This window comes from Kitasatospora sp. NPDC096077, from assembly GCF_040303245.1.
Lineage (GTDB): Bacteria > Actinomycetota > Actinomycetes > Streptomycetales > Streptomycetaceae > Kitasatospora.
Genome location: NZ_JBEOSV010000022.1, coordinates 1 through 55982, shown reverse-complemented (window position 1 = coordinate 55982; position 55982 = coordinate 1). Strand labels below are relative to the sequence as shown.

Sequence of the window (55982 nt, the reverse complement as noted above, 5' to 3'; positions counted from 1 at the left end):
GGGGTGCGCAGTTCACCGTCCGGGCCGTGCTCCACGTGGTCCTCCCGCGGGCGTTCGTGGCTGGGGGTGACGTCCGCCCGGAGGTCGGCGGCCAGGTCACCGGCCCCGCCGGCGAGCCGTTCGGCGGCGAGGCCCGCCGACGGACCGGCCTGGCCCGCCGGATCGGTCGGACCGATCGGGTCCATCGGATCGGCCGGCGGGTCGTACGGGCGCGGCATCGCCAGCCTGGGCACCACCACGGCACCGGGCAGTCCGGGGATCGAGGCGCCGACCGGCAGTCCGCCGTTGTCCGGGACGGCCGGGCCACCCGCACCGTCCCGTCGCTCGATCAGCTCGCCGCCGACGATCCCGCCGTGCACCGCACCAGCCGCTCCAGCCGCACCGGCCGCACCGGCCGCAGGGCCCGTCGGGTCAGCGGCACCGCCCGCAGCAGGATCCCCGGCAGCACCGGGCGCGGCGGGCGCACTCCCGAGCAGTCCGCTGAGCACCCCCGCGAGCGCCCCCGACAGCTCCCCGTCGGCCGCGCCGAGGTCCCCGAAGTCGCCGTCCGCGGACCGTTGTTCGGGCACCGGGGTCCGGGTGACGCGCGCGCCGGACGGCAGCCCGGGCACCGTGGCCGGCCGCTCCGCCTGCTCCAGCAGCGTCGCGGGCACCAGCACCACGGCCCGGGTGCCGCCGTACGGTGAGGGACGCAGGGTGACCTGGATGTCGTGCCGGGCGGCCAGCCGCGCGACGACGAACAGGCCGAGCCGCAGGTCGTCGCCGAGCGCGGAGACGTCCAGCTCGGGCGGGTTGGCCAGGTACTCGTTGAGCCGCTCGTACTCCTCCTCGGTCATGCCGAGGCCGCGGTCCTCCACCTCGACCGCCAGGCCCTTGGGGACCTCCTGCGCGGAGACCTGCACCTGGGTGTACGGCGGGGAGAAGGTGGTGCCGTTCTCGATCAGCTCGGCGACCAGGTGGATCACGTCGGCGACGGCCTGTCCGCTGAGCGAGGTGCGCGGCACGCCCTGGACGACGACCCGGGCGTAGTTCTCGGTCTCGGAGACGGCGCTGCGCAGCACGTTGACCATCGGTACCGCGTTGCGCCAGCGCCGGGCGGGCAGCGCACCGCCGAGGATGACCAGGTTCTCGGCGTTGCGCCGCATCCGGGTGGCCAGGTGGTCGACCGCGAACAGCTCGCGCAGCAGCTCGGGTTCCTCGTGCTCGCGCTCCAGCGCGTCGAGCATGCTGATCTGCCGGTGGATCAGGATCTGGGTGCGGCGGGCGATGTTGAGGAAGACCTTCTTCGTCCCCTCGCGGCCCTGGGCCTGGTGGACGATGGCGGCGACGGCGGCCTGGCGGACGGCGGCCAGGCCGTCGGAGGTCTGCTGGACCTCGTCGCCGACCCGCCGGGACGGCGCCCAGGTGGGTGGGGCGGGCACCGGTTCACCGGTTCGCAGGCGTCCGACGACCTCGGGGATCTCCTGCTGGGCGAGTGCGAGGGTGTCGGTGCGCAGTTCGGCCAGCCGGGCGGAGAGGGACCGGGCGGCCCGGATGCCGCGGACCAGGCTGACCAGCAGCACCAGGGCGACGACGGCGGTTCCGGCCAGCAGCGCGGTGCGGTCGGCGGTGCCGCGCAGCAGGTAGGCGGCGTATCCCCAGGCGGCGGCGAGGCCCACACAGGGGACCAGTACGAGGGCGAGGAGCGAGCTGCGGAGGGAGCCGGACCGGCCGGCGCGGTGCCCCGTGCGGGGGGCCGATATGCCTGGCATCTGATTCCTTGTTGCAGGGCCGAGTTGCAGGCCGGGTCTCGGGGCCGGACGGCGGGTTCGACCCGAGCGGCCCGGTCGGGCTTCAGGGCGCCGAGGCCGGGGTCGCCGGACGGGGTGACGTGGTGTCACCGTCCGGGCGGGGTGCAGTGCGGCCGCCGACGGCAGGAAACCTATCAGTCCCAGGTGCCCTCGTCGCAACATCAACTGACGATATGTGAACGGTTGCTGGCGGGGCCGACCGGTTCCGGTCGAAGTGTTCGCCGACGGAATGCCGCAGCTCAGTGCGGTCGCCGTGCGGGCGGAGCGGCTCCCCGGGAGACCGGGCGGGTCTCCCGAAGAGCCGTCAGGAACAGGTCAAGCGGTGGCTGTGCCGAAGGTTCGCCACCGTCCTGAACAGCGACCATTCCCGGCGCAGCCCGCCCCGACGGGCCCGCCCCGGATCAGCCCGCCGCGGCGAGCGGCACCACCCGGCCGCCGGCCCGGATGGCCCGGCCCCGCCGCCCGATCTGCTCCTGCATCGACGGCGCCTCGTCCTCCAGCTGGTTGAGCTCGGTCCACGCCCAGCTCGTCAGGTCGGACAGCTCGGCCGACCACTGCTTGCCGTACGTGCCCGCCGCCACCTGCCCGAGCCGCAGCTTCTGCACGTCCGAGGTGCCGGCCGGGGCGAAGATGTGGGTGGCGTCCCGCAGGTAGCGGAAGACCTGGTGCTCCTCCTGGGTGCCGCGCGCGGCGAAGATCTCCATCGCCTGGCGCGCCGAGTCCATCGCGTACTCGGTGTTGATGAGCTTGGCGTTCATCAGCTCGGCGTCGCAGGTCCTGCCGTGGTCCAGCAGGTGGGAGGCGTGGTACGCGGTCAACTTGGCCGTCATCAGCCGGGACTGCATCTCGCCGAGCTTCAGCGCGATGCTGTTGAGCTGGTTGATCGGCTGGCCGTAGAGCACCCGTTCCTCGGCGTAGCGCACGGTGTCCTCCACCACGGCGGTGTGGATCCCGAGCGCCACCGCGCCCAGGTTCAGCCGGCCGTACAGGGTGGAGGAGGAGTAGGCGACGTCGAGGCCCTGCCCCTCCTCGGCGAGCCGGTTGCCGGCGGGGATGCGGCAGTTCTCGAAGACGAGCTCGCCGAAGCTGAAGCCGTGCAGGCCGCCCTGGGTGCCGGCGGTGCCGGTGCGGAAGCCGGGCCGGTCGCTCTCGACCAGGAAAGCGGAGAGCCCCCTGCTGCCGGTGCCGGTGCGGAACACCACGCCGTGGACGTCGCCGATGTGCGAGTTGCCGACGAACACCTTGCGGCCGTTGAGCACGTACTCGTTGCCCTCGCGGCGGGCGGTGCCGGCCATGCCGAGCACATGGCCGCCGGACTCCGGCTCGGTGACCGCGATCGTCGGCAGGGCCTCGCCGGACGCGAACTTGGGCAGCCACTTGCGCCGTTGGACGTCCGAACCGAAGTGGATGACCTTGGCGACGCCGAGCTGCGAGGCCTGGGCCACGGCGCCCATCGCGCCGCTGACCCGGGCCAGTTCCTCCACGATGATGGTCTTGGCGAGGTGTCCCAGGCCCAGGCCGCCGAACTCGCGCGGGATCGTGACGCCGATCCAGCCGCGGCGGGCGATCTCCCGCGAGAGTCCGAACTCGATCTCCCGGTCGGCCTCCATCCGGGCCACCTGAGGACGTACCTCCTTCTCCGCGAACGCACGGACCTCCGCCCGGAGGCTCTCGTGCCGCTCGTCGGTGAAGTAGTCCATCGCCATGTCTGGTCCTCTCGTTCCGGTGGGCGTCGTGCCTCCGTTCGCGCCGTAGATGCCGCTCCGGCCGCTCCCCCAGGGAGCTCGGGTGGGGGTGTGGAGGGGTGGCGGTGCCGATCGCTTCGAGAGCCATCGGTGCATGCGGACATGAGGACCGGTTCTCCCATGGGGCACAGGAACTACCGTCCGTGTCTTCGGCAGGGCTCATTGTCATATGTGCGCACGGGGTGCACAGCTAGTGGATCTTGGATTGGCGGGATTCGGCCCGTTCGCCCAGTGGCGCACTGGTGACGGGTTTTGCCACCGCGCCGGGTGGGGAGTGTGCTTCCCCCGCTCTGTCGACCTGTAGTGGGTCGCTCACATGCTGCTTTGACTGTTCATCAGCAAGGAGGGCGGCCCAGTCCCGGTTCCACCGTGGTTCTCGATTGTCTGATTACATGTGCGCCATGACTGATGTGATGAGCACTCAAGGCCAGTTCCCGGGTCCTGCCGGGGAATCCGAGCGGACCCGCAGGCTGCGCGGCCTGGGTCTCAACGAAGCCACCGCGGACGAGGCCTTCGACCGCTTCGCTCACCTGGCAGCCAGTATCACGCGGGCTCCCATCGCGATGGTCAACTTCATCAACGACGAGCGCCAGATGTTCCGGGGGCTCTACATTCCGCCAAACTCGTCCGATCTCGCCACCGACGACGGCGCCTCCTGGGCCGACCGCGGCATCGCCTTCGACCTCCCCACCCGGGAGATGCCGCTCAGCCACGGTTTCTGCCCGCACGTGGTCGCCCAGCGTTCACCCCTCGCCCTGGACGACATCCTCGCCTACCCCCGGTTCGCCGGTAACCCGGTCGTGGACGAACTCGGCGTCCGGGCCTACCTCGGCGCCCCGCTCGTCGACGACACCAACACCGTCATCGGCACCGTCTGCGTCCTCGACCGGGAACCCCGGCAGTGGGGGCGCGAGCGACTGCGCGACATCCAGCACCTCGCCGAGGCGCTGCTCTCCGAGATCCGGCTGCGCGACAACCTGCTCGCCCAGCAGCAGGAGATGTTCGCGGCCTTCGACGGCTCCCCGTTCCCCATCCTGCTCACCGACTGCCCCGGCCAGGAGATCCGTTACGCCAACGCCCAGCACGCCGAGACCTTCGGCGTCCCGGTGGCGTACGGCGCGATCGGCGCGGCCTACCCCCAGCTCGGCGCGGCCGGCCTCCAGCAGGCCGTCACGGAGGCGTACCACACCGGTCGCGCCACCGTCCTCAACAACGCCCGGATCCAGTCCGGCGGTCCCGACGCACAGCGCGCCCAGGTCTTCAGCTTCACCTGCACCCCGCTGCGGGGTGCCCGCACCGGTCAGGTCAACGGCGTCCTCACCGTCGGCATGGACGTCACCGCCCAGACCCGCACCGAGGAGGAACTCGGCACCCTGGCCGCGCTGCTGGTCGACCGGCTCCAGCAGAGCGCCGCCACCCCCGGGGCCGGCCGGCCGGGCATCGCCGGCGGGGCCGGACCCGTCCTGCCGAACTGAGCGGCCGACCGCCGCTCGTGCGCGGCAGCACGGCCCGCGGGCACACCCGCCCGCAGCAGCACCCGTACCGCCCACCACCGTGGCGGGGCGCCTCTCACCCCCGAGGAGAGGCTCCCCGCCACGCTGTCGTTCCGGGGGCGAGCGGGTGAACCGCCCGCGGCCCGCTGCCCGGCCGGGCCCGCCGACGGGCCACCGGTGGTAGGCATGGGCCGCATGGACTGGATGGACTGGTTCGCCGCCCCCGACTACTGGTTGAGCCGACTGCTCGTCCAGCGCCTGCTCGCCGGCCTCTACCTGATCGGATTCCTGAACGCCGCCGCGCAGTTCCGCGCGCTCATCGGCACCGACGGCATGCTGCCGGTGCCGCACTTCACCGCCCGCGTCCCGTTCCGCCGGGCACCGGGGCTCTTCCACCTCCACTACAGCGACCGCTTCTTCGCCGCCGTCGCCTGGAGCGGCGCCGCGCTGGCCGCCGCCGTCGCGGCCGGACTCGGCGACGCCGTCCCGCTCTGGGCGTCGATCCTGCTGTGGGCGGTGCTCTGGGGCCTCTACCTCTCCATCGTCAACGTCGGGCAGACCTGGTACTCCTTCGGGTGGGAGTCGCTGCTGCTCGAAGCCGGTTCGCTCGCCGCGTTCCTCGGCAACGCCGACACCGCGCCGCCCACCCCCGTCCTCTGGCTGATCCGCTGGCTGGTCTTCCGGGTCGAATTCGGCGCCGGACTGATCAAACTGCGCGGCGACAGCTGCTGGCGCGATCTGACCTGCCTGCGCTACCACCACGAGACCCAGCCCATGCCCGGACCGCTCAGCTGGTTCTTCCACCACCTGCCCGACCCGCTGCACCGGGTCGAGGTCGCGGCCAACCACGTCGTCCAACTCCTCGTCCCGATCGGCCTGTTGCTCCCGCAGCCGATCGCGAGCTACGCGGCCTGCGCGGTGGTCGCCACCCAGCTGTGGCTGATCGCCTCCGGCAACTTCGCCTGGCTCAACTGGCTGACCGTCGTCCTCGCCCTCGCCGCCGTCGAACCGGCCCGCCTCGGCCTGCCCGGCCACGCCCGCGGCCACCCCGACGCCCCCGTCTGGTACCAGGCGGTGGTCGCCGCCGTGACCGCCGCCGTCCTGGTGCTCAGCTACTGGCCGGTGCGCAACCTGCTCTCCCCGGGCCAGGTGATGAACCGCTCCTTCAACCGGCTCCACCTCGTCAACACCTACGGTGCCTTCGGCAGCGTCAACCGCCTCCGCCAGGAGGTCGTGGTCGAGGGCACCGACGAGGCCGTCCTCACCCCGCACACCGTCTGGCGCGAGTACGGGTTCAAGGGCAAGCCCGGCGACGTGCGCCGCCTCCCGCGCCAGTACGCCCCCTACCACCTGCGGCTGGACTGGCTGATGTGGTTCGCCGGCATCTCGCCCGGCTACGCCCGCCCGTGGTTCCTGCCGTTCGTCGCCCGCCTGCTGAGCGGCGACCGGGCGACCCTGCGGCTGCTGCGCCACAACCCCTTCCCCGACGCCCCACCGACCCACGTCCGGGCGACCCTCTACCTCTACCGGTTCACCGGATGGCGCGAACTGCGGGAAACCGGCGCGTGGTGGCACCGCACGGCGCTCCACGAGTACCTCGCGCCGGTCGACCTGCCCGCCCTCGGCCGGGCCGGCCACCGCCCGCCGCCAGGCCGCCGCGCCACCACCGGGCCCGTTATCGGCGGGCGGGGCCCCGCCCGGGGCACCCGCACCGTGCCGCTGGACGGGCTGCGCCGACCGCGCCCGCCCCGGACGGAGCACCCCGGCCACCCGTCCGGACCAGCGCAGGGACACCCGGGTGGCCCTCCCGAGTAGCGGCCAGGCGGGCGTCATGGCACACGACACCGGCCCGTCCGGCGGTGGGTGCGTGCAAGGCTCGAACGGGCACCCGTATTCTGGGCCTCCACAACCGGCGGCCCGACCGTGCGCCCCCCGGTCCCGCCCCAGGGGCCCCGCGCACCCGGTCCGCCGCCCCCTCGCCGTCAGCCCCGCCGTCGTCGCCCAGAACCGGACCTCACATGACAGTGCTTCACTCGCGCAACGCCGACGCAGCCGACTCGGCGGACGTCGCCGACGCCGCAGACGTCAAGGACCCCCAGGACGCCGCTGCGGAGCCCGACCTCCGCGAAGACCTCGGCCGTTACGCCGAACTCGGGGCCTTCACGCTCAGCGCCGACACCCACGCCTGGTACGCCGCCGTCGACACCGTGGCCACCCCCGAGGACGCCCGCGCCGCCTCCACCGCGCTCGCCGAACTGCGCGGCCGCGACCTCCAGCAGACCTGGGAGGCCGTCACCGCGCTGGCCGCCGAGGTCAAGCTCGACGAGCCCGACACCGTCGCCAAGACCGCGCTGCTGGTCGAGATGCTCCAGCGGGTGCGCCGCACCGCCGCCACCCTGAGCACCGCCGCGTACGACGCCGACCTGAGCGCCCTCGCCGCCGCCACCGCCGACAGCACCTGGCGCCGCGAGAACGGCGTCAAGCTCTCCTGGCTGCGCGGCCGCTCGCTGCGCAAGCAGGCCACCGCCCTCGCCCACGACCGCAAGGTCCGCCGCGAGGACCTGCACGAGGCGCTCACCTCCGCCGAGATCGAGCGCCGCGCCTGGGCCGCCCTCGCCCCCGCGGGCACCCTCCCGAGCGTGCCCGCCGACGGCGCCCTGGTCGACCGCACCGCCCAGGCCTTCGAGCCGATCAACACCGGCATGCGCGACCTCGCCCGGATGCTGCCCGACCACGACCTGGACGGGCTGCCCTTCGCGGAACTGGTCGACCTGGTCGAGCGGCTCGCCGCCGACGAGGGCACCCTCTACCGCCTCCCCACCATCCGAGGCCTGCGCGCCACCCTGGAGGAGGCCGGCCTCGCCGACCTGCTCGCCGAACTCACCGCGGCCAAGGCCGACCGCCGCGCCGCCGAGGCCGCGTACGCGGCGCGCCAGGCGCTCGCAGGCGGGCAGCGGGACGGGCTGGCGGACTCGGCGGCGGCGGAGGCGGTCTCCGAGGAGACGGTCACCGAGGAGCCCGAGCTCGCCGCCGAGGTCGACACCGCGGTCGAGGCCGCAGCCGAGGTCGAGACGTCCGGCAGCGACGCCGAGGCCGAGGCCGCCGCGCGGCAGGCCCTGGCGGGCGGGCAGCGGGACGGGCTGGCGGAGGAGACGCCGGCTGCGGTCACGGAGGCCGTCGAGGCCGAGGCTGAGGTCAAGGCCGAGGTTGACGCCGAGGTCGAGGTTGCAACTGGGGCCGAGTCGGCCGCGGTTGAGGAGGTGACGGAGGAGGCCCCGGTCGCCGTGGTCTCGCTCCCGGCACCTTCCCCGGCCGCTGACGACCTGGTGGCCGCTGCGACCGCCGCCCTGGCCGAGGCCGCGACTGCGGACGAGGTGACGGAGCAGGCGGACGCGACCGACGAGGAGACGGCTGAGGCCGAGGAGCCCGCCGTCGAGGCCGAGGCCGCTGTCGTCGAGGTCGCGGAGCCGGTTACCGGGACGGACACCGTCGAGGAGCCCGAGGCCGTCGTCGAGGCTCCCGCCGTTGAGGTCGAGGCGCCGGTCGTCGAGGAGACCCCGGCGGTAGTGGTCGAGGAACCCGCCGCTGAGGTCGAGGCCCTTGCGGTTGAGGCCGAGGCTGACGCGCCGGTCGTCGAGGCCGAGGAGTCGGTGGCCGAGGCGGAGACCGTCGAAGAGACCCCGGCAGTCGTGGTCGACGAGCCCGAGGCCGTTGTCGAAGCCCCCACCGCTGAGGTCGAGGCGGTTGTGGAGGCCCCGGTCGTCGAGGCCGAGGAGCCCGAGGCTGAGACTCCGGCCGCTGAGGCTGAGGTCATCGAGGCGGAGGTCATCGAGGCGGAGGTCATCGAGGCGGAGGCCGCCGAGGAGACCCCGGCCGAGGAGCCCGCCGTCGAGCCGGAAGCCGTCGAGGAGGCCCCCGCCGCCGAGGTGGAGGTCGAGGCCGCCGCCGAGCCGCAGCCGGAGGCCGCCCCCGTCGCCGACGAGCCCGCCGACGAGTCCGCCGACCGTCCCGCGAAGCCGGACTTCACCCCCGGCCGCCCCGTGACCGCCTACTCGGCCGACGAACTGCTCGCCGTCGTCCGCTGGATCGACGGCGACGGCACCGGGCGGACCGACGAGGAACTGCTCCGCGCGGCCATGAAGGAGTTGGGCTTCGCCCGGCTCGGCCCCCGGATCAAGGAGGCGCTGGGCGCCGCCGTCGCCGCCGCGCGCGGCTGACGTCCGGGCGGGTCGCCGCCGGAAACCTTCAGGGCCCGGGACGCACGAGCGTCCCGGGCCCTGCGCCGTACCGACGTCCGGCCGCGGCTGGACCACCGCGAGGAAGGGGAGGCGTCAGCCGGCCGCGTTCCACGGCTGGCCGGCCATCAGCGCCTTCACGTTGGCGACGTACTTCGGGTTCGGGATGTCCAGGCTGCCGACGATCTGGCCGGAGGTGGGGTCGGTGACCGTGGTGTAGTGCACGTTGCCCGCGCCCGCGTTGTAGGCCGAGATGACCAGGTCGAGCAGCGGCGTCTTGCCGGTGGCCGGGTCGGGGGAGAGGTCGTACTTGCCGTCGAAGGAGGAGTCGCCGTAGTAGGCGACCAGCCAGTCGAGCAGCTGGGTGCCGAGCTGGACGTTCCCGGTGAGCGTCTTGGGGTCGGAGTTGGTGCCGTACTTGCCGTTCATCCAGCTGACGGTGTTGGTCATGATCTGCATGGTGCCGATGCCGCCGTCGCAGGCGAGGATGCCGGACTGCCAGCCGCTCTCCTGCCAGGCGATCGCCTTCACCAGGTTGACCGGCAGCGGCGGGAGCTTGTCGGTGCCGCCGGAGCTCAGGGTGAGCACCCGGGACTGGCCGGCCGCCGCCGTGAGTGCCGCGCCGACCGCCGTCTTGGGCTCGTCCGGCTGGGGCTTGCTGGGCTGGCAGCCGCTCTGCAGCGGGGGCACGTGCGGGACCGGCGGGGCGGGCGGCGCGGGGAGGGCGACGGCGCCGGGCTTGGCGGTCGGGACGGGCGCGGGTATCGCGGGCTTCTCGACCGGCGGCTGGGTGGCGGGGGCGCCGGCCGCGTTGCCGCCGCTCTTGGCGTTGCCGGCCTGGGCGGTGGGCGAGGCCTTCGCGGACTTGCTCGCGCTCGCGCTCGCGCTCGGGCTGTGCGAGGCGCTGGGGCTCGCGGACGCCGAGCCGGTCGGCGTCGGGGTGGTGCCGGCGGACGGGCTGGCGCTCGCCGGGTCGCTCGGTGTGGCGGTGGCCGCAGTGAGCGTGGTGCTGGACGCCGCGTTCGGGTGCTTGTCGGCGCTCTCGGTGCCGCAGCCCGCCAGGACGGCGGTCGACACGGCGACGGCGGACACCAGGGCGGCGGTCCGCCGGGTGGTGCTCGAACTCATCTACGGTCCCCCCACTTGTCACCGGTGATCCCGGTGAGTGGCGGTCATCCTATGGTGTGCTCTCGCGGCCCCGGACGAACGGGTGGTCGATCGCCAGCCGGAGGACTGCCGGGGCGGTCGTGAGCGAGGGCCCGTACCAGGTCAGGTGCCGTCCGCTGACCAGCGCGGCCGGGATGCCCGGGAACGCCTCCGGGCCGTCCTCGGCGGTGAAGCGGTACGGCTCGTCGGGCAGCACCACCAAGTCCGGCTGCTCCGCCAGCAGTTCGGGCAGCGGTACGGCCGGGTAGCGGTCGGGGTGCCGGGCGTGCACGAGCCGCAGGCCGAGGCGGTGCAGCAGGTCCCCGGCGAAGGTGTCCCGGCCGAGCACCATCCACGGGCGGCGCCAGATCGGCACGATCACCCGGGGGCCGTCCGCCGGTTCGTCCGCCGGTTCGTTCGTCGGCCCTTCGATCGTTCCGTCCGTCGGCCCGTGCCCAGGCCCCGGCGGGAGGTCGCGCCAGGCCGCCTCCGCCTCGTCCAGCCAGGCCGGGCGCGGCAGTTGGCAGGCGACGGTGAGCAGCCGGTGCAGGGAGCGGAGGCCGTCGTCCAGGGTGCGGATGTCGGTGACCCAGACCGGCACCCCCGCGGCGCGCAGGGAGTCCAGGTCGGGGCGGCGGTTCTCCTCGTCGTTGGCGATCACGAGATCGGGGCCGAGCGCGAGGATGCCCGGCAGGTCCGGATTCTTGGTGCCGCCGATCCGGGTGACGGCCAGGTCGGCGGGGTGGCTGCACCAGTCGGTGGCGCCGACCAGCAGGCCGGGCGCGGTGACGGCGACGGCCTCGGTCAGCGAGGGCACCAACGAGACCACCCGGCGCGGTGGGTGGGGGCCGAGCGGGACGGGCAGGCCGAGGTCGTCCCGCGGGTCGGTGCCGTCCTGCTGGTCTACCTCGTCGTGCGATCGGGCGTGGTCGTGCGATCGGGCCTCGGCGTGCGCTCGGGCGGCGTCGCGCGGATCGGTCGGGGCAGCCATCCGGCCACCCTATGCGCGGCGCCCGTCGCACCGGAGCGGGACGGCCCGCAAGTCGCGGGAACCCGTCGCCGCCTCCGTCCGACTACCTGGTCCGGGTCCGCAGCGCGGGCCGCACAGCACCACCACCGACCAGGAGAGTCCCCATGCGCCCTCGCGTCGTCTGCGGTATCGCGGCCGCCGTCGCTCTGTTCGCCACCGCCTGCGGAAGCAGCGGAAACACCGCCGGCAGTGGCGGCGGTGCCGGGAACAGCGCCGCCGTCACCGCCCAGGCCGCTCCGGCCGGGAGCTTCCCCGTCACGGTCGCCGACTGCGCGGGCAAGGACACGACCATCGGCAAGGCCCCGACGAAGATCGTCACCAGCAACGCGGCGAGCCTGGAGATGCTGCTCCGGCTCGGCGCGGGCGACCGGGTGATCGGCACCGGGTTCCCGCCCGGCAAGGGCACCCTGCCGGCGGACCTGGCCGAACAGGGCGCCAAGGTCCCGGTGCTCGGTGACAAGAGCATCCCCAAGGAGAAGCTGCTCGGCTCCGGCGCCGACCTGTACGTCGACACCTTCGGCGCGATGCCGATGATGGGCGGGGCCGCCGGCCCGACCCCGGAGGAGTTCGCGGCGGCCGGCATCCAGCACGTCTACCTGCTGTCCACCGCCTGCGCCGGTACCCCGAAGGCCGCCAAGGCGCCGCGCACCGACCTCGCCGGGGTGGAGGACGACATCCGCCGCCTCGGTGCCGTCACCGGCACCGCCGCCCGCGCGGAGGAACTCGTCAGCGGGATGGAGAAGCAGGTCGGCGAGGTCCGTACCGCGCTCGCCGGTGTCCCGGCGGACAAGCGGCCGGGCTACTTCGTCTTCGACTTCGACGCCGGGACCAAGCAGCCGGTCGCGGTCTGCGGCCGGCAGGTGGCCAACGCGGTGATCACCCTGGCCGGTGCCCGCAACGTGTTCGCCGACTGCGACGCCGACTTCAAGCCCGGCTCCTGGGAGGACGTGGTCGCCAAGAACCCGGACTGGATCCAGCTGGCGGTGCGCAACCGGGGCAGCGAGGAGGCCACCCGCAAGGCCTTCGACGACGCCGAGGCGTTCCTGCGGAGCTTCCCGGCGACCCAGGGCCTGAAGGCCGTCCAGGAGGGGCACTTCGTGCGGCTCGGCTCCGAGGTGACCACCATCGCGGGCGTGCGCAACGCCGACGCCGTCCGGCAGATCGCCGCCACCGTTCACCCCGACCTCGTCAAGAACGGTCGGTAACAGGTGACTTCGGTCGAATCCGGCACCGCAGCCGAGACCGCCACCGCCACCGGACCCGGCACCGGACCCGGCACCGAGTCCGGTGGCGACGGCGGCGCCGAACCCGGCACCGCCGCCCGGCGCCCGGCCCGCACGCTGCGGGCCGGGCCGCTGGCCGGTGCGCTCGCCGTCGCCCTGGTGCTCGCCCTGACCGCCGCCGTCTCGCTCGGCTCGGTGGACGTCCCGCCCGGCGAGGTCTGGTCGGTGGTCGCCCACCACCTCGCCGGCCGGGCACCCGAACCCGGCACCCGCGACCTCATCGTCTGGCAACTGCGCGTCCCGCGCGCCCTGTTGGCGGCCGTGGTGGGCGCCGGACTCGGCCTGGTCGGCACCGCCGTACAGGCCCTGGTCCGCAACCCGCTCGCCGACCCCTACCTGCTCGGCATCTCCTCCGGCGCCTCCCTCGGGGCGGTCGCCACCCTCGTCCTCGGCACCGCCTTCGGGCTCGAACTCTCCTTCGGCAGCGCGCTCGGCCTCACCGTCTCCCTGGCGGCCTTCGTCGGCGCGCTCGGCGCGTTCTCCCTGGTCTGGCTGATGGCCCGACGCGGCGGCGGCTTCTCCCCGCTGCGGCTGGTACTGGCCGGCATCGGCATCGCCCAGTTCCTCGGCGGCATCACCAGCTACCTCGTCCTGCAGACCAGCGACGAGCAGCAGACCCGGGGTGTGCTGTTCTGGCTGATGGGCAGCCTCGGCGGGGCCGTCTGGGCCCAACTCGCCGTCCCCGCAGCCGCCGTGGCACTCGGCCTGGCCCTGCTCCAGGCCCGGGCCCGGGGGCTCAACGCGATGCTGATGGGCGACGAGACGGCCGCCGGACTCGGCGTGGACGTCGCCCGGCTGCGCCGCGAGGTCTTCGTCGTCACCAGCGTGCTCACCGGCGTACTGGTCGCCGTCTCCGGGGCGATCGGCTTCGTCGGACTGATGGTGCCGCACGTCTGCCGACTGCTCGTCGGCGGCGACCACCGGCGGCTGCTGCCGCTGTCCGCACTCACCGGGGCCGTTCTCCTGGTGGTGGTCGACACCGTCGCCCGCACCGCCCTGGACGGCCAGGAACTGCCGATCGGCGTGGTCACCGCGGTGCTCGGCGCCCCCACCCTGCTCTACCTGCTGGACCGACGACTGGAGCGCAGTTGAGGATCGCCGTCGAGGACCTGAGCGTCGCCCTGGCCGGCCGCACGGTGGTGGCCGGGGTCCACCTGGTCGCCGAGGAGGGGGAGATCGCCGGGCTGGTCGGGCCCAACGGCAGTGGCAAGTCCAGCCTGCTGCGCACCGTCTACCGACATCTGCGCCCGAGCGCCGGACGGGTGCTGCTGGCCGGGCGGGACCTGGCGGAGCTGCGGCCCGCGCAGTCCGCCCGGCACATCGGCGCGCTGCCCCAGGAGCGTGGCGGGGACTTCGAGTTGAGCGTGCGCGAGGTGGTGGCGATGGGCCGCACCCCGTACAAGCGGGCCTTCGCGGCCGACGACCCCGAGGACCACCGGATCACCGCCGAGGCGCTGGCCCGGGTCGGCATGGCCGGGGCCGCCGACCGCCGGTTCGCCCAGCTGTCCGGCGGGGAACGGCAGCGGGTGCTGCTCGCCCGGGCGCTCGCCCAGCAGCCGGACGTCCTGGTGCTGGACGAACCCACCAACCACCTGGACGTCCGGCACCAGGTCGAACTGCTCGCCCTGCTGCGGGAGCAGCGCCGCACCACGCTGGTCGCGCTGCACGACCTCAACGCCGCCGCCTCGGTCTGCGACCGGCTGCACGTGCTGCACCGCGGCGCCCTGGTGGCCTCCGGGGCGCCGCGCGAGGTGCTGACCACCGAGCTGCTGGCCGAGGTCTTCGGCGTCCGCGCCGCGGTGGTCGAACACCCACTCACCGGTGACCCGTTGATCGCCTTCGACCACCGTTCCCCGGCGGGCGTGCCCTTCTAGACCGGACGGGGGCCTAGCAGCTCTCGTAGTGGCTCGGCCGGCCCGCGTGCAGCACCGGCCGGCCGAGCCGCGCGGCCTCCGCGTTGCGCAGCAACTCCCAGCTGCCGTCCGGCCGGTGGAGCACCGCCGAGTGCCAGGGCGTCATCCAGGCGTCGGCGGCCGCCAGCAGCCGGATGCCGAACTTCGCCGCACCGGCCGGCTGCGGGTGGATCGACAGCCGCACCGCCCGGGGGTACTGCTCGGCGATCAACTCGCCCCAGGCGCGGCTGCGTTGGATCACCCCGTAGGCACGGCGCCGGCACTCCCGCTGCAGCGCGGACCGAGTGCCCGGGAAGTCCACGGTGTCCTCGGTGAGGAAGCGGGTGATGCCGCGGTAGAGCCGCAGGGTCTCCTGCTCGGTCAGCACCTGCTCGCGCAACTCCTCGACGGTGGGCGCGTACCGCTCGTGCACCCGGGCGCGCTTCTCGTCGTACGGCAGGTCGCCGAGCACGGCGCGCAGGTCGAAGGTGTCGAGGCGGTCCAGACCCTCGCGCTCGATCATCGCGGTCAACTCGTCGGAGTACTCGTCGATGTGCTCGTCGGGGACGTTGATCAGGTCACCGAAGATGTGCCCGTCCGAGCAGATCAGGATCCGGGCGCCGGGCGGGTGGATCCGGCCGATCCGGGCGCAGAGCTCGTCGAGGAAGGTCAGCGACAGCCGCTCGCCCTCGTCGGGCAGGTGGCCGAGCACCTTCGCCGGGTTCGGCGACTTGCACGGGAAGCCCGGCAGGGTGAACACGATCGGCTCACCGGCGGCGATGAAGTCCGCCAACTGGGCGAGTTGGAAGGGGAAGTGCTCGGGTGCGGCGTCGAACTCCGGGTCGGAGGCGCGGCGGTGCGGCAGCAGCAGGCCAAGGATGCGGGTGGCGAGCCGGGCCGGCGACGGCTGCTCGTGCTGCGGCTGTTCGTGCTGCGGCTGCTCGGGGGTGTCGACGGCGATCGGGGCACTGACGGGGGCGGTGCCGGCGGGCGGCATGATGGATCTCCTCCGCGGATGGGCGGGTGACGGGTGTGCGGGTCTACGGATGCGCGGCCGGTGTGCGGTGCCGGGCGCGGGAGTTCAGTCGCGCCGGTCGTAGTCGACCGGCAACCGGTTCACGCCGCGCGCCAGCACGGCCGGGATCCAGGCGAGTTCGTCCAGTCCGTCCCCGGGTGTTGCGGCGGGGCGCAGCCCGGACAGCCGGCCGAGCAGGGTACCGACGGCGATCTGCAGTTCGGCCCGGGCCAGGGCGGCACCCGGGCAGTAGTGGATGCCGTGGCCGAAGGCGAGATGGGCGTTCGGCGTGCGGTCCAGGTCGAGGCGGTCGGCCTCCGGGAACTGCGCGTCGTCGCGGTTGGCGGCGCAGAGCGAGACGATCACCGAGTCGCCGGCCGGGACGACGGTGCCGAACAGATCGCTGTCCTCGGCGAAGAAGCGCCAGGTGGTGAGCTCGAACGCGGCGTCGTGGCGCAGCAGTTCCTCCACCGCCCGGGCCAGCCGGCCGGGTTCGTCGAGGCCGGCGCGCAGCGCGGCGAGCTGCCCGGGGTGGCGCAGCAGGGTGATCAGCATGGTGGTGATCTGGTTGGTCACCGGTTCCTGCCCGGCGACCAGCAGCTGGAACACGATCGAGTCCAGCTCTTCGCGGCTCAACTCGCCCGTGTCGTGGGCGGCGACCAGCCGGCCGAGCAGGTCCTCCTGCTCGTTCCAGTCGGGGGAGTGCCGGTCGGCCCGCTTGCGGGCGACCACCTCGGCGATGTACGTCTGCAGGCCGCGCAGCCGCGCCTCGTACGCCGGACGGCCCGGGTCCTGCGGTCCGACCGGCTGGACCACCTTGCCCCAGTCCCGGTCGAAGCGTGCGGCCAACTCGGCGGGCAGGCCGATGACTTCGGCCAGTACCCGGAAGGGGTAGTGGGCCGCGAAGCCGGCCACCAGATCGGCGCCCCCGGTCGCCGGGAGCTCGTCCACCAGGGCGTCGGCGAGCTCCTGCAGCCGAGGCCGCAGCGCCTCCACCCGGCGCGGGGCGAAGGCGTCCAGCACCAGGCGGCGCATCACGGTGTGCTTGGGCGGGTCCTGGTGCAGCAGGTGGACCTGGAGCTGGGAGTGCTGCGGCTCCGGCATGATCGAGGCGAGTCGGCGCCAGTTGTCGTTGCCCAGGGCGTGGTTCTTGCCGAGCCGGGGGTCGTTGAGGGTCGCGTGGGCGGCCTGGTGGCCGGTGACCAGCCAGGCGTGGATGCCGCTCGGGAACTCGACCCGGTGCACCGGACCGGCCTCGCGCATCCGGCGGTAGAGCGGGTACGGGTCGGTCTTGTAGGCGGGGCCGTGGAGCGGGACGGGGGAGGGGAGCCGGTCGTGGCCGTAGGGGCAGCGCGCGGCTGCGGGCGTGGCCGGGTCGGGGGTGGTGTCGGTCATGGGTGTGCTTTCTCCGGTGGGACGAGGCGAAGGGCCGGTGATCCGATGAGGGGGTGGAGCTGTCGCGCGCTACGCCTGCGGGCGGCGCCGGTACCGGGCCAGCAGGACCACGGCGGTGGCCGCGACCAGGGCGGCCAGGGCGATGCCGACGTGCGTCCCGGTGGTGGCGCGGTCGCCCGCCAGGGCGGCGGCGGTGGCCAGGGCGGGGCCGAGGGCGAAGCCCAGACTGCGGGAGAGCTGGACGGCGGATCCGGCGGTGGCGAGTTTCCCGGGCGGGGAGGCGGTCATCACCAGGGCCTGGGTCGGGCCGCCGTTGAGGCCCATCCCGGCGCCGGCCAGTGCGAGCCGGGCGGCGATGTCGAGGGCGGACCAGTCGGCGCCGACCGGGACGAGCAGCGCCAGGCCGCAGGTGGTGAGGACGGCGCCGGTCAGCGCGGTGGGCCGGGCGCCCCAGCGGTCGGCCAGCCGACCGCCGACCCGCCCGGCCAGCACCATGCCGAGCGGGAAGGCCAGCATGGTCAGCGCGGTCGAGGTGGCGCTCTCGCCGTGCGGGCCGCGCAGGAACTGGACGAGCAGGTACTGGCAGGCGGCGAACCCGGCGGCGAGCGCCAGCACCGAGGCGTTCACCCCGGCGGTACCGGCCGCCCGCAGCACCTCGCCCACCGGCCGACCGCCCGGGCGACGCAGCCAGAGCAGCACCAGCGGCGCGGCGGGCAGTGCGAGCAGCAGCCACTGCGGGCCCTTCGGTGCCAGGGTGAGTCCGAGCAGGATGCCGCCGACCGCCGAGCCGATCAGGGCGGCGTCGCCGAGCGAGGCCCGGTCGGGCAGGCGCAGCCCACCGCGCCGCGGGGCGTACCGGCGCACGATCAGTACGGCGGCCAGGCAGACCGGAAGCTTGACCAGGAAGATCGCCCGCCAGCCGAGGTGGTCCAGCAGCAGGCCGCCCAGCACCGGGCCGGTGACGGCGCCGAGCGGCCCCAGCGTCGCGGGCACGCTCATCGCCCGCCCGCGCAGCTCGGGCCGGACGGAGGTCGCGGCCAGCACCGGCATCAGGACGAACAGCACGGCGCCGAAGGCACCTTGCAGCAGTCGGGCGGCGATCAGCCAACTCGCCCACGGGGCAAGGGCGGCGAGCACGCTGCAGGTCGCGAAGCAGCTGACCGCGAGCAGCAGCGCGGACCGGGTGCCGACCTGGTCGAGCCACCGGCCGGCGGGCAGGAGCAGGGCGACGAGCGGGAGTTGGTAGCCGAGGACGGCCCACTGGGCGACTCCGGCGGAGACGTGCAGGCCGGCGGATATGTCGGTGAGTGCCAGGTTGACAACGTTCATGTCGAGCATCGCGACGAACGAGAGCAGTCCGGCGGCCACCACCAGGCTCCACCGGTCCGCCGGTTCGACCTGACGGTCCGTCAGGTCGCCTGTGGTGGTTTGGTGGTGCGCTCGCATGAAGGTCCTCCATTCCCCCGTTGCCGTACCGGCACCGCCTCGGCGGCGGTGTCCGGTACAGCAGTCGGGGGCGGGGGGGCTTCAGTTCCGAACACTTGGGGGAATTTTTCCGGGCGGGCGACAGGGGGCGGCTGCCAGGTGCCAGGTGCCAGGTGACAGCAAACAGATAACAGATAACGGATGACAGATGACAGATGATGAAATCTGTCATCCGTTATCTGTTCGCTGTTCTTCGTCAGCCGTCGCCCGCTCGCTGTCCGCCCGCGGGCCGCTCAGCAGGCCGCCGCGAGCTCCCCGGCCTCGGCCGCCCGCAGGCGCGCTATCAGCTCCTCGCGGGCCCGGGCGACCCGGGACCGCACGGTGCCGACCGGGCATCCGGCGACCTCGGCCGCCTCGGCGTAGCTCAGGCCGACCACCTGGGTCAGGACGAAGGCCTCGCGCCGTTGCACGGGGACGCGTTCGAGTAGGTCCCCGAGCGCGATCCCGTCCTCGAAGCCGGCCGCCGGGATCCCGCCCTGTCGTTCCGCCGCCTCCTGCCAGTCCGGAAGTGCCGCGCAACGCGGCCGCGCGGCGGCCATCCGGTACCGGTCGATCACGGTGCGCCGGGCGATCGACAGCAGCCAGGTGCGGGCCGAGGAGCGTCCGGCGAAGGAGGGGAGGCCGCGCAGTGCCCGGAGGAAGGTCTCCTGGGCGAGGTCGTCGGCGGACTGCACATCGGTGAGGTGGGCGACGAAGCGCCAGACGTCCCGCTGGGTCGCCCGGACGAAGGCCTCGACGTCCGCCGCCCGGCCCGAGCGGGCGGTCAGCGCGAGCGCGGTGAGCTGGTCGTCATCCACGGCGGCCCCCGATCCGGCCGGTTCCGGCCGTGCTGATCGCGACTGCGATGATCCCGGCCGGGCTGATACCGGCCGTGCTGATCCCGGTGCCGCCGGTCCTGCCCCGGTCGGTCCCGGCTCGGGGGCCATGCGGGACGATGGTGCTATGAGATGCGCGCAGTTCCGTACCGCTCTGTCCGCCCGGCTCGACGGCGAACCGAGCGGTCTGCCCGGCACCCGGGTGGACCGGCACCTGGCGCGCTGCGCCGGCTGCCGGGACTGGCTGGAACAGGCCGAGCGGCTGCGCGCCCGCACGCGGGCGACCGCCGCCGACGGCCCGTCGCCGGAGTGGGCGGCCGGGCTGTGGGCCCGGCTGGGGGCGGACGGCCCGGGCGGTCGCGCACCGGAGGGTTCGCGGACCACGGAGCGGTAGGGCGCCGGCGCACACCGGTGCGCCGTCGTGATGAGGCATGGAAAGGTCCCGAGGGTAAGGCGGGGAGCGGCACCGCGCGCAGCGGCGCCGCAGTCGTCCATGGGTCGGCCGCACGGCGCACCGCACCTCCCGAGGGGGGTCGGCGGGCACGGATCCGGACCCGGGCCCCGACGGCACGGCGGCCCGGAGCGCGACGACACGGGACGTGACGGCGCGGGGCGCGGCGGTGCGGCAGGGCGACCTGCCCGACGCGGGGACCCCGAAGGCGGCCGGGTCAGGGCCGGAGGGGGACGGGCGCGGCGGGCGCGTCAGGAAGCGAGGGCGAACGCCGGCGGCCCGCGCCGGACGACGGCATGGGTCAGCAGGACCGACCGGGGCAGCCGGGCCGGCCGGTCGGCGCGGCGGGGCGCGGCCGGCGGCCGGTACCCGAAGGGCCGCACGAACAGCGTCAGCAGCGGGAGCAGCAGTGCCCCGGCGACCACCGTCCCGAGCGCGGCGAGCAGTTCGAAGACCCGGACCAGCGCGGCGTCACCGCGCCAGAGCAGCAGCGCACAGGCGAGTGCCGCCAGCACGTGGGCGATGGCCATTCCCGCCGACATGCCGTGCGACATGCCGTGGGACATCTCATGTGACATTCCGTGCGACATCCCCGGGGACGTCCCCGGTACCGCCGATGCCCCCGACATCCCCGACATCCCCGGCATGCCCGTCATTCCGGTCAAGCCCGTGTCCACGGCCGTTCCGTCGACCGACCCCGCTGCCCCGTGGTGGATCCCCGTCATCGGGCGCAGGTGGCCGGTGGCCGGTGGTGCGTCCGGGTCGATGCCCGCCATCCGGGCCAGCTCGACCGGCGAGAGCCCGCCGGGCATCCGGTCCGGGTTGCAGAGCAGCAGGCCGGCCCAGTCCGTGGTGGCGAGCCGGCCGAGGCCGCCGCCCCCGCGGCCGAGCGTTCCGGCCTGTTCGAACAGCAGGTGCAGCGCGCTCTGCGCCGCGACCATCCAGACGCTGATCACACCGAGCCCCCGCCGCTTTCCGGCCAGCAGCCAGGTCAGCCCGAGGACCGCCCCGAACGCGCCGAGCAGCACCGGCGGAGAGACGCCGGACCCGGCCATGGCGACGTGCGCCGTGGCGGCCATCGCCACGCACAGCGCGGCGAAGACCACGGCGCGCAGCAGGCGGATCCGGTCGGTCATCACGATGGCACTCATCGTCGCACCCGCCATGCCCCGCCCGTACCGCACCCTCCGGTGATGGCCGGTTCCGGTCCGTGAGACCATGCCCGGCTCGTCGGGTCGACCGATCAACGGCTTTTAGCACGGTTTCACGTGGTCGTCGAACCGGCTTGACACCCGCACCTGCCGCTCACTAGAAGTGCACACTCAAGCACGGATCGTACGCACCGGAACGAACCCGACCGGAAGCAGGAAGCACGGCCATGGACATTCCGACCGACGTCTCCGCCCCCACGACCTCCCGCCCCACAATCCCGGCCCCCACAATCCCGGCCCCCACGACCCCAGCCCCCACAATCCGGGCCGGCGCCACCGCCGTCGCCGACCTGGCCGACCCCCGGTTCTGGCAGCTGCCAGCCCCCGCCCGCGCCGCCGCCTTCGCCGACCTGCGCCGCCGCCCCGCCCCGGTCTACTTCGGCGACCGCGCGACCGGCCGTGGATTCCACGCCCTGGTCCGATACGCGGACGTGGTCGAGGCCAGCCGCACCCCGGCGGTCTTCCGGTCCGCCCCCGGCGTGACCACCCCCGAGCCGGCCCGCTGGGTCCGGCTGCTGTTCGGCGACTCGATGGTCAACCTCGACGACCCCCGGCACGCCCAGCTGCGCCGGGTCGTCTCCCGGGCCTTCACCCCGCGCCTGCTCGGCCGGGTCGAGGAGGACATCCGGCGGATCACCGTCGCCCTGGTGGACGAGGTCGAACGCGGGCGCCCCGGGGACTTCGTCGGCCCGGTCGCCGCCCAGCTCCCGTTCCAGGTGATCTGCACCCTGATGGGCATCCCGGAGGAGCCCCGCCGCAGGATCCTCGACCTGGTCGACCGCAATTCCGCGGACGTCGGCGTGGCCCGGCCGCTGCGCCGCCGGTTCCGGATCCCCGGGCGGGGACTGGCCGCGCTGGCCCGGATGCAGGGCATCGTCGCCGCGATCGGTCGCGAGCGCCGCCGCCGACCCGCCGAGGACCTCATCTCCGCGCTGGTCACCGCCGACGTGGCCGGTCGCCGGCTGACCGGTCGCGAGCTGGGCGCCTTCTTCAGCCTGCTGCTGGTCGCCGGGGTCGAGACCACCCGCAACGCGCTCGCCCACGGTCTGCACCTGCTGACCGTGCACCCCGAGCAGCGCGCCCTGCTCCTCGCCGACCTGGACGGGCGGCTCGACGGGGCGGTGGACGAGATCCTCCGGCACGCCACACCGATCGTCCAGTTCCGTCGCACCGTCGCCGTCGACCACGAGCTCGGCGGCCCGGGCGGGCCGCTGCTGAGAGCGGGGGAGAAGGTCGCGCTGTACTACGGCTCGGCGAACCGGGACGAGTCCGTCTTCCCCGACCCGGAGGCCTTCGACATCACCCGCGCCCCCAACCCCCACCTCGGCTACGGCGGGGGCGGGCCGCACTACTGCCTCGGCGCGCACCTGGCCCGGCAGGAGATGACGGCGCTGTTCCGCGAGCTGTTCACCCGGCTGCCCGAGGCGCGGTCGGTCGGCGAGCCGGTGCTCGTCCCGTCCAGCTTCGACCACCGCGTCCGCTCGTTGGGCTTCGCCTTCTGATCCGTTCGTAGAGCCGTCCGTCCAGAGCCGTCCGTCCAGAGCCGTCCGTCCAGAGCCGTCCGTCCAGAGCCGTCCGTCCGACGTGCGGTCCGACGTGCGGTCCGGAGAGCCGGCCGTAGAGCCGTCCGTCCAGAGCCGTCCGAACGCCCTGCCGGGCGACTCCCCGGACCCGGCGGTGCTAGACGGACGGCGTCCACACCGCGTGGTCGTGGGCGAACACCACCTGGCGCGGCCCGAGCTCCGCGACCCGGTCCAGCCAGGCCCGGTAGCCGGGCAGCGGCGCCGCGACCCCGTCGCGCACCGCCCGCCGGGCCAGCACCGCCTGCCCGTACTCGGAGGCGAAGTCGTACGCCTGCCCGGCCAGCAGCACGGTGTGGCCGTCGCTGCGTTCGACCAGCAGGGACTGGTGGCCGGCGGTGTGTCCGGGGGTGGGCAGCACCCGGAGGCCGGGCCAGATCTCGGTCTCGCCGTCGAGCTCGCGGTGGACGGCGCCGGGGAAGTCGACCAGGGCGTCGACGGTGTAGTCGCCGCGTCGGGCGGTGGCCAGTTCGGTCGACTGGACGAGGACCGGCGTCCCGGCGAACAGCGGATTGCCGCCGCAGTGGTCGAAGTGCAGGTGGCAGTTGACCACCAGGTCGATGTCGGAGACCGCGACCCCGGCCGCGGCGAGCGCCTCCGGCAGCGGGCGGCGCACCGGGCGGTAGTGCGCCTCGGTCTCCGGCGAGCCCGCGCCGATCCCGGTGTCGAACAGCAGCAGCCCCTCCGAGCCCCGGACCAGGTACGCGAGCACCGGTTCCACCCGCGGCTCGGGGCCGCCCACCTCCTCGGCCGGCCGGACGATGTAGCCCAGGTCGAGACGGCGGATCCTGTGCATGCGTCCCCCTTGTCACTCAGCCCCCGTGTGTCGGCCGGGACGGCCGCCGTTCGCACCCTACCCGCCGCCCGGAGGGCCCCTGCGGGGGCCCGGCCGCGCCCCACTCGCCGTCCGGTCGGGGGCCGGTGACGCACCGTCTGATCCCGGGGCCCGTCGTAGCGCTCCCGCCGAGCGGCGGGCGGTGGCGTGCGTCACGGCGGACGGACCGGATGCGGAGCACAATGCCCGGCATGACCGATCGTCCGACACCGCCCGAGCACGGGCCCGCCGACCGCCCTACCGCCGACGTCTGGTCCGCCCTCGGCGGAGCGGCCGAACTCCTCGACCGGGTGGCGTTCCACGGCGCTCAGGCGGGCCTGCCCTCCGGCTTGCCGGTGCGGCGGCTGGCCCGGGCCACCGTGGCCGCCTGCTCGCTGGCCGCCGCCGAGCTCGCCGCGCACCGCGGCGGCGGCCCTGTCCCCGCCGTCCGGGTGGACGAGGGCGCGGTCGCCACCTCCTTCGTCAGCGAGCGGCACCTGGAGATCGACGGTCGCAAGCCGGTCGGTTTCGCCCCGCTCTCCGGCTTCTGGCGCACCGCCGACGGCTGGATCCGCACCCACGCCAACTACCCGCACCACCGCGACCGGCTGCTGGACGTCCTCGGCCTCGCCCCCGACGCCGGGCCGGAGCAACTCGCCGAGGCGCTGGGCGCGTTGCCGGGGGAGGAGGTGCAGGAGCGTGCGTACGCGGCGGGGGCGCTCGCCGTGGCGGTCGCGCCGGTGAGTTCGGCCGTGCACCCCCTGGTGGAGTGCCGGGAGGTCGGCGACGCGCCGGTCCGCCCGCTCGCGGCGGTCCCGGTGGACCGGCCCGCCGCCGGGATCAGGGTCCTCGACCTCAGCCGGGTGATCTCCGGACCGGTCGCCACCCGTACCCTCGCCCTGCTCGGCGCCGACGTGCTGCGGATCGACTCGCCCCGGCTGCCCGAGGCCGACGACGCCCACACCGACACCGGCTTCGGCAAGCGCTCCACCCGCCTCGACCTCGCCGACCCGGCCGACCGGGCCGTCTTCGAGGGCCTGCTCGACACCGCGGACGTGGTGGTCTCCGCCTACCGCCCCGGCTCCCTCGACGCTTACGGCCTGGCCCCCGAGGCGCTGTTCGCCCGGCGGCCCGACCTGATCCTCGCCCAGATCTCCGCCTGGGGCTGGACGGGTCCGTGGTCCGGCCGCCGGGGCTTCGACAGCCTGGTCCAGGCCGGCGTCGGCATCGCCGCCCACGAGGCCGGGCCCGACGGCCGCCCCGGCGCACTGCCCGCCCAGGCCCTCGACCACGGCACCGGCTACCTGCTCGCCGCCGCCGTCCTGCGCGCCCTCACCGACCAGCGCACCCGCCGCCCCGGCGGCCGCCACCTGCGCTTCTCTTTCGTCGGTACGGCCTCCTGGCTGCTGCACGGCATCCCGTCCGAGCCGGGCACCGAACCGGGCATCGAGCCGGGCGCCTCCTCGCACTCCGGCACCGAGCCGTACGACCCGGCGCGTCACCTCACCGAGACCGACTCGGCGTACGGACGGCTGCGGCACGCCCTGCCGCCGATCGGCTACGCCGGTGCACCGACCGACTGGGCCCGTCCGCCCGGGCGTTGGGGGACGGACGCCTCGGTCTGGCTCTGAGCGGCCGGTGTCCGAGCGGGCGGTCCGAGCCGCTGGTCCGGGCCACGGCTCCGGACATCAGGCGGGCGGCATTGTCAGTGCTCCCTGACACCATCACCACATGACCGCCGCACACGCCACCGACTACACCTGGTTCGAACAGCGCTACCCCGTCCTGGGCGAGGCCTACTGCCTCACCCAGGTCGAGGGCGTCTCCGCCGAGGAACTGCTGCGCCGCTTCGACGCCCTGACCGGCCGGGAGGTGACCGGGCTGGACGCGGTGGTCGCCGCCTGGGAGACCTTCGACGACGGGGAGGACACCGAGGCCGAGGCGCTGCTCGACCCGGACGAGGACCGACTTCTGGTCGCCGTCACCGAGTTGGACGGCTGGGCGCTCGCGGTCGAGCCGTACGGCTACCTCGGCAGCCTGGCCGAGGTCATAACGGGGCTCGGCGAAGGCACCCGGCTGGTCTCGCACTTCCGGAACGTCAACGCGGTGGACCACTTCAACTGGTGGGAGCGGGGCGCCTGCCGCCTGCAGTTCGAACCGCTCTTCGTCGACCAGCGGGACGGTACGGACGCCGACGCCCCCGGCATCCCCGAACTGCTGGCGGCCTGCGGCTTCCAGCTGGACGGGGAGCGTCACGAGCTGCACACCGAGGCCGCGTTCGCGCTCGCCGAGCGGCTGACGGACGTCCGGCTCGGCCCGGAACGACTGGAGGCCGCCACCTTCCGGCTCGGCTACGCGCCCCGGCCGTAGCGGCGGGTCAGACCCCGGACGGGATCCGCTTGGCCCGGCCGCGCACCTGGACGGCGGTCGCGATCTCGACCACGCCCAGGATCACCAGCCAGCACCCGGCCAGTACGGTCAGCGCGGCGATCGAGCCGACCGGCCAGACCATCAGCAGCACGCCGGCCAGGGTGTTGGCCACGCCCGCGAAGGCCTGCCAGCCGCGGGCGGGCATCAGCGGGTCGGAGATCGCGGCGGCGAGCTGGGTGATCCCGCGGAACAGCCAGCCGATCCCGATCCAGAGGGCGAGCAGCAACAGGGACTGGACCGCGCTGCGGAAGCAGAGCAGCCCGAGCAGCACGCTGATCGCACCGCTGATGAAGGCCAGGACCCGCAGTGCGGTGGTGGCGTGGGTGCCGAACGCGGCGACCAGCTGGACGACGCCGATGACCAGCAGGTAGAGGCCGAACAGCACGCCCACCACCAGCAGCGTCTCCCGGGGCCAGACGAAGACGACGATGCCCAGGGCGAGCGAGGCGACCCCGGCGGCCAGCAGGACCTGCCAGGCGGCCTTGGCGAGTGCGCCGAGCGGGCCCTGGACCGGGGTTCCGTCGGGGGTGATGATCGGAGGGGCCACGGCGGCGTACTCCTCGGGTCGGGGGCGGAGGACGAACCCCAGCCTCCGCGCGCCGCTGCCGGACCGCCCGCCGGGTACGTCCGTTCGAGTGATGCTTCGCAGTCTTCGGAACGACACCCTCCGGTCACCTGCCGTCGATATCATCCGTCGGTATGACTTCTGAAGGGTGGGGGACCCCTCCGGTCGAGCCGATCAGCCAGCACTACATCGTCTGCGGGGGAAACGCACTGGCCCACCGGCTGGTCCTGGAACTCGTCGAGCACTACGAAGTCCCGGTCGTCGTCCTGGTCGCCGACCGCACCCGCGACCACGCGCCGCGGATCGAACGGATCACCGGCGTCGCCGCCGTCGTCGAGTACCCGAACATCACCGAGGAAGCACTGCGCGCGGTGTCCATCGGCACCGCCCGCGGCCTCGCCCTGGTCGAGGGCAGCGACCAGGAGAACATCCACGCCGCGCTCAGCGCCCAGGGCCACAACCCGAGCATCCGGATCGTCTTCCGGATGTTCAACCAGCGCCTCGGCGAGAACATCGAACGGCTGCTCAGGAACGGTGCCGCGCTCTCCGGCTCCGCCACCGCCGCCCCGGCCTTCGCCGCCGCCGCGCTCGGCCGGCCCAACTCGGTGGAGGTCGGCGGCCGTTACCTGCACATCGCGTTCGACGACGCGATCACCTCGGACCGGCTCTGCGTGGTCGCCGACCGGATCGACAGGCAGGACCTCAGCACGATCCGCCTGCTGCCGGAACAGGAGGGCGACTCGGCCCAGTTCGTCCGGCTCGCGCAGGAGTTCGGCGACGACGGGCCGGTCCGTCCGGGCGGGGTGCGGCGCGAACCCGGGCCCGGAGCGGGACCGGACGCGGAAGTGGAAGCGGCACCGGCAGCGGAAGTGGAAGCGGAGGCGGAGTCGAGACCCGGGGCCGCGAAGCCGCCGGGCGGGACCGCCGCGCTCCAGGCGATGCGGATGGAGCCCCGGGAGCCGACCAACTGGACCAGGCGCCTGCGCTGGCGGGTGCTCGACGCCATGCGCTTCTTCACCAGCGCCCGGATGCGGCTGGTGCTGCTCACGGCGCTCGCCGCGGTGCTGCTCGCCTTCGCGGTGCTCTGGTATCTCAGCCGGGACTTCGGCTGGACCGTCTACATCTCCCTGCTCGACCTGGCCGGCGCGGCCCAGCCCGACCAGCAGGCCGACATCGCCGCCGGGACCGGGACGGGCGGGGGCTGGCAGCGGGCCGCCCAGGTGGTGATCACCCTCTGCGGGATCACCCTCGCGCCGGTCGCCACCGCCATCGTGGTCGAGGTGCTCGGCTCCGGGCGGCGCGGGCTGCCGCGCAACCCGAGTGCCGGCACCCGGGACCACGTGATCGTGGTCGGACTCGGCAACGTCGGCACCCGGGTCGCCGTCCAGCTGCACGAGATGGGGGTGCCGGTGGTCTGCATGGAGCGCGACCCGCAGGCCCGTGGCATTGCGACGGCCCGGGCACTCGGGATCCCGGTGGTCCTGGGCGACGGGCCGTTCGAGGAGCAACTGCGCCGGGCCCGACTGAAGCACGCCCGGTCCCTGGTCGCGGTCAGCGGGGACGACGCCACCAACCTGGAGGCGGCCCTGGAGGCGCGCCACGGCAACCCGGACGTCCGGGTGACGGTCCGCCTGTTCGACGACAACTTCGCCGGCCACTTCTACAAGACGCTGGACAACGCGGCCTCCCGCTCGGTCTCCTACCTGGCCGCGCCCGCCTTCGCCGCCGCCCTGATGGGCAGTGAGGTGCGCGGGACGCTGTCGGTGTTCCGGCACGTGCTGCTGATCGCCGAGTTGACGGTGGAGGACGGCAGCGGGCTGATCGGTCTCAACCGGCACGACCTGGAGGACCCTGGCGGGGTCCGGGTGATCGCCGTCCGCTTCGCCCGCAGCAACCAGCTGCACTGGGGATTCGCGGACCGCACCCGGCGGCTGGCCCCGGGCGACCGCATCGTGGTCGCCGCCACCCGCAGTGGGCTGGCGCGGCTGAACACGGTGCTGGTGGAGGAGGGGTGACGGGGAACAGGTGACGGCGGACGGATGACAGCGAACAGATTTCAGCTGATGAAATCCGTTCGCTGTCATCTGTCATCTGTTGCCTGAAACCTGTTCGCGCGTCGCCGTCCGCCGCAGTCCGGCCGCCGTCCGCGGCCGTCCGCCGTCGTCAGCGGTTCTCGAACTTCGCCGCCCGCTTCTCGGCGAAGGCGGACATGCCCTCCTTCTGGTCCGCGGTGGCGAACACCGAGTGGAACAGCCGGCGTTCGAAGCGGACGCCCTCGGCGAGGGTGGTCTCGAAGGCGCGGTTGACGCTCTCCTTGAGCATGATCGCGGCCGGGGCGGACATCGCCGCGATGGTCTCGGCGGTGGCCAGCGCCTCGGTGAGCAGCTGGTCGGCCGGGACGATCCGGGCCACCAGGCCGGCCCGCTCGGCCTCCTCGGCGCCCATCATCCGGCCGGTCAGGCACAGGTCCATGGCCTTGGCCTTGCCGATCGCCCGGGTCAGCCGCTGCGAGCCGCCGATGCCGGGGAGCACCCCGAGCTTGATCTCCGGCTGCCCGAACTTCGCGGTGTCCGCGGCCAGCAGGATGTCGCACATCATCGCCAGCTCGCAGCCGCCGCCCAGCGCGAAGCCGGCCACCGCGGCGACCACCGGCTTGCGCAGCGCGGCGAAGCGGTCCCACGGGCCCAGCCAGTCGTCCAGGTAGACGTCCGGGAAGCGGTTGGTCTGCATCTCCTTGATGTCGGCGCCGGCCGCGAAGGCCTTCTCCGAACCGGTGATCACCAGACAGCCGATCTCCGGGTCCCGGTCGAAGGCGGTGGCGGCCGCCACCACCTCGTTCATCAGCTGGGTGTTCAGCGCGTTGAGCGCCTTGGGCCGGTTGAGCGTGATCAGCCCGACCCGGCCCTTGCGCTCGACCAGGATCGTCTCGTAGGTCTCGGTCTCGGCCATCGCCGTCACTCCCATTCCACTGCTCGGCGCCGCGCGGGCGCGCCCTGACCACCCAACGATCTACGACGCGCCCGGTCCCGCGCCAGTCTTGGTATGCGAGACGCCGGTCACCAGCCCGACGGTGGCCGGAGCAGCGGAAAGATCAGAACCGGACGCCGTGGCGTTCAGCCGCCCGCCGGACGGTCTCGGCCTTGACCTCGCCCCGGCGGGCCAGTGCGGCCAGCGCGGCGACCGTCACCGACTCGGCGTCCACCCCGAAGTGCCGTCGGGTCGCCGCCCGGCTGTCCGAGAGGCCGAAGCCGTCGGTGCCCAGGGAGGTCCAGTCCTGTTCCACCCAGGGCCGGATCTGGTCCGGCACCGCGCGCATCCAGTCGCTGACCGCCAGCACCGGTCCGGGGGCCCCGGCCAGCGCCCGGGTCACGTACGGGACGCGGGCCGCCGCGCCGGTGCCGGCGGCCGCCTCGGCCAGGTTGGCGGCGTCGCAGTCCAGCGCCTCCCGGCGCAGCTCCGTCCAGGACGGCGCCGACCAGACGTCGGCCGCCACGCCCCACTCCTCGCCGAGCAGCCGCTGTGCGGCCAGTGCCCAGTGCACGGCGGTGCCGGAGGCGAGCAGCTGGATCCGCGGCGCGTCGGCGGCGAGTGCGGTGGTGTCGGCCGCGCGGTAGCGGTAGAGCCCGTGCAGGATGCCGTCGACGATCCGGTCCCCGGCCGGCAGGGCGGGCTGCGGCAGCGGCTCGTTGTAGACGGTCAGGTAGTAGAACACGTCCTCGCCGTCCGGGTGTTGCGGGCTGCTGCCGTACATCCGGCGCAGTCCCTCGCGGACGATCACGGCGACCTCGTAGCCGAAGGCCGGGTCGTAGGAGAGCGCGGCCGGATTGGTCGAGGCGATCAACTGCGAGTGGCCGTCGGCGTGTTGCAGTCCCTCGCCGGTCATGGTGGTGCGTCCGGCGGTGGCGCCGATCAGGAAGCCGCGGCCCAACTGGTCGGCCATGGCCCACATCTGGTCGGCGGTGCGCTGCCAGCCGAACATCGAGTAGAAGATGTAGAACGGGATGACCGGCTCGCCGTGGGTGGCGTACGCGGTGGCGGCGGCGGTCAGCGAGGCCATCGAACCGGCCTCGGTGATGCCTTCGTTGAGGATCTGGCCGCTCACCGACTCTTTGTAGTGCAGGAGTTGGTCGCGGTCCACCGGGTCGTAGGTCTGGCCGAGCGGGGAGTAGATCCCGGCGGTGGGGAAGAGCGACTCCATGCCGAAGGTGCGCGCCTCGTCCGGGACGATCGGCACCCAGCGGTGGCCGGTGGCCTTGTCCCGAATCAGGTCCTTGACCAGTCGGACGAAGGCCATCGTGGTGGCGATCTCCTGCGTGCCGGAGCCCTTGAGCAGCGTCTCGAAGGGCTTGGCGGGCAGGTCGGGCAGCGGCGTGAAGCGCACCCGGCGGGCCGGGGCGGGGCCGCCCAGCGCGGCCCGGCGCTCGCGCAGGTAGCGGACCTCGGGCGAGTCCGGGCCAGGGTGGGCGTAGGGGACCAGGTCGGCGTCCAGGGCGCTGTCGGGGATGGGGAGTTCGAGCAGGTCGCGCATCGCGCGGAACTCCGCCCCGGAGAGCTTCTTCATCTGGTGGTTGGCGTTGCGGGCCTCGAAGCCGGGGCCGAGGGTCCAGCCCTTGACGGTCTGCACCAGTACCACCGTGGGTGCACCCCGGTGCTCCAGGGCCGCCCGGTAGGCGGCGTACACCTTGCGCGGTTCGTGGCCGCCGCGGGAGGTGGCGACGATCTCGGACAGCCGCCGGTCGTCCAACCCGTCCGCGAGCGCGCGCAGTTCGGGATCGGCGTGGAACAGGTGGGCGCGGATGTACTCGGCGTCCGAGGCGGCGTAGGTCTGGAACTGTCCGTCCGGAACCTCGCCGAGGCGGCGGACCAGGGCGCCGGTGGTGTCCCGGGCCAGCAGCTCGTCCCAGGCCTCGCCCCACAGCGACTTGACGACGTTCCAGCCGGCCGCGCGGAACTGCCGCTCCAACTCCTGCACGATCTTGCCGTTGCCGCGTACCGGTCCGTCCAGGCGCTGGAGGTTGCAGTTGATCACGAAGGTCAGGTTGTCCAGGCCCTCGCGGGCGGCCAGGGCGAGGGCCGCGGTGGACTCCGGCTCGTCCATCTCGCCGTCGCCGAGGAAGGCCCAGACGTGCGAGCCGGAGGTGTCCTTGATCCCGCGTGCCGTCAAGTACCGGTTGAACCGGGCCTGGTGGATCGCCGAGAGCGGCCCGAGGCCCATCGAGACGGTGGGGAACTCCCAGAACCAGGGCAGTCGGCGCGGGTGCGGGTAGGAGGGCAGTCCGTCGCCGCCGGCCTCCTGCCGGAACCGGTCCAACTGGGCTTCGGTGAGGCGGCCTTCGAGGAACGCGCGGGCGTAGACGCCGGGGGCGGCGTGGCCCTGGACGTACAGCTGGTCGCCGGAGCCGTCGGCCTCCTTGCCGCGGAAGAAGTGCTGGAAGCCGACCTCGTACAGCCAGGCGGCGGAGGCGTAGGTGGCCATGTGCCCGCCGAGGCCGCCGCGGTGGTTGCCCCTGGTCACCATGGCGGCGGCGTTCCAGCGGTTCCAGGCGGTGATCCGCCGCTCCATCTCCTCGTCGCCCGGGAACGCGGGCTCCGCGGCGGTGGGGATGGTGTTGACGTACGGGGTGTCCAGCAGCGGGGGGACGTCGAGCCGCAGCTGTTGGGCGTGTTCGACGAGGCGTCGCAGCAGGTGGGCGGCGCGGTGGGGCCCGCCGAAGTCGCGGGCGGCGTCGAGCGAGTCGCGCCACTCCGCGATCTCCTCGGGGTCCTGGTCGTGAAGCTGGTCGAGCTGGGACACGGGTGGTTCCCCTTTACCGGTGCGCTTCCAGCACTGATTCCGCAATGCGGAATAGTGTTTCTCTTCATGGAACTACTTGGACGGTAAGGAGGCGCGGGGTGGTGAGTCAACTCCTACTGGCGAGTAGTTTGAGCGATGATCGATCATCTCTATGCGAACAAAAGGAGGGAGTGGGTCGGCGACGGGCGAGCCGTGGCGGAGGGTGATCAGGCGGAGCGGTCGGCGTACTCCAGGACGTGCTCCGCGAGCAGTCGCCCGACCTCGGGATCCCGCCGCCGGAACGCCTCGATCAGCGGACGGTGGTCGGCGGCGTTCTCGTGCAGCTCCGGCCGGACCCGGTGCAGCGACAGCACCGTCCACACCTCGACGCCCAGGCCCTCCCAGGTCCGCAGCAGCGTCCCGTTGCCGGAGGCGGCGACGATCTCCCGGTGGAACGCGACCCCGTGCCGGGCCTGGCCGAGGGTGTCACCGGCCTCGGCGGCCGCCGCCATCGCCTCGGCGTGCCGCTCCAGCGCGCCGGTGTCCCCGGCCAGTCGGACCACGGCCTCCTCGGCGGCCGGCCGCTCCAGCGCCGCCCGCACCTGGTAGACCTCGCGCAGCTCCGCCGGGCCGATCTGGCGCACCCGGACGCCCCGGTTGGGTTCGGTGACCAGCAGTCCCAGGGTCTGCAGGGAGCGCAGCGCCTCGCGCACCGGCGCCTGGCTGACGTTCAACTCGGCTGCCAGGCGCCGCTCGACGATCCGGTCCCCGGGCTGCCAGCGGCCACCGAGCAGGCCCTCCAGCAGCAGCCCGCGCACCTGCTCGCCCAGCGGCACCCGGGACAGTGGGTCGGCCGATCCGCCCGCCGTCAGGGGCGTCGGCGTCGGCGCCGGCGTCGGGTGGTTCATGGCGTTCTCCAGGCTTTCCGGGGGCGGGAGTTCGGCGGGCGGCCGAGGGCCGGTCAGGCCAGGCCCAGCTCGTCGCCCGGGCGCGGCGCGAGGAATCGGGCGACCTCGGCCTCTGTCACTCCGGCGAGCGTACCCGGCGACCACTGCGGCCTGCGGTCCTTGTCGATCACCTGGGCGCGGATGCCCTCGGGCAGGTCGGGGCCGTCCAGCGCGGCGCAGGAGACGCGGTACTCCTGGTCGAGCACGGCCTCCAGGGAGGGCAGGGTGCGGGCCCGGCGCAGGGCGGCCAGGGTGACCTTGACGGCGGTGGGGGAGTTCCCGAGGATCAGCTCGGCGGCCTCCTTCGCCGCCGGAACGCCGGAGTCGAGCAGCCGCTCGACGATCTCCTCGACGGTGTCGGCCCGGTAGCAGGTGTCGATCCAGGCGCGCTGCCCGTCGAGCTCCGCGGGCGGTGCGGGCTCGGCGTGGGCGGCGACGGTCGCCACCGGGTCAGTGCCGTCGGCGAGGGCGTCGAGCAGTCCGGGCAGGCGGGCGGACGGGACGTAGTGGTCCGCGAAGCTGCACAGCAGTGCGTCACCGGGGCCCATGGAGGCGGAGGTGAGCCCGAGGTGGAGGCCCAACTCGCCCGGGGCGCGGGCCAGTAGGCGGCTGCCGCCGACATCCGGGACCAGTCCGATCCGGGTCTCGGGCATCGCGATCACGGTGCGCTCGGTGACGATCCTCAGTGCGGCGTGCGCGGACAGGCCGATGCCGCCGCCCATGGTGATGCCGTCCATCACCGCGACGAACGGCTTGGGGTAGCGGGCGATCAGCGCGTTCACCCGGTACTCGTCGCGGAAGAAGGCGCGGGTGCCGGCCCCGCCGGCCGTGACGTCGGCGTGCATCGCGCGCAGGTCCGCGCCCGCGCACAGGCCCCGCTCGCCGGCTCCGGTCAGGACGACGGCGCGCACCCGGTCGTCCGCGGCCCAGTCGTCCAGCGTGGCGCGGATGGTGGTGATCATGCCGTGGGTCAGCGAGTTGAGCGCTCGCGGGCGGTTCAGCACGATCCGTCCGAGGCCGCTGCCGAGGCCCCTGCTGTTGCCGCTGCCGTCGGTGTCGCCGCCGGTGTCCAGGACCGTCCGGACCTCCGCCGCCTCTGCGCTCATCGCAACCGCTCCGTCCCCTCGGTGATCCGGCCTTCCGCGATCCACCGTACCGGGGCGGGTGGGACGTCGTGATCACGAGGCCGGGCCGTCGGCCATCGGCCAGTGCGACGCCGACGAACCGCCCGACGGTGGCGGCGGGGCGCGAACAGGGCAGGGCAAACGGATAACAGCTGACAGATTTCAGATGATGAAATCTGTCAGCTGTTATCCGTTATCCGTTACTTGTTTTCTGTCAGCCGTCAGCCGTCAGCCGTCAGCCCCGCACCCGACCCGAGACCTCGCCGAACCCGACCGCCGCGCCGTCCGGCCCCGGGGCCGTCGCCGTGATGACGACCTCGTCGCCGTCCTCCAGGAAGGTCCGGGTGCTCCCGTCCGGCAGCTTGAGCGGCTCCTCGCCGTTCCAGGTCAGCTCGATCAGCGCGCCCCGGGTGTCCCGCTCCGGCCCACTGACCGTCCCCGAGGCGAACAGGTCGCCGGTGCGCAGCGAGGCGCCGTTGACGGTCATGTGGGTCAGCTGCTGTTGCGCCGTCCAGTACATGGAGGCGAACGGCGGGCGCGAGACCAGGTGCCCGTTCAGCCGGACCTCCATCGCCAGGTCCAGCCCCCACGGCTCGTTGCCGCGGTCGTCCAGGTAGGGGAGCGGCTCGACGTCGCGCTCCGGCGGGCTGACCCGGGCGTGCTGCAGGGCGTCCAGCGGCACGATCCACGGCGAGATCGACGTCGCGAAGGACTTGCCGAGGAACGGTCCGAGCGGCACGTACTCCCAGGCCTGGATGTCGCGCGCCGACCAGTCGTTGAGCAGGCAGACACCGAACACGTGCTCGCGGAAGTCGTCCAGCACGACCGGTCGGCCCAGTTCGGACGGCGTGCCGACGACGAAGCCGACCTCGGCCTCGATGTCCAGCCGCCGGGTCGGCCCGAAGCTCGGCACCGCGTCGGCGGGCGCCTTGCGCTGCCCGTGCGGACGCACCACCGGGGTGCCGGAGACGACGACCGTGCCCGCCCGCCCGTGGTAACCGATGGGCAGGTGCTTCCAGTTGGGGGTGAGCGGCTCCGAGCCCGGGCGGAAGATCCGGCCCAGGTTGGTGGCGTGGTGCTCGGAGGCGTAGAAGTCGACGTAGTCCGCGACCTCGAACGGCAGGTGCAGCTCGACCTCGTCGGCCGGCAGCAGGGCCGGCGACAGCGCCTCGCGGAACGACTCGTCGGTCAGCCAGCGGGTGAGGTCGGCGCGCACCCGGGTCCAGACCGAACGCCCGGCCGCCATCAGCGGGTTGAGCGAGTCCGCGTCGAGCAGCTCGGACGGCGCGCCGGCCGCGCGGGCGGCGGCCCCGGCGTCCAGCACGAAGGCCCCGATGCGCACGCCGATCCGGCGCCGCCCGGGCCGGTCGGCCGCGGTGAAGACGCCGTACGGCAGGTTGTGCACGCCGAACGGCGAGTCCTGCGCGCTGGTGAGCCAGCTGCGGGGGCTGCTGGGGGTGGTGCTCAACGGTCCTCCCGGACGAGTGGACTGGGCGACAGCAGGCCGAGCGCGGCCAGGTCGTCCAGGGGTTCGGTGATGCTGCAGGTGCCGAACGCGGTGAACGAGTTGCGGATCACCGTAACCTGGTGCCCGCTCAGGGCGTGCGCGGCCTTGGCCAGCACCTGGCCGTCGCGTTCGGCCAACACCTCGGCCGCTGCGGCGGGTTCGGTCTCCTGGGCGGCCAGCAGCACGTTGAGGAAGCCGTGGTGCTCGAAGCCGGTAACCGGGTCGGTGTGCCGGACGGCGTTGTGCAGTCCGGCCGTGCACTTGTACGGCAGGCCGCGCCGGGCGCAGCCGGTGAGGAAGGCGGCCAGCTCGTCCTCGTCCGGGAACGCCTCGGCGACCACTCCGCCGGTGCGGAACTTCGCCCGGTAGGCGCTGTCGACGAGGGCGTCCAGCACCGCGTCCAGCCCGTCCCCGCGCAGGAGTTCGCGCGGCAGCTCGACGGCGGCGGGCACGTCCGGCGGCAGCAGCCGGTCCAGCTCGGCCACGGCCTCCTGGACGTCCCGGGTGGCGAGCTCGACGCCCGCGAGTTCGAAGGGTGCGGCGGCGGTGAGCGCCGGCCCGAGCTCGGCGCTGCCCCCCGGCAGCACCAGCCCGACCCTGAGCGGCCCGGTGCCCGCCACCGCCGCGGCCAGTTCGCCCAACCGGCCCGCCCCGCACAGGAACGGGCCGACCGCGTCGGCGTACCAGGCCGTGCGGTGGGCGCGGTGCGCGGGCACCGCGTCGACGACCGGCAGGTTCCCCGGGGGGAACACCGCCGCGTCGTCGAAGAGCCCGCGGAACAGCTCCGGAATCACCGGGGCCGGGGCCGGGGCAGCGCCGGCGCTCATCGCCCGGGCCCCCGACCCGCCCAGGTCCAGGCGTAGCCGGTGTCCTCGGTGGCCTGCCCGCCCTCGCCGAGCTCCAGTGGGCGGAAGGTGTCCACCATGACCGCCAGCTCGTCGAAGAACTCCACGCCGATGCTGCGCTCGTACGCGCCCGGCTGCGGCCCGTGGGTGTGCCCGCCCGGGTGCAGCGAGATCGAGCCCTGGGCGATGCCGGAGCCCTTGCGGGCCGCGTAGTCGCCGCCGCAGTAGAACATCACCTCGTCGCTGTCCACGTTGGCGTGGTAGTACGGCACCGGAACCGACAGCGGGTGGTAATCCACCTTGCGGGGAACGAAGTTGCAGATCACGAAGTTGTTGCCCTCGAACACCTGGTGGGCCGGCGGCGGCTGGTGGACCCGCCCGGTGATCGGCTCGAAGTCGCTGATGTTGAAGGCGTACGGGTACAGGCAGCCGTCCCAGCCGACCACGTCGAAGGGGTGGTGGGGCACGGTGTAGCGGGTGCCCGAAACCCCGTTCGGGCCGCGGTGCTTGACCAGTACGTCGACGTCTCCGGGGGCGTCGACCACCAGCGGCCCGACCGGCCCGCGGAAGTCCCGCTCGCAGTACGGCGCGTGCTCCAGCAGCTGTCCGTACTTGGAGAGGTAGCGCTTGGCCGGGGTGATGTGGCTGTTCGCCTCGATGCAGTACGCGCGCAGCGGCTCGTCGCCGGTGGGCACCCAGCGGTGGGTGGTGGCGCGCGGGATGATCACGTAGTCGCCCTGGCCGACCTCGATCGAGCCGAAGACCGTCTCGACCGTGCCCGCGCCGGACTCCACGTACACGCACTCGTCGCCGAGCCCGTTGCGGTACAGCTCGCTGGGGGCCCCGGCGGCGACGTACGAGATCCGCACGTCGCCGTTGCCGAGGACCAGGCGCCGGCTGTTCACGACGTCCGCGGACTTCCACTCCTGGTCGGCGAACAGCTCGTGCAGCTTGAGGTGGCGGGGGAGCAGGGGATGGTTGGGCACCGTGGACTGGTCGGGCAGCTCCCAGGGCGCCGCGTCGACCACCGCCGAGGGGATGCCCCGGTGGTAGAGCAGCGACGAGTCGGAGGAGAAGCCCTCCTCGCCCATCAACTCCTCGTAGTACAGCCCGCCTTCGGGTGTGCGGTGCTGGGTGTGCCGCTTGGGCGGGATGTTGCCCAGCTGCCGGTAGTACGCCATCTCCGTGCTCCTCCTCGACCGTCCGTCAGGGTGTCCTGTGCATAGGATCCCTGAGGCTCACAGGTTGCCGCGACGGTCCTGCTCGCGCTCGATGGACTCGAACAGCGCCTTGAAGTTGCCCTTGCCGAAGCCCAGCGAACCGTGCCGCTCGATGAACTCGTAGAAGACGGTGGGGCGGTCGCCGATCGGCTTGGTGAAGATCTGCAGCAGGTAGCCGTCCTCGTCGCGGTCGACCAGGATGCCGCGCTTCTTCAGCTCCTCGATCGGCACCCGGACCTTGCCGATCCGCTCGCGCAGCTCCGGGTCGTCGTAGTACGCGTCGGGGGTGTTGAGGAACTCCACGCCGCGCGCACGCAGCACGTCCACGGTGGTGAGGATGTCGTTGGTGGCGAGCGCCATGTGCTGGCAGCCGGGGCCGGTGTAGAACTCCAGGTACTCGTCGATCTGCGACTTCTTCTTGGCGATGGCCGGCTCGTTGAGCGGGAACTTCACCCGGTGGTTGCCGCTGGCGACGACCTTGGACATCAGCGCGGAGTACTCGGTGGCGATGTCGTCGCCGACGAACTCGGCCATGTTCACGAAGCCCATGACCCGGTTGTAGAACTGGACCCACTCGTCCATCCGGCCGAGCTCGACGTTGCCCACGGCGTGGTCCAGGGCCTGGAACAGGCGCTTGGGCGAGCCCTCCGGGTGGGTGACGCCGCTCTTGGCGACGACGTAGCCCGGCAGGTACGGGCCGTTGTAGCGGGAGCGGTCGATCAGGGTGTGGCGGGTCTCGCCGTAGGTGGCGATGGCCGCGCGGCGCACGGTGCCGTTCTCGTCCGAGACGTCGTTCGGCTCCTCCAGGACGGTGGCGCCGCTGGCGCGGGCGTGCTCGATGCACTTGTCGACGTCCGGGACCTCCAGGGCGAGGTCGACCACGCCGTCGCCGTGGCGGCGGTGGTGGTCCAGCAGCGCGCTGTCGGGCTGGACGCCGCCCTTGATCACGAAGCGGCAGGAGCCGGAGCGCAGCACGTAGGCCTTGCGGTCGCGGCGGCCGGTCTCCGGACCGGAGTAGGCGACCAGCTCCATGCCGAACACGACCTGGTAGAACTGGGCCGTCTGGGTGGCGTTGCCGACCACGAACACGACCGCGTCCTGGGCGGTGACCGGGAACGGGTCGGAAGCCTGGTCGTGCTCGACGAGGCCGACGAGGCGGCGCAGCTGGTCGGCGTCGAGGCCGGCCTCGCGCTCCTCGGGGGTCAGCTCAAGGGCCTGGGACTGCGGGGTCATCGCTCGTTCCTCCACTCAGGGCCTCGGCGTTGAGGCGTCCGGGGGTGTCCGGGGTTTCCGGGGGCGTGCGGGGGCTCACGGGGGCGTGCAGGCCCTCCGGTCGCGGATCGCGTGGATCGCGGCCGCCGCGGCCGCCGCGCCGCACGGCGAACGGGTGGGCGGTGCGGTTGCGCAGAGCTTGCTCCTGTCGTGAGGGTTGGGCAACAGGTCGATTTTTCACTGCTCAATGTGTACAAGCTGATCAGGAAATCCCGCCTTCGGCTGTGCAGAATGTGCTGCCATCGGGCGGTCCTCGCACGAAATCTGCGCAACCCACCGCTACGGGCTGTCGGCCGCCGCCGGGAGGTGCCGCAGGAACCAGCTCCCGGCCAGCTCAGCGGCCTGGTCGAGGGTGCCGGGCTCCTCGAACAGATGGCTCGCGCGCGGCACCACCGCCAGCTCGCTCTCACCGCCCAGTCCGGTCCGGGCCCGCCGGTTGAGGTCGAGCACCGCGGCGTCCAGCGCACCCACCACGAGCAGCGTCGGCGCGCCCACCCGGCCCAGCACCGCCGGCCCGGCGAGGTCCGGGCGCCCGCCCCGGGAGACCACGGCGCGCACCGTCGGGCCCAGCTCGGCCGCCGTGTACAACGCGGCCGCCGCGCCGGTACTGGCCCCGAACAGGCCGAGCGGCAGTCCGCGCGCCCCCTCGGTGCGGCCCAGCTCCCGGGCGACGGCGGTCAGCCGCGAGCCGAGCAGGGCGACGTCGAACACCTTGCGCCGGTCCGGCTCCTCGGCCTCGGTGAGCAGGTCGAACAGCAGGGTGCCCAGCCCGGACCGGTTCAGGTGGCGGGCGACCTGCCGGTTGCGCGGGCTGTGCCGGCCGCTGCCGCTGCCGTGCGCGAACACCACCACCCCGCGCGCGCCGGGCGGGACGGTCAGCCGGCCGGCCAGCCGGACCCCGGCGACGGGCAGCACCAGCTCCCGGTCGGTGCCGGCGGCCCCGGACTCCGGCGGCCGTTCGCCCCGGGCCTCGGCCAGCAGCCGCAGCACCTCCGCGTCGCCGGTCTGCGCGAAGTCGTCGTAGAACTCGCCGATCGCGAAGAACGGCGACGGCGTGTCGACGCAGACCAGTTCGTCGGCGACCTCGGACAGCCGGTCCGTCCAGTCCGGGGGCGCCACCGGGACGGCCAGGACCACCCGGGCCGCGCCGCGCGCCCGGACGATCCGGCACGCGGCCTTGGCGGTGGAACCGGTGGCGATGCCGTCGTCCACCACGACCACCGTGCGCCCCCGCAGGTCGGCGGCCGGACGGTCGCCCCGGTACCGGCCCGCCCGGCGCTCCAACTCGGTCCGCTCGCGCCGCTCCACCCGCGCCATCTGCTCCTCGCCCACCCCGGCGAGCCGGATCACCTGCTCGTTCAGCACCCGTACGCCGTCCTCGCCGATCGCCCCCATCCCCAACTCGGGCTGGTACGGCACGCCGAGCTTGCGGATCACGCAGATGTCCAGCGGCGCGCCGAGCGCGGCCGCCACCTCGGCGGCCACCGGCACCCCGCCGCGGGGCAGGGCGACCACCACGGTGTCGGGGCCGCCGAGGTGGCCGAGCCGGGCGGCCAGCCGACGGCCGGCGTCGGTGCGGTCGGTGAAGTGGGCTCCGGTGACGTGCATTTCACGGCCTCCGGCTTCCACCGTACGCCGGTCGCGGCGGGGTGGTGCCGGGCGGCTTTCCGGCTGCACGTCGGGGCCTTCCCGCGGCTGGTGGGAGCTTTCCGGGGGTCCGGTCGCCGGTTCGGTCGCCGCCCCGGTTGCGGGTCCGGTTGCCGTCCGGGACGGGAGCCGGGACCGGCCCCGGGACGGTGCGGCGGAGCGGCCGGGATCGGGACGGGACGGGACGCCCGTGCGACCGGGACGGCGGGCGGGGCCACGCCCGTCCGGGTACTGATCGTCGACGACCACCCCCTCTTCCGCGAGGGGCTCAAGGCGGCGCTGGAGAGCGCCGAGGGCGTCACCGTGGTGGCCGAGGCCGAGCGGGTCGCCGACGTCCCGGGGGCGGTCGACCGGCACCGCCCCAATGCCGTCCGCAACCACGTCACCCACATCTTCGAGAAGCTGCACGTGGCCACCCGGGCCGAAGCGGTCGCCCGGGCCCGCGACATGGGCCTCGGCGACGGCTGAGCCGTCCGCCCACCCGGGGGTGATCCGGGGGTGCCGGTCCGCCGACCGGCACCCCCGGGGTCCTGCTCGTCGTCCCCGGTTCCTACGGCTGCATCTCGTACGAGCCCGAGAGCGCCTCGACCCGGGCCCACAGCTTCGCGGCGCGCTCGGCGTCCGCCACCGGGCGGCGCACGTTGGCCAGCGCCCAGGCGGCCTGCTCCTCGGTGGCGGAGGCCTTGCCGTGCAGCTCGGTCGCGTGGGCGGAGAAGTCGCGGACCAGCGCGTCGAAGATCTGGTCCAGGACGTCCGCGTCCAGACCGGTCAACTCGGCTTGCTCCAGAACCAGCTGGCCGTAGACGATCAGCGCGAACAGCTGGCCGATCTCCAGCAGGAAGTCCAGGTCCGCCTGCTGCTCCTTGCTCGGCGCGTTCTTGAGCAGCAACTCGCAGAAGCCGTCGGCCTGTTCGCGGAAGCGGGCGACGTTCGGCAGCTGCGCGTGCCGGTCGTAGGCGGTGCGCCAGTCGTGGAAGCGGATCGCACCGAGGCCGCGGGCCGGGCCCTGGCGGAACAGGAAGGCGTCGTCGGCGGCGTCCAGCCGGGTCGGCACCGGCGCGTAATCGGCGGGCGCGAACAGGTAGTTGCCCATGAACTTGAGGATCAGCGCCAGGTTGACGTGGACGGTGCCCTCCAGCTTCGGCAGGCCGCGGATGTCCTTGGCGGCCTTGTCGAAGTAGGTGTCCGCCTCGAAGCCCTTGGCCGCGATGACGTCCCACATCAGGTCGATGACCTTCTCGCCCTCGGTGGTGACCTTCATCTTGGTCATCGGGTTGAACAGCAGGTAGCGGCGGTCCTCGGGGGAGGCGGTGCGGAAGTAGTCCACGGCCCGCGCGCTGAACAGCTTCATCGCCACCAGGCGGGCGTAGGCGTCGGTCAACTCCCGTCGCACGTGCGGGAAGTCGGTGACCTTCCGACCGTAGAGCACCCGGTTCTGGGCGTGCGTGACGGCCTCGTACATCGCGTGCTCGCAGATGCCGACCGAGGCGGTGCACAGGTTGAACTTGCCGACGTTGACGGTGTTCAGCGCGGCGTCGAAGGCGGCCTGCCCGGTGTGCAGCACGTCCTCGGCCCGCACCGGGTAGTCCTCCAGGCGGAACTCGCTGACGTACATCTGGGCGTTCACCACGTTCTTGACCAGGTGGTACGCCTCGTGGCGGCTGTCGGCGGCGAAGAAGACGTAGCCCTCGGGGCCCTCGACGTCGGAGCGGCGGCCGAAGACCGAGACCAGGCCGGCCACGTTGCCGTTGCCGATGTAGTACTTGGGGCCGGTCGCGGTGAAGCCGCCCTCGCCGTCCGGGGTGAGGATCATGTCGGTGGAGTAGATGTCGGCGCCGTGGGTGCGCTCGGACAGGCCGAACGCCATCACGTGGCCCTCGGCGAGCAGCTTGGCGGCGCGGGCCCGGACGGCCTCGTTCTCGCTCTGCCAGACCGGGCCGAGGCCCAGGATGGTGACCTGCCAGGTGTACCAGTAGCCGAGGCCGTAGAAGCCGAGGATCTCGTTCAGCTCGGCGATCCGTGCGGTGTCCCAGCGCTTGTCGGGGTCGGCCGAGGAGGGGGTCAGGAACTCCGCGAACAGGCCCTCCCGGGCGGCGAATTCGAGGAAGTCGCCGTACCAGGCGCGGTCGATGTAGGTGTCGATGAGCGCCTTCTTGCCGCGGGACTCGAACCAGTCGACGGTCGCGCGCAGCAGCCGGCGGGTCGGCTCGTCGAACTGTGCGGGGTCGTAGGTGCGCGGGTTGAAGAGCATCGGGGGCTCCCAGGGGGTCGAGGGTGGAGGACTCGGCGGTGCGTGGCGTGACGGAGTCCGGCGGACGGCGAGACGGCGAAGCAGAGAGACGGCGAGACGGCGAGGTAGAGAGGCGGCGAGACAGCGAGGAGGCAGAACGAAGATCGGCGAACAGCTGTCAGGCGACAGCTTTCAGCTAACAGATGTTGAAATCTGTCGGCTGAAATCTGTTCGCCGTCATCCGTTCCCCGTTCCGTCCCGTCTGTCGTCCCCGTCCCCGTGCCCGTTCCGTCCGTCGTCCGCGAGTCGGCGCAGGGTGGCGAGCACGTCGTCCAGCCAGGCGAGGGTCATCCGCTCGAACTCGATCCCGCCGCGCAGCACCACGTGCTGGAGCTCCTGCCGGGTGTCCAGTGCGGCGAGGTCGGGGAAGTCCCGCTGCTCGCCGTGCAGGTAGCGGGTGAGCAGGGCGGCGTGGCTCTCGCGGTGCCGTTCGACCTCGGAGATCAACGCGGCCGGGTCGTCGAAGGCGGCGGCCCGGATCTTGACCGCGAGCTCGTGCCGTACGGTCTCCGGCTCGACCGGTTCGCGCAGCCATGCGGCCAGTGCGGCCCGCCCGGGGTCGGCGGCCGAGTACACCTTCTTGTCCGGTCGGCCGTCCTGCGCGACCTCCTCGGCGGCGACCCAGCCGTCCGCCTCCATCCGCCGCAGCACCCGGTAGATCTGCTGGTGGGTGGCGGTCCAGAAGCGTCCGATGGAGCGGTCGAAGCGCCGGGCCAGTTCGTACCCGGAGCCCGGTTGCTCCAGCAGCGAGACGAGGATCGCGTGCTCCAGTGCCATGCCCGCATCCTGCTATGCAACGAGTTGCATAGGCAATGGGCCGTCGGAGTGGTGAGACACAGGTCACCGACGTGACCGGATGGTTATCGGTCATTTCGGATGATCAGGTGCAAAACCATGGAGAAGCGCCAGAATGGGTACGGGGCACGCCCCTTCCATGGTCCGAACCACAGGAGGTGGTATCGGTGGCAACACATCTGCCAACGGGCATGGAGCACCACCCGGACATCGTCGAACTCCGGGAACACTACGAGCGGGTCACCTCGACCCCCCGCGCCCAGGGCGTCGAAGCCCTGGCCGTCCTGGCCGGCCTCTTCCTGGCGGCATCGCCCTGGATCGTCGGCTTCACCGCGTTCAGCACCCTGACCGTGACCTGCCTGATCGTGGGTCTGGCCTACACCGCCCTGATGGCCGGCTACGGATCGGCCTACGAGCGCACCCACGCCCGGGCTTGGGCCGCCGCCGCGCTCGGCATCTGGACGATCATCTCCCCCTGGGCCGTCTCCGGGTCCGTCGCACAAGGCAAGAACATCGTCACCTGCGTCATCGTCGGTGCCGTGATGTTCCTGCTCGGACTCGCGGCGATCTCGATGGCCACGATCACGGCGAACGGAGCATCGATGCGGCTCGGCCGGGCCGGCCGCGCCAAGGGCTGACCTTCCCCGCAGCTCGCGTCCGGGGCACGGAGGGCACGCCAGTGCCCGCCGCGCCCCGGCGCACATCCGGTCCTCCCCGGACCGGGGCGCGCTACGGGTGCGTCATCCGCAGCACGTCCAGCGCCCGGTCCAACTCCTCCTCGGTGAGCGCGCCCCGCTCGACGTACCCGCGCTCCAGCACCACCTGACGGATGGTCTTCCGCTCGGCCAGCGCCTGCTTGGCGACCTTCGCCGCCTCCTCGTACCCGATGTACCGGTTCAGCGGCGTCACCACCGAGGGCGAGGACTCCGCGTACTCGCGGGCCCGTTCGACGTTCGCGCTGATGCCGTCCACCGTCCGGTCCGCCAGAAGCCGGGCGCTGTTGGCGAGCAGCCGCACCGACTCCAGCACGTTCCGGGCGATCACCGGGAGCATCACGTTCAGCTCGAAGTTGCCGCTCGCGCCGGCCAGCGTCACCGTCGCGTCGTTGCCCACCACCTGGGCGGCGACCATCAGCACCACCTCGGGCAGCACCGGGTTCACCTTGCCCGGCATGATGGACGAACCCGGCTGCAGGTCCGGCAGGTTGATCTCGCCCAGGCCGGTGCGCGGGCCCGAGCCCATCCACCGCAGGTCGTTCGCGATCTTGGTGAACCCGACCGCCACCGTGCGCAGTTGGCCGCTCAGTTCGACCAGCGCGTCCCGCGCGCCCTGCGCCTCGAAGTGGTCACGGGCCTCGGTCAGCGGCAGCCCGGTCGCCCGGGCCACCTCCTCGATCACGGCCGCCGGGAAACCGGGCGGGGTGTTGATGCCGGTGCCCACCGCCGTTCCGCCGAGCGGCAGTTCGGCCACCCGTGGGAGCGTGGCCAGCAGCCGTTCCCGGCCGTGCCGCACCTGCGCCGCGTAGCCGCCGAACTCCTGGCCGAGGGTGACGGGCGTGGCGTCCATCAGGTGGGTACGGCCCGACTTGACCACCTGGGCGAACTCGACCGACTTGCGCTCCAGCGCCTCCGCCAGGTGCTCCAGCGCCGGGATCAGGTCATGGGTGACGGCGGCGGTGGCGGCGATGTGGATCGAGGACGGGAACACGTCGTTGGACGACTGGCTCGCGTTGACCTGGTCGTTCGGGTGGACCGGCCGCCCCAGCCGCTCGCCGGCCAGGGTGGCGATCACCTCGTTGGCGTTCATGTTGGACGAGGTGCCCGAGCCGGTCTGGAAGACGTCCACCGGGAACTGTCCGTCCCAGCGGCCCTCCGCGACCTCCTCGGCCGCCGCCGCGATCGCCTCGGCCGTCTCCTCGTCCAGCACCCCGAGGCGGGCGTTCACCCGCGCCGCAGCCGCCTTGACCCGGGCCAGCGCGGCGATGTGCGCGCGTTCCAGCCGCTGGCCGGACACCGGGAAGTTCTCCACCGCCCGCTGCGTCTGCGCCTGCCACTTCGCGTCGGCCGGCACCCGGACCTCGCCCATCGAGTCGTGCTCGATCCGGTACTCCTGCGGCTTCTCCCGCTCGTCACCCATCGTGCGCTGCACCTCCTGTACGGGCCTGATCCGCACCGGCCCGAGCCGGGCACCGGACCGATCGGTCCGGCACCGGCCCGTGCGGTCCCGTTCGGCCCGGTCACGGTTCTTCCGATCACGACAGCTTCGCGCGGGCCCCGGGTATTTCCGCCCGCGGCCGGAGAGTCCGCCGTCAGGGCGTGTCCGACCCGCCCTGACGCGCCGAGGGGGCCGGTCGGGGCAGGTCGAAGCGCAGCAGGGTGCCCGGCTCGGGGCCGAGCTGGGCGACCACCGTGCCGTCCGGCGACCAGATGCCGGAGCGGCCCGAGGTCTCCGCGAACTCGCCGCTGGCCCCGGCGCTGGTGGACAGTACGCCCCAGACCCGGTGCGCGGTGGCCCGCTCCCGCAGGTGGCCGTCCAGCCGCTCGGCCTGGGCCTCGCCCGGGCCGTACAGGGTGGAGGCGACGTAGGCGTCGATGCCGAGCGCGGCGGTCTCCGCGGCGTGCGTCGGATCGGCGGCGTCGGCGCAGACCGCCAGGCCCAGCCGCAGGCCGTCCAGCTCCAGCACGACGGGCTTCTCGCCCGGGGCGAAGCGGTCGGACTCGGCGCCGTGCAGGCGCATCTTCCGGTAGACCACGGTGGCGCCCTGGCCGGTGACCGCCAGGGTGGCGACGGACTCGCGCCCGTCGGCCTCCGCGACCGGTGCGCCGACCAGTGCCAGGGCGCCGGTGGCGGCGCAGGCCTCGACCAGTGGCGCGAGCCGGGGGTCCGCCGGGTCGACGGCGGGGGCGGTCAGGTCGTAGCCGGTCAGGGACAGCTCGGGGAACACCACCAGACGGGTCCCCGCCTCCCGGACGGCCTCGGCGTGCCGTCCGACGTTGACGGCCACGGTGTCCGGACGGCCGGGGGCGGCGCAGACGGGCTGGGCGACGGCGACGGCGACCGTCGACGGCGCGGGCGCGGGCGCGGACGCGAGTACGGACGGGGAAGTGGACCTGGGCGTGGGCGTGGACGGGGGCATGGCGGGGCCTTCGGGCAGGTGGGGGCGGTAGGCAAGATCAACCTATGCATCGGCCGAGGCACCGGGCAACACTCTTGGGGCCCCGGTCCGGCCGGCCCGGGGACAGGGCTGGACGACAATCGGCAGTTCGCGCCATGATCACTCGAACGAGTGAGATCCCGGCCGGATCGCTTCAAACGGTCGTACGGCACTTCGTACGCTCCTGACCGGGTCGGGCGGAACACCGACCGCCCCGGAGTGCCGCGATCGGCCCGGGGAACCGACGCAGGGGGCGGACCGGATGACCACACCACACCACGGCGATCACACGACCGACGCCGTGACCGACGATATGACCGGCCGCGGCCTGACCAGGCGGCAACTGCTGGGCGCCTCGGCGGCCCTCGGTGGCGCGGCCTGGCTGCTGCGCGGCACCGTCGGCCCGGACAGCGCCGAGGCGGCCACGCCCGCGCCGCCCGGCCTGCCCGCCGGCACCGAGCTCTACCAGCGGGTGTTCCAGAACTGGTCCGGCGAGATCCGCACCGACCAGCTGTGGACCTGCGCCCCGCGCACCCCCGAGGAGGTCCCGGCCCTCGCCGACTGGGCGCACGCCAACGGCTGGCGGCTGCGCGCCACCGGCTACCGGCACACCTGGGCGCCGCTCACCGTCGCCAACGGGACGCCGGAGAGCGCCCGCGTCCTGCTGGTGGACACCAACCGCCACCTCACCGCGATCACCGCCGACTCGCCCGGCACCGTCCGGGTGCAGACCGGCGCCAGCATGGAGGCGCTGCTCGCCCACCTGGCCGACCGGGGCCTCGGCCTGACGGCCTGCCCGGCGCCGGGCGACCTCACCGTCGGCGGCGTGCTCGCGATCGGCGGCCACGGCACGGCCGCGCCCGCCGCCGGCGAACTGCGCCCGGACGGGCACGGCTACGGCTCGGTCAGCAACCAGGTGGTCCGGCTGACGGCCGTGGTCCTCGACCCGGCCACCGGCCGCTACACCCTGCGCACCTTCGACCGGGCCGAGGCCGACAGCGCCGCCTTCCTGGTGCACCTGGGCCGCGCCTTCCTCACCGAGGTCGTCCTGCGCGCGGGCGCCGACCTCCCGCTGCGCTGTGTCAGCCGGCTGGACATCCCGGCGAGCGACCTGTTCGCCCGCCCCGGGACCGCCACCGGTGGTGGCGGACTGCTCGGCGGACTGCTGGGTGGCGGCGGTGGCCCGCGCACCCTCGCCGATTTCGTCGAGCGGGACGGCCGGGTCGAGGCGATCTGGTTCGCCTACACGGAGTTCCCGTGGCTCAAGACCTGGACCGTCGCCCCGACCAAGCCGCTCGCCTCCAAGGCCGTCGACCAGCCCTACAACTACCCCTTCTCCGACAACATTCCGGAGCCGGTCGCCCGGCTGGCCGGCCAAATCGTCTCCGGCGCCTGGGGATCGGCGCCGCTGTTCGGCCAACTTCAGTACCTTGTCGCGAAGTTGGCCCTCACCGGTGACCTCACCGATGTCCTGCTCTCCGGTGGACTGCTGCGCGACCTGCTCACCGGTGACCTGATCACCCACCTGCTGGCCGGCGGCCTGCGCTCCGACCTCTGGGGCCCCTCGCGCGCCCTGCTGCAGTACGTCCGGCCCACCACGCTGCGGGTCACCGCCAACGGCTACGCGATCCTCACCAAGCGCGCCGACCTGCAGTGGGTGGTCAGCGAATTCGCCGCCTACTACCGGCAGTTGCTCGCCGACTACCAGGCCCGGGGCGAGTTCCCGGTGAACGGCGCGGTGGAGATCCGGGTCACCGGCCTGGACGACCCGTCCTACTCCGGCGTCCCCGGCGCCCGGCCCCCGCTGCTGTCCGCGCTGCGGCCGCGGGCGGACCGGCCGGAGTGGGACACCGCGGTCTGGCTCGACGTCCTGGCCTTCCCCGGCACGCCCGGGCTGGAGCGCTTCGCCCGGGACCTGGAGCAGTGGCTGCTGCGCACCTTCGACGGCACCCGGGCCGGTATGCGGGTCGAGTGGTCCAAGGGCTGGGCCTACACCACCGGCGCGGCGTGGTCCGACCAGGACCTGATCGGCCGGGCCATCCCGGACAGCCTGCGCGCCGGGGGAGGACCGGGCTGGGACGAGGCGGTCGCCGTCCTGGACCGGTACGACCCGCACCGGGTGTTCGGGAACCCCTTCCTGGACGGGCTGTTGAAGTAGCCCGGGCTGGGCGAGGGTGGCGAACAGGTGCCGACTGACAGGCGACAGCTGACAGTCGACGGATAACAGATGACAGATAACAGCTGACGGCTGACAGATGATGAAATCTGTCAGCCGTCAGCTGTCTGTCGCCGCCCTGTGATGGTCGTGGTGGTCGCGGTAACCGTGGCGGCCGCGGTGCGTCAGATGTACTCCATCACGAGCAGGGCGAGGGTCTTGGGGGCGAGGGCCCGGAAGACGTGCGGGGCGTCGGCCGGGTAGGTGATGTAGTCGCCCGGGCCGAGCTCCACCGGGGCCTCGGTCGGGCCGACCAGAGCCCGGCCGGAGCCGATCACGACGTGCTCGACGGTGCCGGGCATGTGCGGGTCCGAGGCCCTGGCCTCGCCGGGCTCGGCCTCGATCCGGTAGATGTCGCGCCGCGCGTTCGGCGGGCAGGAGGCGAGCACGGTGGCCGCGTAGTCGGCCTGCTCGGAGTGGGCCACCGGGCCCTCCCCGGCGCGAAGCACCTTGACGGTCGGGCGCGGTGGGTCGACCAGCCGACTGAAGGGCACGTTCAGCGCGACCCCGAGGGCCCAGAGCGTCTCCACGCTGGGGTTGCCCGCGCCCGACTCCAGCTGCGAGAGCGTCGACTTGGCGATGCCCGCGCGCCGGGCCAGCTCGGTCATCGACAGTCCGCTGCGCTCGCGTTCGCGCCGGATGGACGCGGAGATCTGCCCGATCAGCTCCGTGCCGGTGCCGTTCGTGCCCTCGGTCCGAGGAGTCCCGTCACTCATGCTCGCCACTCACGTTTTCTCCAGGCTCCTTCGGTCGGCTTCCCGCTGGTGGTGCCGTTCATGCTGCCACGGCGGGCCCGGAGGGAGTCCGGATGCCGGTCGGTGCTGTTCGGTAGGCCGGTCCTCCTGTTCGCCTTGACGAACCCCGGGCGTCGGGTTCACTCTGATGGACATGCGTTCGCTACTCCGAACACTCGAACATGCCACCCTTCGCGACATCGCCCTGGTCTCCCTCGCCGACGCGCTGGTCGGTGCCTCCTTCGGCGCGATCAGCGTCTCCGGCGGTCTGCCGCTCTGGGTGCCGACGGCCCTCTCCGTCCTGGTCTTCGCCGGCGGCTCGCAGTTCGCGGCCGTCGGTGTGGTGCTGTCCGGCGGCGGCGCGCTCGCAGCCGTTGCCACCGGACTGGTGCTCAACGCCCGCCTGCTGCCGTTCGGCTTCGCCGTCGCCGACGTGCTCCAAGGCCCTTGGTGGAAGAGGCTGTGCGGGGCGCAGCTGCTCACCGACGAGAGCGCGGCCTTCGTGCTGCGGCAGCACGAACCGCGGCGGCGCCGGGCGGCGTTCTGGGTCTGCGGGATCTCGCTGTTCGTGGTGTGGAACGTGGCGGTGCTGCTCGGGGGTCTCGCGGGCGGGCTGATCGGGAACACCGATGCGCTCGGCCTGGACGCGGCCTTCCCCGCGGTGCTGCTGGCGCTGGTCCTGCCGTCGCTCGCGGACCGCGGGACCCGTACGGCGGCGGTGGTGGGTGCGGTGGTGGCCGTCGCGGCCACGCCGTTCGTGCCGGCCGGGCTGCCGGTACTGCTCGCCCTGGCCGGGCTGCCGTTCGCCGGGCGGCCGGGAGTGCGGGCCGACGCGGAGGCCGCACCGGGGGAGCCGGAGCTCGCCGCGGCGGCCGTGAAGGAGGACGTCCGATGATGCCGCTCTACGCCGTCCTGCTGCTGGCCGCCGGCACGTACGCCTATCGGGTGGTCGGCCCGCTGCTCGGGCACCGGCTCGTGCTCTCGGAGCGGCTGCGGCACCTGCTGGCCGTCGCGGCGGCTGTGCTGCTGGTCGCACTGGTGGCGACCGGTGCGCTGACCCAGGGGCACGGTTTCGCCGGGTGGGCCCGTCCGGCGGGCGTGCTGGTCGCGGGCGTGCTCGCCTGGCGTCGTGCACCGTTCCCGGTGGTGGTCGTGGCCGGCGCGGCAACAGCGGCGGTGCTGCGGCTGTCCGGAGTCGGGTGAGGGCGGGCGGCTGGCTGCGGGCGGTGAGCAGGGGGCGGCGAACAGCGAACAACAAACAGCGAACAACTTTCAGTGGACAGATAACAGATGTCGAAAGCTGTTATCTGTCTGCTGAAAGTTGTCAGCCGTCAGCCGTCACCAGCCGGCCCGCTCTCCTCGGCCGTCAACCGCTCCGCCTGCACCTCCGGCCGCTTGCTGTCCCACAGCATCTCCCACACCTTGAACACGCAGTGGTAGTCGCGCATGCTCCCCTGTGAGATCAGCAGGAAGGTGTCGCCGTCCCGCAACAGCGTCTGCCGCCGGCTGCCCATCGGGTGCTCCGGGGTGTACGTCGGCACGATCCGCCGCAGCTCCTCGACCGCCTCCTCCCGGGTGCCCTCGACCTCGCCGAGCACCTTGCTGCCCCAGGTCCGGTCCCGCCCGATGCCCACCGTCTCCTCGACGACCAGCGCCCAACGCGCCATGCTCCGCCTCCCGTTCCCCGTTTCCCGTTCGCTGTGTCCCGTCCGGGCCGCACCCGACGTTCCCAGCCGTCCCGTCAACGCACCAGCGACTTGAAGAAGATCGTGGTCGGGTGCGCCCGGCCGTGCGGGTCGGTCGCGTAGTCCGGCACCGAGCCGACCCTGCTCCACCCGGCCGCCTGGTACATCCGCTCGGCCGGGCTGTCCGTCTCGGTGTCCAGCACCAGCAGCCGGATCCCCGACTCCGCCGCCCGCTCCTCCAGCGCCGCCAACAGCCGCCCGGCCAGCCGGTGTCCGCGGTCCGCCGGGTGCACCATCAGCTTGGCCACCTCGCCGCGGTGCCGGCCGTTGGCCGTCGTCGCCGGTCGCAGCTGCACCGTCCCGGCGAGCCGCCCGTCGGCCGCCGCCCGGGCGGTCCACAGCACCAGCCGTCCGGCCGCGACCTCCGGCACGAGCGCCCGCCACCACGCCGTGGACTCGCCCGGCTCCAGCGGGGCGAGGAACCCGATCGAGGCACCACCGTTGACGGTCTCCGCCAGCAGCCCGGCGAAGTCCTCGACCGAGCCGTCCAACTCCTCGGCCGTCACCTGCTCGACCACGTACATCGCGCTGGACATGTCGTCTTCCTCACTCGCTCCCGTCGGGCCGAGGCCGGGCGGGTTGCGGAATACTCGCCGGTGTCCCGCCGAGACTACAAGGAGCCTCCATGTCGAAGCCGACCCGGATCGATCCGTCCGACCTGCTCGCGGTCGGCGATCTGCTCTCCGACGAGGAGCGGCTGATCCGCGACACCGTCCGCCGGTTCACCGAGGAGCGGATTCGCCCGCACATCGGCGACTGGTTCGAGCGCGGGGTCTTCCCGGTCCGTGAACTCGCCCCCGAACTCGGTGCCCTCGGCGTGCTCGGCATGCACCTCGACGGTTACGGCTGCGCGGGCGCCGACGCGGTGGCGTACGGGGTCGCCTGCATGGAGCTGGAGGCGGCCGACTCCGGGCTGCGCAGCTTCGTCTCGGTCCAGGGCTCGCTGGCGATGCGCTCGATCCACGCCTTCGGCTCCGAGGAGCAGAAGCAGCGTTGGCTGCCCGGCATGGCGGCCGGTGAGCTGATCGGCTGCTTCGGCCTGACCGAGCCCGACTTCGGCTCGGACCCGGCGAACATGCGCACCCGCGCCGTGCGGAAGGGCGGCAAGGGCGGTGACTGGGTGCTGTCCGGCAGCAAGATGTGGATCACCAACGGCAGCATCTCGGACGTCGCCGTGGTGTGGGCGCAGACCGAGGAGGGCGTGCGCGGCTTCCTGGTCGAGCGCGGCACCCGCGGCCTGACCGCGACCGACGTGCACGGCAAGCTCTCCCTGCGGGCCTCCGTCACCAGCGAGTTGGCCTTCGACGAGGTGGTGCTGCCGGCCGATGCCGTACTGCCCGGCGTGACCGGTCTGCGCGGGCCGCTCTCCTCCCTCAACGAGGCGCGCTACGGCATCCTCTGGGGCACCGTCGGAGCCGCCCGCGACTGCTACACCGCCGCACTCGACTACGCGAAGAGCCGGATCCAGTTCGACCGCCCGATCGCCGGATTCCAGCTCACCCAGCAGAAGTTGGTCGAGATGATGCTGGAGGTCGAGAAGGCCTACCTGGTGGCCCTGCGGATCGGCCGGCTCAAGGAGGAGGGCGCGGCCCGCCCGCCGCACATCAGCTTCGGCAAGCTCAACAACGTCCGCACCGCGCTGGAGATCGCCCGCAGCGCCCGGACCGTGCTGGGCGCCAACGGCATCACCACCGAGTACCCGGTGCTGCGGCACGCCAACAACCTGGAGTCGGTACTGACCTACGAGGGCACCAGCGAGATCCACACCCTGGTCCTCGGCGAGGCCATCACCGGCGAGTCCGCCTACCGCTGACGGGGGTGCTCCGGCTCCCTCCCGGCCCGCGAAATCGGTGGCCGGGCCCGTCCCGGCCCGGCTACCGTCCCCGCCATGACCAGTCAGTCCGTCCAGTCCGGCCAGTCCGGCCAGCCCGTTCAGTCCGTTCGGGCCGTTCAGTCCGGCCAGTCCGTTCGCAGCCCCTCGACCACCACCCTCTGGCGCCCCACCGGCCCGCAGGAGTTGGCCCTGGTCGAGGCCGCCGACTGGCGTGCCTGGCCGCCCCGACTGCCGGAGCAGCCGATCTTCTACCCCGTTCTGAACGAGGACTACGCGATCCGGATCGCCAGGGACTGGAACGTGCCCGCCTCCGGCGCCGGCTACGTCACCCGCTTCGAGGTCGGGACGGACTTCCTCGCCCGCTACCCCGTGCAGCGGGCGGGTGGCCGGACGATCCTGGAACTGTGGGTACCCGCCGAGGAGTTGGCCGAGTTCAACCGGCACATCGTCGGCCGCATCGAGGTCGTCCACGAGTTCCGGCCGCAGCCGTGACGGCCCGCCCCGCGCCCATCCTGCTCACCTCCGCCCAGGCGACCAGCACCACCGCCCTGCTCACCGCCGCCGCTGTCCGCCGGGGCCTGGCCACCGCCGTTCTGGACGGCCCGGACCCGGTCGAGCGGTTCGCCGGGCGCCCCGTCCACTGGTACGGCGGGCCGCTCGTCGCCGCCCGGATCGCGGCGCCGCTCGGGCTGGCCCTGCTCGAACCCGAGGACGACTGGCTGGCCCGCCTCCCCGAGGAGTTCACCCGTCGCCGGATCGAACTGACCACCCTCGCCGAGGCCTGGACGCTGCGCCGTCCGGCCTTCGTCAAGCCGCCCGCCGACAAGTCCGTGCCGCCCGCGGTCTACCCGGACGGCTCCCGGCTGCCCCGCACCGGCGAGCGGATCGGCCCGGACACCCCGGTCCTGGTGAGCGAGCCGGTGACCTTCAGCACCGAGTACCGGCTGTTCGTGCGCGACGGCGAGGTGCTCACCGGCAGCCGCTACGCCCGTTTCGGCCGGCTCGATCCGGGTCCGCTCACCGACGGGGCCACCGCCTTCGCCCGCCGACTCCTGGACGCGGTCGGGGAGACCCTGCCCAGCGCCGTCGCCCTGGACGTCGGCCCGATCTCGGACCCGTACGACCCGGTCGAGCACTGGGCCGTGGTCGAGGCCAACCTGCCCTGGTTCGCCCACTGCTACGCCGCCGACCCGGACCGGGTGCTGGACGTCGTGCTGCGCGCGGCCGGGCCGGTCGCCGACCTGGCCGGGTCCGACCGCCGCTTCGTCAGGCGCTTCGTCCGCCGCTCCGTCCGGACGCCCGGCTGACGACGGCCGCCCCGCGGGTGTGCCCGGCCGACGACGGCCACCTCCCGCGGGTGCCCGGCCGCCGCCCGCGTAGGGTCGGCGTCCCGACACCTCACGGACACCCGCCGTTCGGTGCCCCGACGCCGCGCGGTCCGGCGGGCCGTGAAGCATGGCGCGGTCGGCGGCGCCCTCGGCGGGCGCGGCCGGGTGTGCACGACCGAAAGGAAGCTCCACCATGTCCGCAGCCCAGTGGCCCCGCCCCCGCGTCCTCGTGGTCGGGATCGACGGAGTCCGCCACGACTACCTCGCGCAGGTGCCGATGCCGCGCCTCCAGGAGGTCGCCGAGGCCGGGTTCCTGGTGCCGGTCACCGTCGCGGACTCCACGCCCACCATGTCCGGACCGTGCTGGGCCACCATCGTGACCGGCGTCGAGCCCGCCAAGCACGGCGTCTGGGGCAACCACCTGGGCGGCAACCGGCTGGACGTCTTCCCCGACTTCGCCACCCGCCTCAACCGCGGCGACCGCCGCCGCACCTTCGTCGCGGCCGGCTGGGACCCGCTGATGATCAACGAGGCCGGCGGCCCGCTGTTCCGCGCCCCCGGCCGGCTCTCCTACATCGCCCCGGCCGAGGACACCCCCGAGGCCTGGGAGACCGTCGACGAGGAGGTCACCCGGGAGGCCGTCCACGTCCTCGCCACGGCCGACCCCGAGGCCTCCTTCGTCTACCTCGGCGCGGTGGACGAGACCGCCCACTTCCTCGGCTGCGGCGAGGAGTACCGCGCCGCCATGCGGACCGCGGACGAGCGCCTCGGCCGCCTGCTCGACGCCGTCCGCGGCCGGGCCACGTACGCCGAGGAGCAGTGGACCGTCATCGTGGTGACCGACCACGGGCACGTCGACGCCGGCGGCCACGGCGGCCGTACGGTCGAGGAGCGGACCGCCTGGGTCGCCTGCGCCGGGCACGACATCCCGGCCGGCCCGCCCACCGGGGAGATCCGCCACCCCGACGTCGCCGCCCAGGTGTACGCCTCGCTGCTGCGCCCGATCGACCCGCACTGGACGCTGGACGGTCGGCCCTTCCCGGTCGCCCGGCCGGTCCCCGCAGCCGTCTGAGTCGCGCAGCCGACTGAGAAAGTGTTGGGTTAGCTGGTGACTACTGGTTGTTGAGGTCGTCGGCGAGGCGGCGTGCTGCTTCGGTCTCGATGGTGCCGCGCGGTT

47 protein-coding genes (1 of these 47 running past the window's edge) are annotated in these 55982 nt (G+C 73.4%); 20 read left to right on the top strand and 27 right to left on the bottom strand.

The annotated features are described in order from the left end of the window. Positions 1 to 1751, bottom strand: the 5' portion of a protein-coding gene (locus ABTZ03_RS20405; protein ID WP_350514421.1) for a sensor histidine kinase. It extends 316 nt beyond the left edge of the window; only the first 1751 of its 2067 coding nucleotides appear in the window; its start codon is at positions 1749 to 1751; its stop codon lies beyond the left edge, outside the window. 440 nt (positions 1752 to 2191) lie between these two features. Continuing rightward, complete coding sequence (locus ABTZ03_RS20400) at positions 2192 to 3496, bottom strand: acyl-CoA dehydrogenase family protein (protein WP_400919393.1); 1305 nt, start codon at positions 3494 to 3496, stop codon at positions 2192 to 2194. Between the two features lie 440 nt (positions 3497 to 3936). Here ABTZ03_RS20400 and ABTZ03_RS20395 point away from each other — a divergent pair, with 440 nt between their 5' ends. From ABTZ03_RS20395 to ABTZ03_RS20385, 3 genes are all read left to right on the top strand, one after another. After that, positions 3937 to 5010, top strand: coding sequence for a GAF domain-containing protein (locus tag ABTZ03_RS20395; protein WP_350514420.1), 1074 nt, complete (start codon positions 3937 to 3939; stop codon positions 5008 to 5010). A gap of 222 nt (positions 5011 to 5232) precedes the next feature. Further along, positions 5233 to 6843, top strand: coding sequence for a lipase maturation factor family protein (locus tag ABTZ03_RS20390; RefSeq protein WP_350514487.1), 1611 nt, complete (start codon positions 5233 to 5235; stop codon positions 6841 to 6843). Positions 6844 to 7046: 203 nt separating this feature from the next. Beyond that, on the top strand, positions 7047 to 9245 hold the full coding sequence (locus tag ABTZ03_RS20385; RefSeq protein ID WP_350514419.1) for a hypothetical protein: 2199 nt from the start codon (positions 7047 to 7049) through the stop codon (positions 9243 to 9245). A gap of 114 nt (positions 9246 to 9359) precedes the next feature. On the opposite strand, the gene ABTZ03_RS20380 is transcribed toward ABTZ03_RS20385, so the two are convergent. After that, positions 9360 to 10391 (bottom strand): transglycosylase SLT domain-containing protein, encoded by a 1032-nt coding sequence (locus ABTZ03_RS20380; RefSeq protein WP_350514418.1) that lies wholly within the window; start codon positions 10389 to 10391, stop codon positions 9360 to 9362. 49 nt (positions 10392 to 10440) lie between these two features. Continuing rightward, a complete protein-coding gene (locus ABTZ03_RS20375) occupies positions 10441 to 11400 on the bottom strand; it encodes a helical backbone metal receptor (RefSeq protein ID WP_350514417.1) in 960 nt (319 codons plus the stop codon). Between the two features lie 143 nt (positions 11401 to 11543). Between ABTZ03_RS20375 and ABTZ03_RS20370 the strand changes: the two genes are divergently transcribed. The 3 genes from ABTZ03_RS20370 (at position 11544) to ABTZ03_RS20360 (ending at position 14596) form a co-directional block, all read left to right on the top strand. After that, the gene (locus tag ABTZ03_RS20370; RefSeq protein ID WP_350514416.1) at positions 11544 to 12644 is read left to right on the top strand and encodes an ABC transporter substrate-binding protein; all 1101 of its coding nucleotides are present in this window, start codon (positions 11544 to 11546) and stop codon (positions 12642 to 12644) included. A 135-nt stretch (positions 12645 to 12779) separates the two neighbouring features. Further along, positions 12780 to 13814: a FecCD family ABC transporter permease gene (locus ABTZ03_RS20365; RefSeq protein WP_350514486.1), complete on the top strand. Its 1035-nt coding sequence runs from the start codon at positions 12780 to 12782 to the stop codon at positions 13812 to 13814. Then, positions 13811 to 14596 (top strand): ABC transporter ATP-binding protein, encoded by a 786-nt coding sequence (locus ABTZ03_RS20360; protein WP_350514415.1) that lies wholly within the window; start codon positions 13811 to 13813, stop codon positions 14594 to 14596. The genes ABTZ03_RS20365 and ABTZ03_RS20360 overlap by 4 nt, the downstream gene beginning before the upstream one ends. A gap of 13 nt (positions 14597 to 14609) precedes the next feature. On the opposite strand, the gene ABTZ03_RS20355 is transcribed toward ABTZ03_RS20360, so the two are convergent. From ABTZ03_RS20355 to ABTZ03_RS20340, 4 genes are all read right to left on the bottom strand, one after another. Beyond that, complete coding sequence (locus ABTZ03_RS20355) at positions 14610 to 15611, bottom strand: L-tyrosine/L-tryptophan isonitrile synthase family protein (RefSeq protein ID WP_350514414.1); 1002 nt, start codon at positions 15609 to 15611, stop codon at positions 14610 to 14612. An 84-nt stretch (positions 15612 to 15695) separates the two neighbouring features. Beyond that, positions 15696 to 17024: a cytochrome P450 family protein gene (locus ABTZ03_RS20350; RefSeq protein ID WP_350514413.1), complete on the bottom strand. Its 1329-nt coding sequence runs from the start codon at positions 17022 to 17024 to the stop codon at positions 15696 to 15698. A gap of 69 nt (positions 17025 to 17093) precedes the next feature. After that, positions 17094 to 18470 carry an MFS transporter gene (locus ABTZ03_RS20345; protein WP_350514412.1) on the bottom strand — a complete coding sequence of 459 codons (1377 nt, stop codon included), beginning with the start codon at positions 18468 to 18470 and terminating at the stop codon, positions 17094 to 17096. A gap of 272 nt (positions 18471 to 18742) precedes the next feature. Beyond that, positions 18743 to 19306, bottom strand: a complete 564-nt coding sequence (locus tag ABTZ03_RS20340) for a sigma-70 family RNA polymerase sigma factor (protein ID WP_350514411.1) — start codon at positions 19304 to 19306, stop codon at positions 18743 to 18745. Positions 19307 to 19451: 145 nt separating this feature from the next. Here ABTZ03_RS20340 and ABTZ03_RS20335 point away from each other — a divergent pair, with 145 nt between their 5' ends. Then, positions 19452 to 19718: a zf-HC2 domain-containing protein gene (locus ABTZ03_RS20335; RefSeq protein WP_350514410.1), complete on the top strand. Its 267-nt coding sequence runs from the start codon at positions 19452 to 19454 to the stop codon at positions 19716 to 19718. Positions 19719 to 20026: 308 nt separating this feature from the next. Here ABTZ03_RS20335 and ABTZ03_RS20330 read toward each other — a convergent pair whose 3' ends face one another. Next, complete coding sequence (locus ABTZ03_RS20330) at positions 20027 to 20926, bottom strand: hypothetical protein (protein WP_350514409.1); 900 nt, start codon at positions 20924 to 20926, stop codon at positions 20027 to 20029. A gap of 227 nt (positions 20927 to 21153) precedes the next feature. Between ABTZ03_RS20330 and ABTZ03_RS20325 the strand changes: the two genes are divergently transcribed. Continuing rightward, entirely contained in the window at positions 21154 to 22488 is a 1335-nt protein-coding gene (locus ABTZ03_RS20325; protein ID WP_350514408.1) for a cytochrome P450, read from the top strand. A gap of 178 nt (positions 22489 to 22666) precedes the next feature. Here ABTZ03_RS20325 and ABTZ03_RS20320 read toward each other — a convergent pair whose 3' ends face one another. Next, positions 22667 to 23362: an N-acyl homoserine lactonase family protein gene (locus tag ABTZ03_RS20320; protein WP_350514407.1), complete on the bottom strand. Its 696-nt coding sequence runs from the start codon at positions 23360 to 23362 to the stop codon at positions 22667 to 22669. Between the two features lie 230 nt (positions 23363 to 23592). Here ABTZ03_RS20320 and ABTZ03_RS20315 point away from each other — a divergent pair, with 230 nt between their 5' ends. Continuing rightward, positions 23593 to 25011, top strand: a complete 1419-nt coding sequence (locus ABTZ03_RS20315) for a CoA transferase (RefSeq protein WP_350514406.1) — start codon at positions 23593 to 23595, stop codon at positions 25009 to 25011. A 100-nt stretch (positions 25012 to 25111) separates the two neighbouring features. Then, positions 25112 to 25750, top strand: coding sequence for a DUF6461 domain-containing protein (locus tag ABTZ03_RS20310; protein ID WP_350514405.1), 639 nt, complete (start codon positions 25112 to 25114; stop codon positions 25748 to 25750). A gap of 7 nt (positions 25751 to 25757) precedes the next feature. On the opposite strand, the gene ABTZ03_RS20305 is transcribed toward ABTZ03_RS20310, so the two are convergent. Then, positions 25758 to 26357: an HdeD family acid-resistance protein gene (locus ABTZ03_RS20305; RefSeq protein ID WP_350514404.1), complete on the bottom strand. Its 600-nt coding sequence runs from the start codon at positions 26355 to 26357 to the stop codon at positions 25758 to 25760. A 152-nt stretch (positions 26358 to 26509) separates the two neighbouring features. Here ABTZ03_RS20305 and ABTZ03_RS20300 point away from each other — a divergent pair, with 152 nt between their 5' ends. Next, positions 26510 to 28390: an NAD-binding protein gene (locus ABTZ03_RS20300; RefSeq protein WP_350514403.1), complete on the top strand. Its 1881-nt coding sequence runs from the start codon at positions 26510 to 26512 to the stop codon at positions 28388 to 28390. A gap of 148 nt (positions 28391 to 28538) precedes the next feature. Here the strand turns inward: ABTZ03_RS20300 and ABTZ03_RS20295 are convergent, their stop codons facing one another. The 9 genes from ABTZ03_RS20295 to ABTZ03_RS20255 form a co-directional block, all read right to left on the bottom strand. Continuing rightward, the gene (locus ABTZ03_RS20295) at positions 28539 to 29324 is read right to left on the bottom strand and encodes an enoyl-CoA hydratase (RefSeq protein ID WP_350514402.1); all 786 of its coding nucleotides are present in this window, start codon (positions 29322 to 29324) and stop codon (positions 28539 to 28541) included. 142 nt (positions 29325 to 29466) lie between these two features. Further along, positions 29467 to 32169 carry a pyruvate dehydrogenase (acetyl-transferring), homodimeric type gene (gene aceE, locus ABTZ03_RS20290; RefSeq protein ID WP_350514401.1) on the bottom strand — a complete coding sequence of 901 codons (2703 nt, stop codon included), beginning with the start codon at positions 32167 to 32169 and terminating at the stop codon, positions 29467 to 29469. 206 nt (positions 32170 to 32375) lie between these two features. Further along, the gene (locus ABTZ03_RS20285; RefSeq protein WP_350514400.1) at positions 32376 to 33056 is read right to left on the bottom strand and encodes a GntR family transcriptional regulator; all 681 of its coding nucleotides are present in this window, start codon (positions 33054 to 33056) and stop codon (positions 32376 to 32378) included. A gap of 53 nt (positions 33057 to 33109) precedes the next feature. Continuing rightward, entirely contained in the window at positions 33110 to 34201 is a 1092-nt protein-coding gene (locus ABTZ03_RS20280) for an enoyl-CoA hydratase/isomerase family protein (protein ID WP_350514399.1), read from the bottom strand. Between the two features lie 253 nt (positions 34202 to 34454). Then, entirely contained in the window at positions 34455 to 35687 is a 1233-nt protein-coding gene (gene fahA / locus ABTZ03_RS20275; RefSeq protein WP_350514398.1) for a fumarylacetoacetase, read from the bottom strand. After that, entirely contained in the window at positions 35684 to 36553 is an 870-nt protein-coding gene (locus ABTZ03_RS20270) for a hypothetical protein (RefSeq protein WP_350514397.1), read from the bottom strand. Before ABTZ03_RS20270 ends, fahA begins: the two co-directional genes overlap by 4 nt. Beyond that, positions 36550 to 37752: a homogentisate 1,2-dioxygenase gene (locus ABTZ03_RS20265; protein WP_350514396.1), complete on the bottom strand. Its 1203-nt coding sequence runs from the start codon at positions 37750 to 37752 to the stop codon at positions 36550 to 36552. Before ABTZ03_RS20265 ends, ABTZ03_RS20270 begins: the two co-directional genes overlap by 4 nt. A 57-nt stretch (positions 37753 to 37809) precedes the next feature. Continuing rightward, positions 37810 to 39024 carry a 4-hydroxyphenylpyruvate dioxygenase gene (gene hppD / locus ABTZ03_RS20260; RefSeq protein WP_350514395.1) on the bottom strand — a complete coding sequence of 405 codons (1215 nt, stop codon included), beginning with the start codon at positions 39022 to 39024 and terminating at the stop codon, positions 37810 to 37812. Between the two features lie 318 nt (positions 39025 to 39342). Then, complete coding sequence (locus ABTZ03_RS20255) at positions 39343 to 40671, bottom strand: phosphoribosyltransferase family protein (protein WP_350514394.1); 1329 nt, start codon at positions 40669 to 40671, stop codon at positions 39343 to 39345. Between the two features lie 90 nt (positions 40672 to 40761). Here ABTZ03_RS20255 and ABTZ03_RS20250 point away from each other — a divergent pair, with 90 nt between their 5' ends. Then, positions 40762 to 41178, top strand: a complete 417-nt coding sequence (locus ABTZ03_RS20250) for a response regulator transcription factor (RefSeq protein WP_350514393.1) — start codon at positions 40762 to 40764, stop codon at positions 41176 to 41178. A gap of 82 nt (positions 41179 to 41260) precedes the next feature. Here the strand turns inward: ABTZ03_RS20250 and ABTZ03_RS20245 are convergent, their stop codons facing one another. Both ABTZ03_RS20245 and ABTZ03_RS20240 read right to left on the bottom strand, forming a co-directional pair. Beyond that, a complete protein-coding gene (locus ABTZ03_RS20245; protein ID WP_350514392.1) occupies positions 41261 to 42961 on the bottom strand; it encodes an acyl-CoA dehydrogenase family protein in 1701 nt (566 codons plus the stop codon). 216 nt (positions 42962 to 43177) lie between these two features. Continuing rightward, complete coding sequence (locus ABTZ03_RS20240) at positions 43178 to 43777, bottom strand: PadR family transcriptional regulator (RefSeq protein WP_350514391.1); 600 nt, start codon at positions 43775 to 43777, stop codon at positions 43178 to 43180. A 185-nt stretch (positions 43778 to 43962) separates the two neighbouring features. On the opposite strand from ABTZ03_RS20240, the gene ABTZ03_RS20235 reads away from it, so the two are divergent. Continuing rightward, positions 43963 to 44433, top strand: coding sequence for an SPW repeat protein (locus ABTZ03_RS20235; protein ID WP_350514390.1), 471 nt, complete (start codon positions 43963 to 43965; stop codon positions 44431 to 44433). Between the two features lie 91 nt (positions 44434 to 44524). Here the strand turns inward: ABTZ03_RS20235 and ABTZ03_RS20230 are convergent, their stop codons facing one another. Together ABTZ03_RS20230 and ABTZ03_RS20225 are read right to left on the bottom strand one after the other, a co-directional pair. Further along, positions 44525 to 45931, bottom strand: coding sequence for a class II fumarate hydratase (locus tag ABTZ03_RS20230; RefSeq protein ID WP_350514485.1), 1407 nt, complete (start codon positions 45929 to 45931; stop codon positions 44525 to 44527). A gap of 172 nt (positions 45932 to 46103) precedes the next feature. Further along, positions 46104 to 46931 (bottom strand): carbon-nitrogen hydrolase family protein, encoded by an 828-nt coding sequence (locus ABTZ03_RS20225; RefSeq protein ID WP_350514389.1) that lies wholly within the window; start codon positions 46929 to 46931, stop codon positions 46104 to 46106. Between the two features lie 331 nt (positions 46932 to 47262). Here ABTZ03_RS20225 and ABTZ03_RS20220 point away from each other — a divergent pair, with 331 nt between their 5' ends. Further along, positions 47263 to 49107, top strand: coding sequence for a cholesterol oxidase substrate-binding domain-containing protein (locus ABTZ03_RS20220; protein ID WP_350514484.1), 1845 nt, complete (start codon positions 47263 to 47265; stop codon positions 49105 to 49107). 182 nt (positions 49108 to 49289) lie between these two features. Here ABTZ03_RS20220 and ABTZ03_RS20215 read toward each other — a convergent pair whose 3' ends face one another. After that, complete coding sequence (locus ABTZ03_RS20215; protein WP_350514388.1) at positions 49290 to 49880, bottom strand: helix-turn-helix domain-containing protein; 591 nt, start codon at positions 49878 to 49880, stop codon at positions 49290 to 49292. A 172-nt stretch (positions 49881 to 50052) separates the two neighbouring features. Between ABTZ03_RS20215 and ABTZ03_RS20210 the strand changes: the two genes are divergently transcribed. Both ABTZ03_RS20210 and ABTZ03_RS20205 read left to right on the top strand, forming a co-directional pair. Continuing rightward, positions 50053 to 50793, top strand: a complete 741-nt coding sequence (locus tag ABTZ03_RS20210; RefSeq protein ID WP_350514387.1) for an AzlC family ABC transporter permease — start codon at positions 50053 to 50055, stop codon at positions 50791 to 50793. Then, the gene (locus tag ABTZ03_RS20205) at positions 50793 to 51101 is read left to right on the top strand and encodes an AzlD domain-containing protein (protein WP_502894530.1); all 309 of its coding nucleotides are present in this window, start codon (positions 50793 to 50795) and stop codon (positions 51099 to 51101) included. Before ABTZ03_RS20210 ends, ABTZ03_RS20205 begins: the two co-directional genes overlap by 1 nt. A 128-nt stretch (positions 51102 to 51229) precedes the next feature. Here ABTZ03_RS20205 and ABTZ03_RS20200 read toward each other — a convergent pair whose 3' ends face one another. Then, positions 51230 to 51565 carry a hypothetical protein gene (locus ABTZ03_RS20200; RefSeq protein ID WP_350514385.1) on the bottom strand — a complete coding sequence of 112 codons (336 nt, stop codon included), beginning with the start codon at positions 51563 to 51565 and terminating at the stop codon, positions 51230 to 51232. A gap of 74 nt (positions 51566 to 51639) precedes the next feature. Beyond that, positions 51640 to 52179, bottom strand: a complete 540-nt coding sequence (locus tag ABTZ03_RS20195; RefSeq protein WP_350514384.1) for a GNAT family N-acetyltransferase — start codon at positions 52177 to 52179, stop codon at positions 51640 to 51642. Between the two features lie 89 nt (positions 52180 to 52268). Here ABTZ03_RS20195 and ABTZ03_RS20190 point away from each other — a divergent pair, with 89 nt between their 5' ends. From ABTZ03_RS20190 to ABTZ03_RS20175, 4 genes are all read left to right on the top strand, one after another. Then, on the top strand, positions 52269 to 53456 hold the full coding sequence (locus tag ABTZ03_RS20190; protein ID WP_350514383.1) for an acyl-CoA dehydrogenase family protein: 1188 nt from the start codon (positions 52269 to 52271) through the stop codon (positions 53454 to 53456). A gap of 75 nt (positions 53457 to 53531) precedes the next feature. Next, positions 53532 to 53969 carry an ADP-ribosylation/crystallin J1 gene (locus ABTZ03_RS20185; RefSeq protein ID WP_350514382.1) on the top strand — a complete coding sequence of 146 codons (438 nt, stop codon included), beginning with the start codon at positions 53532 to 53534 and terminating at the stop codon, positions 53967 to 53969. Beyond that, complete coding sequence (locus tag ABTZ03_RS20180) at positions 53966 to 54784, top strand: ATP-grasp domain-containing protein (protein WP_350514381.1); 819 nt, start codon at positions 53966 to 53968, stop codon at positions 54782 to 54784. The genes ABTZ03_RS20185 and ABTZ03_RS20180 overlap by 4 nt, the downstream gene beginning before the upstream one ends. A 214-nt stretch (positions 54785 to 54998) precedes the next feature. After that, the gene (locus tag ABTZ03_RS20175) at positions 54999 to 55877 is read left to right on the top strand and encodes an alkaline phosphatase family protein (protein WP_350514380.1); all 879 of its coding nucleotides are present in this window, start codon (positions 54999 to 55001) and stop codon (positions 55875 to 55877) included. Positions 55878 to 55982: the final 105 nt, after the last annotated feature.

Coding starts and splice junctions, on each gene's coding strand:
- ABTZ03_RS20345 (WP_350514412.1), bottom strand. CDS start 18,470: ATGCGAGCGCACCACCAAACCACCACAGGCGACCTGACGGACCGTCAG.
- ABTZ03_RS20370 (WP_350514416.1), top strand. CDS start 11,544: ATGCGCCCTCGCGTCGTCTGCGGTATCGCGGCCGCCGTCGCTCTGTTC.
- ABTZ03_RS20255 (WP_350514394.1), bottom strand. CDS start 40,671: ATGCACGTCACCGGAGCCCACTTCACCGACCGCACCGACGCCGGCCGT.
- ABTZ03_RS20270 (WP_350514397.1), bottom strand. CDS start 36,553: ATGAGCGCCGGCGCTGCCCCGGCCCCGGCCCCGGTGATTCCGGAGCTG.
- ABTZ03_RS20350 (WP_350514413.1), bottom strand. CDS start 17,024: ATGACCGACACCACCCCCGACCCGGCCACGCCCGCAGCCGCGCGCTGC.
- ABTZ03_RS20325 (WP_350514408.1), top strand. CDS start 21,154: ATGGACATTCCGACCGACGTCTCCGCCCCCACGACCTCCCGCCCCACA.
- hppD (WP_350514395.1), bottom strand. CDS start 39,024: ATGACCCCGCAGTCCCAGGCCCTTGAGCTGACCCCCGAGGAGCGCGAG.
- ABTZ03_RS20375 (WP_350514417.1), bottom strand. CDS start 11,400: ATGGCTGCCCCGACCGATCCGCGCGACGCCGCCCGAGCGCACGCCGAG.
- ABTZ03_RS20285 (WP_350514400.1), bottom strand. CDS start 33,056: ATGAACCACCCGACGCCGGCGCCGACGCCGACGCCCCTGACGGCGGGC.
- ABTZ03_RS20395 (WP_350514420.1), top strand. CDS start 3,937: ATGACTGATGTGATGAGCACTCAAGGCCAGTTCCCGGGTCCTGCCGGG.
- ABTZ03_RS20195 (WP_350514384.1), bottom strand. CDS start 52,179: ATGTCCAGCGCGATGTACGTGGTCGAGCAGGTGACGGCCGAGGAGTTG.
- ABTZ03_RS20355 (WP_350514414.1), bottom strand. CDS start 15,611: ATGCCGCCCGCCGGCACCGCCCCCGTCAGTGCCCCGATCGCCGTCGAC.
- ABTZ03_RS20315 (WP_350514406.1), top strand. CDS start 23,593: ATGACCGATCGTCCGACACCGCCCGAGCACGGGCCCGCCGACCGCCCT.
- ABTZ03_RS20190 (WP_350514383.1), top strand. CDS start 52,269: ATGTCGAAGCCGACCCGGATCGATCCGTCCGACCTGCTCGCGGTCGGC.
- ABTZ03_RS20265 (WP_350514396.1), bottom strand. CDS start 37,752: ATGGCGTACTACCGGCAGCTGGGCAACATCCCGCCCAAGCGGCACACC.
- ABTZ03_RS20385 (WP_350514419.1), top strand. CDS start 7,047: ATGACAGTGCTTCACTCGCGCAACGCCGACGCAGCCGACTCGGCGGAC.
- ABTZ03_RS20295 (WP_350514402.1), bottom strand. CDS start 29,324: ATGGCCGAGACCGAGACCTACGAGACGATCCTGGTCGAGCGCAAGGGC.
- ABTZ03_RS20240 (WP_350514391.1), bottom strand. CDS start 43,777: ATGGCACTGGAGCACGCGATCCTCGTCTCGCTGCTGGAGCAACCGGGC.
- ABTZ03_RS20175 (WP_350514380.1), top strand. CDS start 54,999: ATGTCCGCAGCCCAGTGGCCCCGCCCCCGCGTCCTCGTGGTCGGGATC.
- ABTZ03_RS20330 (WP_350514409.1), bottom strand. CDS start 20,926: ATGAGTGCCATCGTGATGACCGACCGGATCCGCCTGCTGCGCGCCGTG.
- ABTZ03_RS20335 (WP_350514410.1), top strand. CDS start 19,452: ATGAGATGCGCGCAGTTCCGTACCGCTCTGTCCGCCCGGCTCGACGGC.
- ABTZ03_RS20380 (WP_350514418.1), bottom strand. CDS start 10,391: ATGAGTTCGAGCACCACCCGGCGGACCGCCGCCCTGGTGTCCGCCGTC.
- ABTZ03_RS20210 (WP_350514387.1), top strand. CDS start 50,053: ATGCGTTCGCTACTCCGAACACTCGAACATGCCACCCTTCGCGACATC.
- ABTZ03_RS20245 (WP_350514392.1), bottom strand. CDS start 42,961: ATGCTCTTCAACCCGCGCACCTACGACCCCGCACAGTTCGACGAGCCG.
- ABTZ03_RS20320 (WP_350514407.1), bottom strand. CDS start 23,362: ATGCACAGGATCCGCCGTCTCGACCTGGGCTACATCGTCCGGCCGGCC.
- ABTZ03_RS20200 (WP_350514385.1), bottom strand. CDS start 51,565: ATGGCGCGTTGGGCGCTGGTCGTCGAGGAGACGGTGGGCATCGGGCGG.
- ABTZ03_RS20280 (WP_350514399.1), bottom strand. CDS start 34,201: ATGAGCGCAGAGGCGGCGGAGGTCCGGACGGTCCTGGACACCGGCGGC.
- ABTZ03_RS20185 (WP_350514382.1), top strand. CDS start 53,532: ATGACCAGTCAGTCCGTCCAGTCCGGCCAGTCCGGCCAGCCCGTTCAG.
- ABTZ03_RS20220 (WP_350514484.1), top strand. CDS start 47,263: ATGACCGGCCGCGGCCTGACCAGGCGGCAACTGCTGGGCGCCTCGGCG.
- ABTZ03_RS20400 (WP_400919393.1), bottom strand. CDS start 3,496: ATGGCGATGGACTACTTCACCGACGAGCGGCACGAGAGCCTCCGGGCG.
- ABTZ03_RS20225 (WP_350514389.1), bottom strand. CDS start 46,931: ATGCCCCCGTCCACGCCCACGCCCAGGTCCACTTCCCCGTCCGTACTC.
- ABTZ03_RS20205 (WP_502894530.1), top strand. CDS start 50,793: ATGCCGCTCTACGCCGTCCTGCTGCTGGCCGCCGGCACGTACGCCTAT.
- ABTZ03_RS20215 (WP_350514388.1), bottom strand. CDS start 49,880: ATGAGTGACGGGACTCCTCGGACCGAGGGCACGAACGGCACCGGCACG.
- ABTZ03_RS20390 (WP_350514487.1), top strand. CDS start 5,233: ATGGACTGGTTCGCCGCCCCCGACTACTGGTTGAGCCGACTGCTCGTC.
- ABTZ03_RS20310 (WP_350514405.1), top strand. CDS start 25,112: ATGACCGCCGCACACGCCACCGACTACACCTGGTTCGAACAGCGCTAC.
- ABTZ03_RS20300 (WP_350514403.1), top strand. CDS start 26,510: ATGACTTCTGAAGGGTGGGGGACCCCTCCGGTCGAGCCGATCAGCCAG.
- ABTZ03_RS20230 (WP_350514485.1), bottom strand. CDS start 45,931: ATGGGTGACGAGCGGGAGAAGCCGCAGGAGTACCGGATCGAGCACGAC.